The sequence below is a fragment of the Flintibacter muris genome (assembly GCF_943192995.1).
GTDB lineage: Bacteria > Bacillota > Clostridia > Oscillospirales > Oscillospiraceae > Lawsonibacter > Lawsonibacter muris.
In genome coordinates this window covers 57,672-111,195 of the sequence record NZ_CALPCP010000004.1, presented here as the reverse complement: position 1 = coordinate 111,195, position 53,524 = coordinate 57,672, and the positions used below count along the sequence as shown (strand labels likewise).

Genomic DNA, 53,524 nt, shown 5'->3' with positions numbered 1-53,524 from the left:
TTGCAGTAATCGCCACAATCAATAATCTTATTAGTTCTCCTTGACACTCTCCAAATACTCCTGATAAATGTCATCAAAAACAACGGGAATCATCATCTTAAATGCCATTAAAAGTTGAATCGCAATCTCCCTCATTTGCGGGTGCGCTGCTGGAGCAGTACGCAGACGGAAGAAATGTCGCCACTCTCGAAGATTCATTGTGACACAAATTTCTGTCTTTGTTGAATTGTTGAGAACAGAACGTGCAACTTGCGGCGTTGCTCCAAGTTCAATCATTCTGTTATAATGCTTCTCAGCATCAAGACAAGCCTGTACCCATTCATCATAAATAGCCGTGAAAGTCTCTGCGTTAAGCTGGCTGACCTTCGGATCAAGCTCCATGCCGCCCTTAATATCGATATATGTAATCTCGCTACCAAACTTATCCTTAGAATAATTACAGTAACGAGTGCTTTCTTGTGCATAACTTGCAATACGATGGCGAACTTCCTCGTGAGATACGCCACGATCATTTGTAAGTCGAACGGTTACATTGTAGTGTTCAATTACAGCTTCATGTCCACTCTTAATAATGCGCTGTGCAAAACCGAAACAGGAATCGTCAGTAATCTTATCCTCACTCTTATAGCAAGTACGTCCAACTTCCTCAATCGTCTTTAAAATTTCCGTTCCATCAATGGGGGTAATAATCTCAAAGCTGGGTGAAACAATTTTCATAGAATTCCTCCTGACCAATTATCATTATTTTTATTTATCATTGCGATAAGCATCAAAGCAGAAATCACAAAGATAACCTTTACTGCCATTAGGCATTTTAATCTTGTGCATCGTGCCACGGGATGATCCGCATTCCATGCAGCGCATTTTGTTTTCACTCTTTGGTTTCTGTTCATTTTGCTTTTGCTTGCGATTCATTTTTCTTTTCCTTTCTATGATTTATTAATTGATGTTTCATACGGTATGCCTAAATAGTCCATTACTTCACGATAGCCAAGACCTCCTTCTTCTCTACTTTTCATTACGAATTTATATGTATTTGGTTCAATCGTTTCCAATCGCTGAATTCGATTAGGTTCATGCTCCAAATGACAACCAAACAGACACAACTTACATCCAGTATTATGTTCACCAGTAAATTCAAACTGCCCATTCTCTAACTTTGTGATACTTCCATAGGGAGGCGCAATAGGAATATTAAAATCATAAAGGTAACGAAGAACATCTTGCCGTGTCCAAAAGCCCATAGGCGTTGATTTACCATGTCCGTTCTTAAAAGCGTTACATCCCTTTTTGAGATATGCGTCTTTACGTATTTCGCTATCTTCAGCCAGCGTTCCGTATATTGGATTTGATTTCAATTCTTTATCTACAAGCCTGATTGGTTCTTTTTTTAAATAGAAGCAACATTTTTCACTTATATCAAATGGAGCCTCAATTAGTTTCCTCCATTTCTTAGGCAGCGTCCAAGCATTACAAACAGTATCTTTGCTTGTATAGCCAGTTAGATATAGGATTACCCCATTTCGCAAATGCAAAGAACGAAGATATTGCGTTGATTCAATTCCTTTATCTAAAAATGGTTCAATCTCTGAATAAGCAATATTGTTTGCTTTTAAATCTGCTTTAATATCACGAATCATCCGAGCGACTTTTTTGCTGGCTACAGGATACCCCTCTGTCCTAACTACATCAAAGAAAGTAATTTTACTGCGTACAATGTGCAAATCAATTTTTATATCATATTTCTGTTCAATATAATTACAAAAGAATTGGACGTGCTTTGGCATAGATGCAAACTCATTACTGGTATTGGCATAAACTACAGTCAATGGTTTGTTGTCATGCTGATCACGATGCAAAGACCAGAACTTTGCAAACATATCTAACAGAACTGAACTATCTGCCCCCCCCCGAAAATGAGAGGGAAACGTTATATTGGGTCTTTTGGCAAAACTCAAGGAACTTTGCAGTTGTCACTTGGAGCTTTGTATCGAACGGACGAGATTGCATTTTAATCAAGTCCTTGTTCGTGTAAATATAATTTCCCATTTAATTTCACCTTTCATGTTTACAATATGAGTTTCCTGTGTTATAATTACTTTGCCTAAATTGAGCAAAGGAGTTGATACCTATGGCTGAAACTGCCGAAAAAAGAAAAGTAATTCGCCGCCCTCCTGAAGAACGCATTGCTGAGATTGATGCAAAAATCAAGTCTCACAAAGAAGCAATTCAAAAGCTGGAGGAAAAGAAGAATTCCATTTTGAACCCCAAGCCTCGTACCTCTAAGGCCGCAAAAACAAAATTGCTGATTGCAAAGGCAAAAGAAGCTGGATTAACTGAGGAAGAAATTGATGCTCTGCTTGAAAAAGCGATTAGCAAGAAGGCGGCACAAGCTGAAGAATAAGGTTTTCTATGGTGGGATGTGTGTTAAGGCGCACATCCCGCTTTCTTATTAATCACCTTACGAAATCATTTTCAGAAAATCGTTCTCTGTTAAAATAGTTACTTCATATTGCTGTGCTTTTGAAAGTTTTGATCCAGCCTTTTCGCCAGCGATCAAGTAGTCAGTCTTTTTTGAGACAGAGCCAGATACTTTTGCACCAAGTTCTTCTAATTTGGCAGTAATGCTTTCCCGTGTGTAATGTTGAAGTGTTCCAGTCACAACAACCGTTTTATTGATAAAATCAGAATTTTGAATATTCCTTTCTTTTGGCTTCTGGATTTGGAGGACATTTAGCAAGTCAACATACATTCTTGTATTTGCAGTATCTTTAAACCATTGCTTAATGCTGTCAGACATTACCTGACCAAAATCATCAAGCAGCGTCCAGTCAAAATCCTGATTAAGCAAGTATTCAAACTGTTCTACATTGCCATTGCAATACTGCGAGATAGCCTTTGCTGCCGTCTTACCGATATTGGGAATCCCAAGAGCAACAAGGAATTTATCGAACGTAACTTTTCTGGAGTTCTCAATCGCATTCCACAGCTTGTTATATGACGCAACGCCAAATCCATCCATCTTTACGATGTTGGCTTTATACTGGTTTAGCCGATAAATGTCTGTGAAAGTATCAAGCCATCCGCATTCAATAAACCGCCCTAAAGTAGCCTCAGACAGTCCATCAATATTCATAGCTGGTTTACTTACAAAGTGCTCAAATGCACCGAGCTTCTTCCCATCACAATTTGGATTAACACAATATACAGTATCGGTGTTATTAACATGCTCAACCTTAATAGGCTGACCGCAGCAAGGACAATTTGTAGGATGTTGTACGCCAATCTTTTTTGCCCGATTTTCTCCAGACAGATTTTTATAAATTTGAGGAATAATCATATTTGCCTTATAAACTTCAATCTCATCACCAATATTTAAATCGAAGTCTATGAGGTAGCTTAGATTATGTACACTGGCTCTGGAAATCACAGTTCCTTCCAGTTCCACAGGATCAAAGATAGCAACAGGTGTAAGCTGGCCTGTTCTGCCAAGTGACCATTCAATTTCACGAAGAATTGTCTTTTCTCTTTCATCCTCGAACTTAAAAGCAATTCCATCATTGTTATGATGTGATGTGCCACCTTTTTGTCGAGAATAAGAAATGCTGTCATACTTTACAACAAGCCCATCAATGGGGATTCCTTTTTCGATTGCTTTTCGCTTCAATGAATTAATTCCATCAGGAAGGGCAGAAAGTCCAGATACATCAGCGACATATGCAGTAGGTTTTTCAAACCCCAAGTCAATACAGGCCAAGAACTTGCTCTTTCGACTATCTGGATTCTCCGCAATATCATCCAATCCCTCAAGAACATCCCAAAGCATAAAATGAACATTTCGATTAGCACAAATTTTATTGTCCAGTTGTCGTACTGAGCCTGATACAAGATTACGTGTATTGGCATATGGCTTTTCGCCAGCAGGAAGGTTATCATTAATAAACTGAAAATCAGCCTTATAAATAATAGCCTCACCAACCACCCGTAGAAATCCTTGATACGGAATGGTAAACGGAATATTTTTGAACGTCTTTGCATTATGTGTAATATCTTCACCGATATAACCATCGCCACGTGTAGATGCCTGAACCAGCTTGCCCTTGTTATAAATCAATTCAACTGTGAGGCCATCATATTTAAACATCATCAAACATGGATTGGCTTGAATAAATTTAACAAGATCATTAATATCCTTAGTTTTATCAAGTGACAGCAGCGGAATATCGTGTTTTACTTTTGTCAGCTTACTTTTGACCACATGACCAACTGTTTGTGTTGGCGAATTTTTCAATACAATACCAGTTTCCTCTTCCATTTCTTTTAACTGATTAAATAGAGCGTCATATTCGGAATCCGAAATCAGCGGATTGGATTGGTTGTAGTATGCGTCACAACACTCATTTAACCTATCAACAAGAGACTGTACGGTTTGAATATTCATCTATCATTTCCTTTCTTTGCCTGCAATATTGACGGCTGGCCCACCTGTTATTATTATAGTTATAAATATTGTTATTGTCAGGCTTATCGCAATTTTTGTTTCAAAAAATATGTAAAGACACCATAGAGGAAATAGCCTGAATACTGCGGATCAGGCATGAACATCATCTGGAGGCCATAGCGATGATTAAAGGTGTGTAGACTGGCAAGATAAGCCTTTGCGGAAAACTTTGTATCATAATTCCCTGTAATAATGTCTTGATAGTTGGCATTTTCTACTAATAGATATTTGATACCGGGATATGTAGCCATTTCTTCCTCGAACCTTGCTCGTTGCTGCGAGAAGTTGCCACTCAGTTCCTCCAGCGATCCTTTACGTTCCACCATGATTTCCTTATCGAAAAACAAGTCACGGTCTATGTTGAGATCAGGATTTGCAGGAACATAAAAGCTATAGTCGCCATTAGATAATGCCTTTGTCTTATGTGGAATATGCTTTTTATCAAGCCAGTCAAGAATATGCTGATTCTTTTGCTCTCTGGTGTCAGTAAGAATCACAATAGATTTTACAAGCTGTTCAATTTCCTTGTCGGTATATTTATATAGTTCTAAAATGTGAAATCACCTCTTAACTGTTATTCTATGAATCGACTTTAATAATGCAGATATGTATTTTCCTTCATTTTGTAATGGGCATAATGGCATTCGATTTGGTCTGGTTTTGCCAGAGATAAGAGAAGATGATCTTAACTTACACCGTTGTACATCGTCATAAGCAAACGGACACACACTACATTTTGTTGGCATTTTATCAAGCCGTAAGATAGCACCCATAATCACCTCATACAATCGACAGGCCAAAATAAATTAAAGTGTTTGCTTTACTGTAAGGAATTCTTTTTTTACAACAATACCATGCAATCCATTTTGCGTTTTTCTTTGAATAACCTTGTTTTATCAGATTGCGAATAAATTTTTTGCGGCTCATTCTAAGATAGATAAATGTTCCAGTAATTGAATGGTTTTTACAAGCAGAAAATAAATATGTATCATCTTTATTAGGCTCAAATGTGATTTCAGGCATTTCAGCCATGCACAGAGCCTTTCCATCTAAGTAAAGAATGCCGCTATTTTTACCCACTAAAACTATACCTTCCTTTTCCATAAATTAATTTCACGGCAACATCTACGCATGAATTGTTTCAATCGTTGAATATCACCATTTCTATCTTCTCCATATTTATATATTACCGAATCTTTGCGTCTGATATATAGACATTTGTAGTACAATGATAAAGAACCATTATATCGACCAATATTATGCAAATTAGATTCTGCATAAATTATAAAGTCCAATATTGTATCAGAGGCATAATAACAGTCGATTTCTTTAATCTTAAATCTTACCATTTACTTATTCCTATTCAAAGCAAGATTAGCTAAAGTGATCTTTTTGATTTCTTCCCATCTGTTTTTAAATGAATCCTTAAATTCTACTGGAGGCGTATTGTGAAGAATCTGAATCACTCCCAACATATACAATGGAGTCATTTGTTCTGTAAAATCAGATTCAGGAATATCAGGAAAACTCAAATTTTGACATAGGATATTAAAATTCTCATCCATTCTTATCTTCAAATTGGTAAGGCCATTGTTGAATGTGATAGTATGGCTCTCATTCATAAAAAGATACTGAAGCAAAGTAGATATTTCACCAAGCATAAAGAGTTCATCTTTAGTTCTCATTTGTGCTATCCCTCGCTGCCCTCATTCTATTTGCCATTTCTGCACGTTGTTCATCAGATAATTGTCTTGGGAATCCAACCTTGAGCCATTTCTTCGGCAAACTATATTCAGCCCAATCCTCGCCTCTACGAACTACTGTAATATCTGGATAATCTGGCAACCTCTTATCTAATTTTCGTATAAGTGATCTATCATATGTAAAGATAGAAGCGGTCTTTTCTTCATTATTATAGTTAATGATTGTTTCCTGTTCGTATTTAGTAAGATTAGCCAATAATCTCACCGCCCATCAATTTCAATGAGTGTTTGACTGTTTGCATCATAGCAATAAGGCAGTCCATTAGAAGAATAGTATGCAGACATAAATCCATATCCTCCATAACCACTTTTCTCACGATAAACAATATAAACAATTTTTGTATTTGCATCATAATAAAGGTTGTCTCTGTTAGGAATCTCTGTCAGGCCAGCATTACTTCTAAAGTTCATTTCTTCCTGTGTACAAGCGCAAAGACTAATGCACAGAATGGCAGCAATCAGAAAGACAAAAAATTTTTTCATATTCAACTCTCCTTACTTTTTAAATAACTTCCCACATAAGGGACAATATTTAATTTCAACAATATCTTGTGTTGAGAACTTATCATAAGAATCCAATACCCTTGCCCTTAACATTCCCTGTCTGTTAAGGGCAATTTCAATACCGCTGTATTCAGATGTTTGATTTACAACAGAAAAATCATTTGAAGTAGCTTCACAATATGGACAAGTCATAAAATCCTCCAATCAGAAATTGTCATGTGCTACACAAAAATCCCAATCGTTATCATCAAAATGACACACTGGCTGTATTGCGTTGGCAACATTTTGAAATAATTTCTGTAAGGATTCATCAGATGCTTTCTCATCTGGAATTTCAACTTCAAACCAGAACTTATATCTCATTTTATACACCTTTCATCAATATCCATAAGGAACCCAAGTATCGTCATGTTTTTCTTCTCCTTCACGAACAAACGACCATTTTTTCAGTATACTTTCCTTATCCTGCTGGCTCTGCTGCCAGTCACCATTAGAATCCTTAGACCAGCGGCCTTCCTCAGAACATTCAATAGTCTTGATAATATCACCGACATTGATAGGTGCTTCATCATACTTCTTACGCCGAACCTTAACAACCTCAGTGCTGCCATCACAAAGACGATACAGTGTTAATTTAGGATTCTTGTATTTGCATTCATATTCCTGTACAAACGCATACTCTGGCGACATATCTGGCATACAAGTCTTTACATAACCGATATTGTCAAGTTCGTATTTCAAGCGCATACTAAATGGAATTTCAATATCTTCTAAGTCATACCAAATTTCATGTAATGCAGAATCAAAATCAAACTTTCTATATTGTTTTTCGGTTTCTTCTGAATACTTTTTGATGTATTCAATAAATTCAGTTGGAGGATTAGATTTGCTAAACTGAGAACGATCATAAAGTTTGTCGAGAATTTCAATAAACCTCTTAATTTTGCCAATGGAACCGAAGTCATCAAAGTATCCAATTTCAACCAGCGTATTAATTTTGCCGCTATTTAGATTCTTTTTCTTTTTAAGGTCTTTCCATAATTCATAGAAATTATCGTATTTCTTTTTGCCAAGAGCATACAGATCATTGGCACATCCCTGACTAAGCCCTTTAATAGACAACAAGGAAGGATAGATTGTATGATTCTCTGGATCGGCAACGAACTTTCTATTATCTAATCCAAACTTGTACTCTCCCTCTTGGATGCCAAAAGCACGATTCATTTCTTGCTTGAGTTCTGCCACCTTATCTTTCTTACCCTTATCAGAATAGGTCTGAAGTAAGACTTCATAAAACTCATAGGGATAGTGTGCTTTCAGATATGCGTTATACAGGCTATCCAGTGCCATACAATAAGCATGAGCAGAGTTAAAGCCATATCCGCAAGAGTCAGAAATGATCTGCCATACCCTTGCAGCGTCCTCTTCGGCTTTCTCCTTTGGCGTACCTTCCTCCATGATACGATCTCTAAATCCATTGATAAACCGTTCCTTTAGCGGACGAACCTTTTCAGGATGCTTTTTGGCAATGGCCTTAATAATGCCGTAGCATTCGTCAATGGGGAACCCAGCATAATTCAATGTATTCATAGTCTGTTCCTGATACAGAATAAAACTTTGCGGAAGTTCTTCTGTCTGAAGAATCTTATCAAATGCTGGAATGTCATAGGAAAAATCTTCACGATTTTCAAGTTTTGAATACATTGACTTAAATGCAGGACGAATAGCAGCAATAAAAGCTGACAACTCTGATACATTCTTAGGACGATATTTCATGGACTTTCTGGTTGTAGATGCTTTCTCAACCTGATTTACGCCCATCGTATAACCATTAGCATAGATACCCCATACAAGCGGATCATTCTTAACCAGTTCCATCAGTTCATTTACAGTATGTGGCTTAATGCCAATTCGCTTGTAAATCATATCGACAAGCAAAACAACATCTACTTTCAGAATATCATTTTTCAAGAACTTATAATTCTCTGCGATAGCACCGTCAATAACGGCGGTCATATATTCTTTCTTGGTTGTTTCACTCTTACATTTGATTAGGCCAATCTCTTCACGAATGCTGCCGCTATATAGCAGATAGGCGCAAGGTGCTTTCTTCTTATCCATGATAATGCCCTGATACTTTTTACTGGCATCAATGTACGAATGATACTGCTCATCAACATAATCGTAGATGTTAACATCATCCTTTTCATCATCATCTGCATATTTCAAGGCTTCATCATACTTTTCAATCTGTGCCGAAATAGTATTAGCAAGATCGAAGTCCATGTTCTGCGCACGTGCATAAAGTTTGAATGCACTCTTTTTCTTACACGTACCGAAAGCAATCATGGGATAAGCATGATCTTTACCAAGAATCTGCTCCTGCGCTTCGGCTGCAATATCTGGTGTTCCCCAATTCAAGTCAATATCGGGAAGGCTCTTGGTTTCAAGAATACGACTCTTACTGATAAAACGCTCTGGATACAGCTTAATAGGACTTTGAAAGCGATCCACCTTAGAGAATCCAAGGAGAGTATTTGTAAAGTAACCAACTGAACTGCCACGCCCGGAATTTGTCAGAACGCCCCCCATCTCGATTGCTCGTTTAACCATGTAATAGTCAATCAAGAAGTAGTCTGACATATTGGTGTCCTTAATAACCTGAACCTCTGTCTTAATACCTTCAAAGTATTCATCATATTGTTCTGGCGGTACACCTTCCATATATTCTTTGAAAAGCCTTGTGATCAGCTTACTATATTCTTTATTGCGTTCCTCCTGTGACAACTTGGGTAACAACTTACCATCAATCTCGTGTTTGCCATCATATAAGGTAGGTAACTTAATATCCTTTGAAAAAATCGGATTAGGCTCACCATTTGACAAAACAGAGTAATCATCAAACTCCAGCAACAGATCAGTATTGTCCATTGCCTTTTGAATCTGCTCTTTGGTAAATACACCCTGCGTTAAGAACCTCTGCATGGTAGTATCATCATCAGGATAATCCATATACCACCCTTGCTCATCATCATAATGAACATTCTTGGCGGCAAGAATATAGTCACGTTCTTTTGATTGCTCTGGATAGATGTAGTGGCTATCCATTCCAACAATCATTTCAATGCTGTACTTTTCAGACAAGGCCAGAATTCGCTTATTTAAATTAATCTGCGGGTCTGTATTGTGATACTGAATCTCAAGAAATAGATTGCTCTTAAAATGGCTATGTAACTGGACAAGTAAATCTTCAATGTCCTCATAATGCCAGAACGCAATACAGGCCGTTGTTATCATTACATCATCTGCTGGTAAACTAAGCAGCAGTTCCATATCAACACGTGGACGGAAGTAGTAACCATCTTCATTCGCTGTAGAAAGGATGGAGTTAATTGCTCTCCGTCCATTTTCATTTTTAGCCAACAGAATAATGTGACCATTGGTACGATCCTTTTCGTGTCGATCTTTAACCCAATATGCTTCAGCACCAAAGATGAACTTCAAATCGTATTTTTTAGCTAACTCAAACGTTTCAAAATAATATCCCTGCCAACCATGTTCAACGCTGGATATTACTTTGTGGCCTAATTCAACAGCACGTTTCGCATAATCTTCATTAACTGCGGCTGAATCGGCAATGTAAATATTACTATAAGATGTATGTCTATGATAATTCTGCATTTATTCACCTCCAGCTTGTAACATACGAATAATCTCTTTATATAATTCTGCTGTATTAATTATTTCTGGATAATGTATTTCAGTTATGCCATCTTCTTTCATCTTCTCGACTTCGTTTATATATCCAGTTAAACATTCAATGATGAAATCTTTTCTTTTGTCCTCTGCTATACCATCTAAACTCCAACATTTTCGACTTTTCATTGTAATCACCCTTTAAATCCAAATAATATCTTCTTTTTCACCGTAATAATTTGGTTTAATCGCATTTTCAAAAATTAACTGATCAATTTCACGATCACACCAAAGTTTACAACATTTCATTCCTCTACTTGAATCGGAACAACGCCACCAACGAATTAATGTGCCATCTGACAATTCAGCAAAGATTTCGTTCTTGCTATAAACAGTCCTTATTACTGTTCCCTTATCGCACATCGTAACTATGGTCTGTAAAATAGCCCTTGCCTTTTCAAAATTATTTGTAACAATCGCCCAACGATTCATAGAACTCCTTCTTTCTTTATCATCACAACAATCACATCTGGATAAATAGCTATGGCATTTTTTGTGATCTAAACTACACGTAGGCCAGTCTAAACCAAGCATCCAATCTCCGGGCATTTTATCTCTCCCTTACTTTTTACCTATGTAATTCAACAAATCTTCTTCGCTTTTAATTGTTTTAGTTAGTCCATCATTCTCCCACACATAAACAGGCTTATTCATAGAAATAGCTTGTCGAATGCGATTTGAAGTAGACTTACCTATATGTTCTGGTGTAACTACCACACACAAATCACAAACCAACAATTTTTCATAACACATATCATCTAACAAATCTGGATATTGTTTGTATGTTTCAAAACAGTAAATTGCTGGAGCGAAACAAATATATCCTTGCTTTGTCAACTCAATTTCGACATGACGGAATTGCTTTTCATGTTCTCTTGTAATCCCAAGCAAATGTGCAACTTTATATTTACCAAACATCTAAAATCTCACCGCCTCATGCTTTGCAACTGTAATACCAAATACTTTATATCTGGTATAGAATCCGTCATTCTGGATAGTGACTGCTCTTTGCAACCACTCCCATTTTGATAAAAGAATTTTTCTGTATAACCACATAAAATCAGCCTTTCACATCCATTTTTGCACCACAATTAGGACAAAATTTAGGTTGCCAATCAGCCCAAATATCAGCATCAAGACCAGAAAATTTATCCATTCCACATATAGGACAGATTGATACTCCGTTTTCCCATCTACCATGTACTGTTGAAGTATTTGTTTCAACCTTAACTACCTTATAAGAAGATACACGCATTGTTTCTTCATAACGCCAATCATGTTTGCTATCAACTGTCTTAATAACAACCATTTTATCTGTTAGCTTTTCAATTTCGCCTAAATACAAAGTTGAACTTGTGCGCTTATGGGATAAAGCAACAACTTTATCCCCAATATTCAATTCTTGTCCTAAAAAATCTTTTATAATATTCACCTTCATTCAAAATCGTTTTCACTAAAACAAATCTGCATCCTCGTCTTTATCCAGTTTTCGCAAAGCCCACTGATCGTTAAATCTTTTGACGTGAACACAGGTATTACGGAAATTGCACAGATTATTGCAGAAGAATGTATCTTCCACTTCATTACCATTGCCATTAATACGGGTGAACTGGCGGGGAGGCCACTGGCTTTCATCATTACGATCCAATGACTCAAACAAATCTGCCATTCGATTCAAATAGTCAATCGTTTCCTGTCGCAGTTCATCGGTAATCTCATATCGCCGTACATAAGGCTTAACTGTATATCGCTCCTGAACCTCTGGCGGCAGGACATCTAAAGAATTTGCTTGCAGCGCCTTTTTGTACATAATCTCAATATCCAGTTCATCATAACCAAGTTCCTCAAGGTCACGCTGAATATGATCCCTAAGTTCGTAGATCAACTTACCACGATTCAAAACTTTCACAATTTCAGTCTTATTCTTAGAATTAGACCGCTTCTTGCCCATGAATTTAACTTCACAGTATTTCAGCATAATCCAAGAAACATCCCGAACTGTAAATCCTTCAGCTTCTTTCGCCAGAGCATAGAACACAAGCTGCCGCCCATGATGTACCAATTCAGCCGCCTTAAAGTCAGTAGACGTTTTCCAATCGTAGATTGAAATTGTCCCATCAGAATTTTCACGGATCAGGTCAATATAGCCCTGTACATAACGATCATCAGAAAGAGGATAGATAACCAATTCCTCTGTCTTAAATGTGCCGTTTGGAGGCTGGAACGTGCTACAGAAATGTTTCATATCAGCAATCCAGTTGTTACGGATAGTATCATTGCCCTTAAAGTCCTTGGGAAATTCAACGCCAAGCATATCCAAGTCCAAGAGTTCTTCATTAAGTGTGGTTGGCAACTCTGCGGCGGTTGCTTTGCCATTAATAATTTCCTCCAGCTTGTCATGAATCTTAGTTCCCAAAATTCCATAAATACCATTCGTACCCTTTTTGTGAAGGATATATGTATTAAATGCTTCAAACAAACATTCCTCGATTGTATTGCACTTTGAAATACTATATACATTTTTACCAGCATCAAACAATGCCTGAAGCCGTGGGTCTTTTTCACGTTTTGCCATTTATGCACCTCTCTAATTATAAAGATTGTTATTTACAGCCATACAACATGACTTTTTATAAGTTCTGTAAATGCCGCCTTGCCTAAATCGGATGGGCTGGCCTTACTTCCTTTTGGCAGTATCAAATTTTCTCGGTCAAATACATAACCAACATGGTTTTGAAATACTGCATTATTTAAAATCAATTTTTGAGCCTGTAACCTTATCTGTTCCTCTTCCAGTCCCTCATCATAGGCCAGAATAATCTTTGAAGTCATCAATGCTTTTAAATGCTTTGCCTGAATATCACTTACATCACAACCGCAAGTAGCCAACCCTATATAGCTGCCCATAGAATGAAGCTGCTGAACAAATTTTTCTGATTCACCAACCACTACAATATTCTTTTGCTGGATAGATTCATAGTTGTGATGGTATCCATAAAGGGTAAGGCTGCGTGAGCATGGAATGATCGGCAACCAACGTTCGTCTTTGGAGCATTTGCTATCATTCAATCGCCCCATGATCCCACATAGCTTACCATCTAAAGTATACTCAGGAACAGTAATCCGCAGCGACTCTAAATCAAATCCGACATTGAAGTGTTCTTGTGTTTGAAAACTGATTCCATCCTTGAAAAACATCAAATTATATTTGCCAGTATATTCATCAAGAATAGATTCATCATATGTAGCCATTGAATACTCTGGTTCTTGAATTTCTTTCATCAAGCCTTTGTAAAACCCGCCAAATGGATACCTGATCTTTTTACTGAATTGACTTTTTTCAAGCCCAAGTGTTTCAGCAATATATTTCAATGCTTTCGGAAATGACAAATCTTTAGTCTGCATAACAAGAGAGTACAAATTCCCATGTGCATTGATTGAAAACCCATCGAACTTCAAAGTATCAAGTTTTAATCGCATTGCTGTTGGATTATGCCCATCCTCACGACTAAAACGCAATTCATTCTTTTGATTTCTGTAAGTGATCTGCGTATAGTCCATAGATTCAAGGAGGACGATACAGGCATCTAAATTGTTAGATAAGTAATTGGACAGCGATAGTGCATTTACTATAATACCGCCCTCCTTTCAATCTACAACCGATTATCCTTCAAGCCACTTGTTATCCAAGTAGTAAAATCCATATGTAGCAACACCAATCAAGATGATCCAGAATATCCAGAAAATGACCAGTTGTATTTTTGTTTCCAAATGCTCTATTGTCTTATCTATTGTCATATCATTGTAAAACGAAGTTTGCGAAATAGTATTATCACTCAAATTTGCAAACAATGTACCTGTGTACGAAATATCAGAACCATAATATTTATCTCTCAAATTTGAAGAAATTTTAATTGTAGTGATATAGTTCTCTGGAAAATAGTCAATAATACCATATGGAAACTCTACACCAAGATATGAAATGGTTGTTGCGTTGCGATATTCTCTACCAATGGCATCCCATGTCCAATACACTTCTGTTCTTGTATGGGTTTTACCATTTGAATCACGTGTTGTTACTGTACGAGTGTGCCGTGTATAACGTTCAGTAACCTTAGTCATGGAACCATATAGGCCATCGACTTCAGGATAAGAAACAGGATCAACCGCAGCCAGATCACCATGCACAAACGCATTACCAACATTTGTACGTATACCATACCTAAACAATTCAGGATCGTCATTAATCTGAAGCGCAGTATTGTATTTCTGGTATTGCTCCATCAAACTGTCATTAATTTTGTCAGACAAAACAATACCAATAACAAACATAATACAGATTAATGCAATACTAAAAATAACTTCTCGCTTTGTGATTTTCATATTAATTACCTTTAACCAAAAAGATTAGATGGAGCATCCGAAGAAACATTGTAGTCAAGATATGTATAATCCATAAGCTGATAACCAAGCATATTCAAAATCTGCTTGTTAGGAAACTTCCGAACATACTGGTTATAATTCTTCACCCAAGTATTAAAATTACTACGATAATTTGCAATCAAATTCTCTGTGGTAGCAAGTTCATTCATCAGTTCCTTATAGTTCTCACTACTTTTCAGATCAGGATACGCCTCGGCAACGGCCTGAATCATCATCTGAATCTCCTGAACACTTTCGTCTGAAGAACTACCACGCTGCCCAATTACATCCATAAGTGTCTGATACTCATGCTCGTCATATGCCTTAACACAATCAACCAAATTAGGAATCAAATCAGCCCTGCGCTTCTCCTGAACCTTAATCTCGGACTGTGCTGTATTAATCTGTTCCTCAAGCGAAATAGCCTTATTCTGTACGCCCTGAAAAGCAAACACAAACAGCAGAATTGCAGCAACAATTACAGCAATACCAATCAAAACAGACTTATAATTTTTCATATAATATATTCCTTCTTTCTAAATTTACTTATGTTCATTAAACACTGAGCAATATCCAATCTCTTTCCACCGATTGAACCGACCATTAAACTCATAAAGAACCTGAATTTTGTCATCATCATTTCTGGTCTTATCAAGAAAAGCAACAATATATTTCTTTTCTTTGTCCAATGGAATAAGTTTACGAACACTTGTGTATTTACCACTTTCATCTTTCTTTAGCTGGTATGGTTTTACATCAAACTTCTCGCCCGGAAATTCATCGTCCCATAATGGCCTTGCATAAACCATTTCTGAAAAAACTTCCTTGATTTGCTTTGCATTAGAAAGACAACTGGCATCCAGATACCGCTTATTCAAAGTATGTAAAGCAAGCTGATAAGTACAAATCAGTGAAATATTTTCACGGCTTGTAATTTGAAATAGCTTACGACTATGAATCAAAAGCTGCTGCCACATAGCGTCATCAATCTCATCCTCAGATTTCATTGTGTCAAACATTACAACCTGATAACCGAGTTTTGCCAGCTTCTTAATAATCCGTTTGACCTTATTCATATCATTGTCGAATAGCTTAACAAACTGGATGTTTGAATATTTCTCTTTAGAGATAGCTTTGGCCTTACGGAGCATCTGCCATTGCTCATCAGTGAATTTACCCATCTTCAATTTCTTTCGGGTCAATCCCCAATAATCAAGTTCAGTAGTAAGGATATGCACAAGTAGAAGCTGCTTAAAATCTTTTGAACGTTGTTCATTGCTGATAACGGCACACTTCGTACCATCCTCTGTCATTGGTAGGATCATATTCTCAAACACAAATGAAGTCTTACCAACGCCACTGTGACCAGCAAACATATACATATCGCCAAGCGGAGTGCCAAGCGTTAAATAATTCAGAATAGGACAATGCGCACCATAGCTAATGCCTTGCGCCGATCCATCATTGCATTCAGTAAGGAACTTTTCATCAATCTCCAACGTTTCAATTTCAATATCATGTGTATTCTTAATGCTTACACTATTTAAAATGTAATCAAAATAATCGTACACTTCTTGATTTGTCATTTTAGAGAACCGATCAATATTGTCTAATACAGGAAACCCCTTATCATACAAAGTCATCAAAGTATTCATCTTCGCAACCTTGTCATAATAAGCATCAACGTTTTCTGGATTCACCAAAGAACAAAGTTCACTTACTGTAGCATAACCGCCAAGTTCATCAAAGTGCTTTTTAACTGTCGGTTTACCTTCCAAAAAAGTATAAATGGTAACATTGTCAAAAGACTTAAAGCCTTGATTGAACATCTGGCGACCAAGCGAAAAGTAGAAAACACCATCATCTGTTTTCAATGTCTGATCTTCATTTGCATTAACACGCTGAAAATCGTCATACAAATCAGGTTGTTTCCATAAACAGAAAACGAATGTAGCTTCTGCGCTATCTCGACATTTAATCAGTTCTTCAGGATACTTTTTTAAATCTATGCCAATCACCCTCCTTAAAACTCATCATCGTTGAGAAAGCTACTAATATCCTTTCCACGGGTTTTTGTCCCAATGCTGGATAAATCGCCACATTCAATTTCAGTTGATTTTGTTATATTCTCTTGTTTCTTTTTGCGTTGGAACTCTGCATTTACATCTGCAATAGAACTTTTGATAATCGCAAACATATATGCTATCTTGTTGTATTCAGCGGAGAACTGTTTATGTTCCATCTGATAATGAATGTCAGAGGCACATCGTTTGAAAGTTTCTAAAATTACATCATCATCATAAAATGATAGTTCATTTAACTTTTTGGGGAGGGAGGTAGGAAATGGTTGCCCATTTCCATACCTTAAAAACTCCCGACAAACATAGTCAATCAGTTCTTTACGCTTGGCCTTTTTCATTTGGTTAGCATCATAAATTTCTTGGCTTTTATAATACTTTCCATTGATCTTTACAAATGTATCAGTAGTTCCTTTTTCACCTGTGATAGCACATTTGCATGGCCTCGCCATAAGTACCTCCTATTACTCTGCCTGATTCAGAACCTCAACAATGCTCTCCAGAATGGCAGTAGGAATATCATCAGAATTCTTGAAATTCAGAATGTTATTCTCAGCCATAATTGCCTTTACCTTTTTCTTAGTGGCAGCGGCAGCATCAGAGAACTTATTCTGAATCACACTCATAAGTTCTGCATTGCGTTCCTCGTCAATCTTGTTCTTTGCATCCTGCTCCAGCTTTTCAGCAACCTCGGCCTCCTTTGCTTTACGAGCGGCCTCCAGTTCCTTCTTAGACTGTTCAACGGTCTTGTCACCCTTGCTATGCTCGGCAAGAATAGCATCCGTCAAAGCCTTAATAAGAGCATCAGAATCAAGAGGAATCTGATCCACAATGTCAGCAAAACGAGACTTAGAATCGACACTATAATTATCATCACGGAAGGAAATACGGCGGGACTCGCTCATGACTTTGCCCTTAACTTCCTCCTGCTTAGTGACCACATTCTTCTTGCCTGTTTTCTGCTTAACAATCTCACGATCAATGTATGCAACTCCAAGGAAATGCAGCTTAGTCTTGAGCGCATTGAAATACCGCTGACTCATATTGGTAGTCAGAATGGAATAAGACTCACCAGTAATAGGATCGTCTACATCCTTCTTCTTTGTATGTCCAATGGCAATAAAGGAAACACCGACACTTTTCAGTTCCCACAGCTTATCAAGAACAATCTGAATGGCCTTATCCTCACCAGCCATGAACCCGCCAAATGCAGCCTTAATAGAACTAATCTTAGGCTTATCAGGATTTGCCCGATTGTGCATCCGAATAACCTCTGGCTCTGCGATCTCAAGTAACTGATCAAATGTATCAAGAACAATAACACGCAGTTCCTTATAATCAGTCAGCTTGTTTTCAATTACATCATCACAGAACTCCTTAAACGCAGACCAATCAGGAATCTTTTCAGACACAATACCATTGATGGCATCGTGACCATCTTCCTTGCCAATGTCGAGGGCAATATAACCCTCATCACCAGCCAGCTTCTCACAGACTTCCTTGATAACAGTGGACTTGCCGATACCACTTTCACCAATCAGACCAATGTTATATGCCAGAGGATCAATGCAAATCTCACGCTTCTTACCAAACTTTCTTGCCATTACACATCACTCCTTTCAATTAAAACAGGTCATCTTCATCAACGCCGTCATCCTTCTTTTCGTCCTCATCGAACGGCGGCTCATCGTCCTTATCAGACTTCTTTCCATTCTTTGAACTGTTCTTGGCCTCGTCCAGCGTTTCATCCTGCGGCGGTTGATAAATTCTTTCCTCAAACTCATCGCCCTTGTCCTCGGCCTCAAGCAAGCCGTCAGCGAAATCACCCTCCAGCTTCGGATCAAACAAACGGAACTCGTCAATGCGATCTCCATAGATATTGCCCTTGGGCTTGAAATCATCCAGTGTCTTAATGCCAAGTTCAATCTGTTCCTTCTGTGCATCGGTCAACATAGACTCATCAAAGTCTGCCTCTTCAGCACCACGCAGCAGAACCATTTCCCACGGAATATGAACCATAGCCTTGCCCTTAACCTTGATATACTTCAGCTTATAGTTAAGCAACTTCTTATGACGCTCATTCTCCATGTCATACTTTGCACCAGAGAACACAACCTGAATGGGAACATACTTGCGTCCCTCATCCTTGTTGATATACTGCTCAATATAACAATCCAGCGTAATCTTCTTATTCTCATCAAAATCAGAATCGTCAAAGCTATCCTTGTTATAGAACAGATCGGCAGTAATCATCAACCGACTCTTGCGCTCTTCCGGGGCAGCAAAGACATTCTGGATACGGAACTTACTGAAATACATCTTCTTCTTTGCATACCAATCACGGGTAAACTGGCCTGTAACAACCACACGCCCCTCATAATTGGGAAGATGCTCCTGCAAGTGCTTAATCATGTCATAGACGGTAATAAATTCCTGTCGCCCACCATGATCCTCACCAAGATCAACAATATACTTTCGATAACTGGCAACCTGAGAAACAATATCTTCATCAAAGCGATCATCCCAATTAACATCCAGCTTCTCGTTATCGGTATTCATTGTCTTAATAACGTCCTGCTTACTGTCAAAAGCCTCCACGAAAGCCATGTTAGAATCGCTTTCCTTGACACCGAACGTCATAGACAACATTTCACGCTTCTTGCCCTTATCATCCTTCTTAGTCATCTCCTTGCAGAAAGGACGCTTAGTATCTGCCTTCTGCTTGGGAATAACAGGTGTGCCAACAAAATTAAATCTTGCCTGATAACTCATCTACATCTCTCCTTTTTAATAACTTATTGCATCAAAATTAACTTCTAAGAATTTACGTGACGCAAGATAATCACACATATGTACAAACTTTTGAATCTTATCTGCGGGTTTAGGTAATACAGTTCTGGAATTTCGTGCTGTATTCCATTGACCCATATGTGAAGAAATAGCATTACGTACAATCTGCTCTTGCTCATCAGTTAGCTTAGAACATTCAAAATTACATTCCTTTACAAAGTCAGCAGCATACAAAGGATGTTCAAATACAGTATGCTTGCCATTGCCGCCACCCTGTTTCTTTCCATCATGCAGGATCAGACTCAACAGAATTAAATCCTGCTCTGTCTCTGAAAACTGCTTCTGGAACATTTCAAGGTTAAACAATTCATGCGCAACTGCAACCGCTGCTTTAGTATGGCGTACAAGGCCACCATCACCAAGAGCATAGGACGGATGATACTTGCCGCTGGATGAAGCAGGAACCGTAAAGAAATAATCGGGAAGATTATCTACACAGTACCTTGCAAACTGCTGAATACTTTTTGAATGAATCCAACTAATTTCATTTTCAAAACATTCTTTCATTAGTCCTCCAGAAAACTCTTAAATTTGCCAATGATCTTTGCGTTATGACCAAACTGCTGCTCCATTGAACCATCAATTCGATTCAACTCAGACTGATAAGTAGCAATCTCCTGACGTGTATCAGTAATCTTGTTATTGATAGCCTCCAAACGATCAATCGTACTTGTAATTAAAGATACTGCCCCCCCCGATTCTGCGACAAGGGCGTTCAACTGAGCCTCTTTAACGGTCAAAATATCACGACTAAACATTGTTTTCATTCTCCTTTTTAATTATTTGTAGTAGTTTCAGTTGTAGGATTCTCTGTGCTTTGCGCAGCCTTATTCTGGTTTTCAATGTTCCTCATACACATCTGCTTCAAAAGATTCAACTGCTTCTGAGGATTCATCTTACTTGTCTGTTTCAACTGTGACAACACAGTAACACACATAGTACGAATGCCAGACTGGACACCCAGCGTATAGGACTTACGCATCAAACTTTGGATTACCTTTTCTGTGTCTGTCATCTTGTCTTGCTCTGCTTCGGTAGGAATAGGATCAACACCACTCTCTAACTCTAAAACCTTTGCCATACATTACCTTCTTTCTTATTTGATTAGAAATATTGTTATAAGCCTTTAAAAATATGCTTTATAACCTCTTTTGTCCAGCCGTTACCACAAAGCGTTCTACGAACATTGTCAGAATATCCTTCAGTAAAACCATCTGGCAGCGTTTGTAATCGCTCATATTCAACAGGAGAAAGTTTTCGGATACGGCCTCGATCCCAAACTTTCTTTTCTTGATGACCGCCGCTAACACAAGTTAAAGTGGCACACTTGAAATCTGGATTATATACACGCTTCATTATGTCTAACCAATTATCTTGAATAGTTGCAATCACACGTTTGTCTTTACCATTAAAGATATATGGTTTATTGTAATAATCCTTTTCTGGTGCATCATCTATCATAATATCATGAAGAACAAGCGAATTAGATTCAGGTAAGGCGGCAATAGGAATATTGCTCCAATACAGACGTTTTCTCTCTTGTGCTGAAAATAAAGCACTGTCGATAAGTATAGGGTCTGCCCCCCCCCAAGGTTGCCGTAATGGTATCTTGATCGGCCTTGTTCTTAGGCACAACATTTTCAAGCATATACCATTTGGGCTTTATTTCCTGAACTGCTCTGGCATACTCAAAGAAGATACCAGACTTACCTTTAAGGCCAGAACAAACATCTTTATTCTCTTGCCGAAGTTTTGATAGGCTTTGGCAACACGTTCCTGCAATTACCAGATCAAAACCTTTGAACTGCGAGAAGTCTGCACCTATTACATCTCCATGATGCTGTACTTCCGGGAAATGCCGCTTGCTTAACTCGATTGCTGGAGCATAAATTTCATATGTATGGTATTCATCAACTGGTATCCCTAACTCCTTTAAAGCGAGTAAACCAGTTTCTAACCCGCCACAGATTGATAATACTTTTAGTCCCATTGTTCACCAATCCGTATTCTCCTGATATTCGTACGGGGTATGAACAAGTGCGTAAACTCGATTATCACCACGAAAGATAATATCCTTTAAATCTGCATCAGCAATTTTATAACAATCATTACCTTCAAGCTGATAAATCGGAATACCATGATTAACAGCTACAGCAATCTCATTAAAGACTCCATGCCCAATCATGCCAGACACCGTTGAAAATACCAGCGCATCACAGCCCTTAATTGTATCGTATGCTGATTGCAAAATTACCGACTCTGGCCTATCTTGTGGCAATGATGTACGAGGATTGATAATCTCGGCAGAATCGAATTTCTTTTTGATACATTCAAGTTCATAATCCTCAATCGGCGTACCATACTTCCAAACGTGATGAGCATAATAAATTTTCATTACATCACTCCTTAAATTTCTGTTTTAACAATCTTTTTATGACACCTTTTGCATTCACATGATACAATCCATTCTTCTCTTGAATAAATCGGATCACCACCATCATATACTCTATTTATTTCAACAAAATCATGCTGATTAAACGGACAAAGAATATTTTCTAACTCTCTAACACGATTTTGTAATTTAAAAATCTGCCGCTGTTTCTTGCCGAACATACAACCTCCGTCAAAATAATTTACAACCTTGTTCTTTAAAACTTTGTACTTGCTGATCCCATTGTTCTTTGCTCCAACCAAATTCTTTTATTAAGCATTTTTTGCATTTGAACTTCTGAATATCTCTACCAAACATTTTCATATTCATTGCAAGAATATTCTTATCTTTAAGTTTGAGCGGTTGGCCTCTGGTATTCAAACATCCATTTTCACAATATCTGTTAAAATACTTCTTTGCCACATCTTCATCTAACCCAGTATACTTTGCGTATTCTTGAACAACTTCATCTGTTGGCTCTTTACGATATACTCCACCAGTCCATGCTTTCATGATATACTCATCAATAGTGCAGTTCATAATGAGCCACTTGTTTTTCTCTATAAAGTCTTGCTTTAGAATATCTCTCCAGCGATTATAAAGATATGGATACCAAAACTTATCAAGAACCCAAGTGTATTTCGTGTAGTAAGGACAGGCAATACCGCAACCAACTCTTGTGTATCCATATTTATATTTTGGATTGACCTCAATGCCTTCGGAAAGTATATAAAGCCAAATGTCTAACTCAGTCCACTTACGAATAGGAAGAACACTAATCCAATCTCGATCACCCCACATAGGATTTTTAGTAACGTCATCATAATTTGACCGCTGGCTGCTTTCCTCATTACGGATACCGAATAGGAATAACAATTTATCATCTGCGGGGAAATAATCTACGGTTGGTTTTTCTTTAAAGTATGTACAACAAAATCGTGCAAATCTTGTTGGAATAATCCCACTATCATGAACATACTTGTAAAAACCTCCATGCTGCGGATCAGGATAAATATGCTTGAAACCATTTCTTTTTGCCATTTGATTGCTTTCTGCTACATCAAGTGTTGTAACATTGAAATAAGTCTCGCAACTTACACCAGCCTTCTTTACCAAATGGTGTACTACCATACTGTCTTTGCCAGTGGAATTTGTATTGACAATCTTTCTATCTGCACTTATACAATGCTCCTGTAATAATGAAAGACTCTCATGCTCGATTTCTTTCAAATGCTCTTGATTGCGACAAATGGTTTCATTCCACGACTCAAACTCTGTATATCCTTTATTTGTTCTATGCTTCTTCAAGGATAAATTCAGGTTATCATCAACCGTAATCCTGAACAGACAAACTATTTGCCCCCCCCCGCTTAAAGGCTTTCACAATATTATTATCAAGCCAAAAGGTATTTTCCTGAAACCAATCTGTATTACAACCATGACTTTTTAGAAATTGTATGTATTCTGAGAAAATGGGTTGCATCTTGACCTCCTATGTCTTTTTAATTTCTTCAAACACTATGGTCTTTGGAAGAATATCTTTACAAATATACACACTACTAAAAGGAGGATTTAAAGAAGGCTTCTGTTCAGAATAGTCTTTAAAATACGCAATTCGTCTATTCATATACATAATTTCAAAATCATTATGCTTGAACATATCAAACCGTTTTTGACTTTCAAAAATCCCAACAACTCCAACGAGCATAGCAAAAGGTTTTCCTATTTCAAAAAGTCTCTGCAAAACTTCTCCTTTTAAAGAATAAGGTGGATTACTGATTATGTAATCACATTTTGGAACATCAATTTCAAAGAAATCCTCCCCATTTGAAATATGAGTAGCAATCACGTTATAACCAAGGCGTTTAAACCTTTTAACAAATAAACTCTCACAGGTATCAAACGGGCACCAAATCGTTACTTCGGGGGGGGCAGGTAGATATTTTACAAGTGGTGTAATTGCATAATCTGGTGTGTAAAATTCGTCATTTCCACTACAAGCTACTTTATCCATTTTCATTGAATCACTCCTATTTCTTGATCTATTCGTTGACAGGCAATTTGATAATATTTTTCATCCAGTTCATAGCCGATAAATCTTCGGCCTGTATGTAATGCTGCCAATGCTGTCGATCCACCACCAATGAATCCATCAAAAACAATATCATTCGGTTTACTATTGTTTCTGATAAACAACTCCAACAAATCTGTTGGCTTTTCAGTTGGATGCACCAGCTTTGAGGAAGAAACCTTTGCACAATCAATAACATCGGCTACTCGCTTCTCTTGGAACAATGCTCTGCCCTTATGACCGAATAAAACCATTTCATACTTTGGCGCATACGATCCACGCAAATCGCCGCTACCATGATTGTTTTTGTTCCATATCAAGATATTTTTTAGATTGAAATACTTCTCAAATTCCGTCTTAAAGAATTCAATATGATGCCAACTACAGAACATATAGATCGCAGAATCATCTTTAAGAATACGATAATATTCACTTAACGCATCCTGAATAATCTGCTCTGCATTCTTATCATTTTGAATTCTATCAAATTTCTCTTTAACCACACGCCGATTACTTTTATAGTTAATGAGGTACGGAGGATCAGTTACAATCAAATCTACTGATTTAGCTGGCATATGCGACATACCATCAATACAATCAGCGTTGAAAATAACGTTGTCTCTCAGCTTACCGTTTTCAAATGGTTCTGCTTGCCCCCCCCCCAAGTTTGGGTAATCTTGTTCATACCGTTCTCCATGTTAAAATACTGGAACGAGTTCAGGATGAGGTGAGCAACAGGCCAACACACAAGCCACAATAGCTGCACAAATAACGAGAATTACCAAATTTTTAATACGAAGTGTAGAAGTCATAATGTCATCCTTTCCGTTTAGAAATATTGTTATTCACTGAATATGTATAGTTGTTCCGTAATGTCAATCCGTGAGGCATTGTCCAGTGTTCTTTTTACTGGCTTTGACCATACAGATTGCCACTTATCAGGAGCAACTTGTTCTGATACCAGAACTATATTTTCTTTGGAACATTCTTCAGCCCATTGCCAAAACCCTGTATGATTAAAGGTATCCTGATACCCCGTTGTATTTTTGTAAGGAATATCACAGTAAATTACACCACGCTTAAACTGCGACATATCAAGCTGCCTATAATCAGACTCGCCAAATATCACATCATTTAACTGCGGGAGTTGTGATAAAAGGTTACGCTTTGCTTCATCATAATAGTTGCGTGTTGTCCCAATTTTTGTTTTAACAATACCAGCCCTACCGCCAAAGAACTTTCCATTATAAGATGCAAGAAATCCTACTGCTCCTATATACCAATCTGGATATTTGCCATCTCCAGTCTGAAAAGATTTTCGTACTGCATCATATTCCTCTTTTGTGATTTCATCAGGCAATTTGCAAATCAAATCTCTATGTTTAAACAGTTCAATCAAATAATGATTTATGTCATATCCAATTTTTCTGTTACAAGAAATTTTATCAATTACATTTGCCCCCCCGACAAAAGGCTCTAAATAGAAACTGGCATCTGTTTGATCTATGTATGATTGAATAATTGGAACAATATGCTTGGCAATTCGTGATTTGCTGCCAACATATTTTATATTTACCACCTACTCTTTTAATTTGATCCAAAATCCTAAGTCTGATAAAGTTTTAATCTCATCATCATAATCTTGCTCTGTAAAAACAACAACTTCACTTGGAAATGGTGCTGCATCCTTATCCCCAAACTTCAATCGTCCTTTTACAAAGCAGACATACTTAGCATTTGGGAAAATATATGTATGCTGTGACTTTGTATCTGTTCTGGCAGGAATGAGCATCACACTTGTAATATGATGCTCTTTACATTCCTTCCAGCATTTTTCAATCCAATCTTCTTGACCCGGATTATCCTTTGTCCTACGACCATATGGAGGATTACAAAAAACTACTTGCCCCCCCCAATTTTTCGTTAGGCCATTATTCTCTACAGTATAATACTGTTCGCATTTGTGGTTCATATCATCTGCACAAGGATCAAGAGTAAAACCAAAGATTGAATTTAGACGATTAAAGAACCATTGGGGTGTAGACCAGTTATTATTTCCTGTGCTTAACAATACTGGATTTATGACAGTTACCCTCTTTCTTTAATCATTTAGAAATATTGTTATTTGCTTGCTTGAAAAACATATCTCGCAGTTCAATGATATTAGTAGGATGATCTTCTTGCTTTGCAATTTCCTGACAGAACCCATAAAACTGATTCTGGAGCGGAGTAAGCAGCGAACCCATACGCCGATAGTAACCACTTCTAAAAACAGATTGTGCAACGCCACGCATATGTTTCCATAGCTTGTAATAGTCAAGTTTAATCTTTACCATAAAACCAACACTATCTTCTACTACAAAACCTTCAATAATGCGTCCATTGAACTGATAATCCTCTGCCAGTACATCATTGTACCAATCACGGAACTCATGCCAATTCTGAAGCTGAACTGCCTTTGTCTTAACTTCAAATCCATATTCATTACCAAGTTCAAGAACTTGAGCATACGGCAATTTTTCAAAATCAAGCTGATTCTTGACTACATCCAACAAAAACAGATGAGAAGTATCATATTTAATGATATGCGGATCATTAGCCATATCCACACATTCAAACACAAGGGTTACATTCTTGCGCTTCAGATAATCTTTCAGCTTATCAGGATTTTTTACATTCTTAAAGAACATATCCCGCAGCCAGCCAGCAAAATCGCCCTCTGTTGTTGATTTACTTGCAATAAAGAAATCATCAGTTTCAGGATTATAGGATACCATACCAAGGAATCCATTTTCCTTTACATAAGCTGTTACAGGGAACTTCAATTTATACTGGAGCATACCGAATCTGGTTTCAGGACGCTCATTAACATTGAAGAACTTGGGATAAGAACGTGCTACCACTACGCCATTAGCGGTATCAATAAACAGGCCACGTGCCTTAGTAGTCTGTTCATTCCATTTTTTATCATAGAAAGCATCACGAGTAAAGTTAAAGGATGAAATGTTGCCAAGTTGCTTTTCGTAGATGTAACGATTTTGCCGCAACTTATCGACAACATCCATTACGCTTTTTTCTTCTGTGGTATATCCAACAGGTGCAACTTCCTCCTGCTGACGAAATACGGTATTCTGGATCATAACAGGATGGAACCCATCTGCATCCAAAACAACGGCTCTTAAACAACCGCCTCGTTCAACTGCACCTTCCAGATTAAAGCACCGTTCTGACATTGTGATGGGAGAATCTTCAGTATTACGATGACCAAAAATTTGATATGTATTTTTAGGCATTGTCTGATCGAAAGTAGTTGCCACATCAAGGTAGTCACCATATCGACCAACTCCACGGATCATTTGTTCAGATGCAACTTTAGTCAGATTATCAGGAATCAAACTCAAACCAGCATGAGTAACAAGCACAGTCTTTTCACCAAACCTATAATACACACACTGATTAAGTTTACGATACAGCATTCGAGCAACCTTACTATCCAACCCCCCAGCTTCAAGCTGTCGCCGTGTCACATTCTCAAATTCCTTAGACTGAGATGTACCACCATGCGCCCAATACCAAAGCCAGCGTTCATGATTACCCTCCAGCAGAATCACATTCGGTTTATCCATAATACTGAAAAGGAACTTGATGACCTCAACATTTTCAATGCCACGATCAATATAATCGCCACAAAAAATATACAGTTCATTATCCTTAAATCCATCTTTTAGATACTCTTGCAAGACAGTATAACAACCATGAATATCACCGATATGATGAATCTTTTTGTAATGAGAATAGTCACTCGGCTTATACCAAATCTTGTCAAGTTCGTCAGGCTGGATTACAGTCACACCAGCAGGAATAGCTTGTGTTTCAAAACGTGCGTACATTTTTTCGATTACTTCATCTGGAACCTGTTTATAAAGCGGCCTCAATTTATTGCGCCGTTTACATTCCTCCATAGGAACGCCAGTCATATCAACACAGAAAATCCGATACCGATATGTCTTTGCCATGTCCTTATAACGGTTGATCTCCTGTGTCTTAGAATTGGTTGCGTCAATCACCACAAATTCGCCACGCTGCATTCTGGCCTCAAGCATCTGGAACAAGAGATTCCATACCAGCTTTTCATTTGTCTGACTGATTGCCATTGATCCATCTGTTTGCAAAACGGGCGACTGACACATCAAGCGGATATTGTCAGCAGAAAGTGCATACTGCTCCAGATCGTGTTCCTTAATATAAGTAGACTTACCCACTCCAGCAGACCCACGGAGCAAAAGCAGAACCCTCATCTATATCTTCCTTTCGTTTTACTTGGTTTGAATGTTCATCATCCATTATCTGTCCCGGCTTACGCCTTAGACAAGATAATGGTGATGAACCGATGAACTCAGGTACAGAAGGCCGGGGCGACCCCACGGGAAAAGCCAGAGTAGTTGTAACTCGCCGCTCCAGAAGTGTAGACACGGCAAAAACAGCTCGCGTTGCCAGCATACACAGAGCGCAGCCATTGCCAGTCCTTCTCATTGTCGCCGTTCAACTTAAACCACGGAAAGTTCTCCTGCATAAACAACGCATACCAATAGCCTTCACCATCATTGGAATAGAATGTACGTCCATACAGTTCCTTTTCAGACTTCAGCCAGACATAATCCTTGGACTTTACAATCTCACCGTTCTTGTTGGCGGTCAACTTCCATACAGGCTTAACAATGGCACGAAGTTCATCAGACATATTATCGTAAAACTCACCATTCAGGAATGTACGTCCGTCACATTCATCCCAGCAAGAGGATTCACTATTACGCTTCATATAAATCTCATCCTTATAAAGCGCAACCATATCCCAACTGATAGGAGCCTTACCGCTATCATCAGCAAGATCATCATGGTCAAAGTCCATAATCTGATACTCAACAACAAAACCATTCTTCATGTAATCCTTCTTGGTTGCACCAAGCGCAAAGAACGTTTTTGCCTTTCCTGCACGACCAATCTCATCAATCATTGCCCAAGAAAGATTATCAAGATTATGCAGCGGGAAATTCAGGGGAAACAGAAAATCAGAATTGTTCCCACTCTCGCCAAACTTTACCCTGACTACATCATTATCCTTAGTGACATTCAGATTAGGAAAGCGATCCAAAACATTCTGATCAATACAAAGTTCCATTTTATATTCTCCTTCTTAGAATTTAATACAGTCTCGAATAATACCCCTTTTATCAAGGTATTTACTCCACCGAACAACATCATATTGTCCAGTAACTTCACCTGTTATATCGTATAGCCGATTCTCAATTTCTACAACAAAGTGATTATTTACAGCATCATACATAATAATTGAATTTGAAAATCTACTATGCAAAATATAAGCAAACCAGTAACAACAACCTTCTGTAAAAGTAGTAATCGTATCTTTCAGCTTACCACCAGATGTAAACCTGTCAATAAAAGCAATTACTTTTTTGTGCAATTAATCACTCCTTTGCATCGGACACTCTATTCAGAATTTATTATGGTGTGCTATTACGCCAAAAGATTCTGATAAATATATCAGCCAGCCCCATTTTTCTGTCAGCACATCACTTCATGCCACTTTCATTGATAAGTAGTACGACATAAAGCATTTCGCACTTAACAGTGGTTCGATCTACTCCTTAGATGATGGCTGCTTCTAAGCCAACATTCCATAATAAATTCTGGACAGAATGCCCGATAATATCTATCAGACATTCTATATATCAACTCGCTACATAACAGCCTTGTGGTGAGCCGCTGGACAAGCATAACAATTCCAAAAACCATCTGCCAAGGATTTTGTAAAACTTTGTTCTTTGTTGCCTAATCTTTCAACTTTGAAGATTCATAAACTTTGAACGTTGAAGTTTGAACCTTCAGCTTTTAGCCTTGAACTTTACAGTCATCATTTACAATTTCCAATTTACTATTAGAAACTTGAATAATATCAATTCTTTTTTGATATGTATATTCTCAGTTTATGAGACTGTAATTTTTATAGGCGGTAATGTTTTTATTAATTTACACCTCAGAACATTACCTAAACTCAGGCGTGTTATGGTTTGCAGTTTTCGTTACGCAGCGAGTAGATAGTTTGCTTAATATTCGATGGTAATGGTTGTCACCGCATTACTCACCGACAGAGCCGCATCCACTTCAGGCAGGAACGTGTTAATCATGTCATCCAGTTCCTCAATCTTTGTTTCGATACCAAGCGGATCAAGCAGCGTCATAGTATTTGCCTTGATGTAAGTATTCATCGAAGCAACATACTCATCACTATCGGTCTTTACATCCTTTACGTCTTTGCCGCCCATCATTGCCACAGCAAATTGTTCTGCCTTCTGCTGAAGGGAGGCATTATGCTTCTCCAGTTCGGTTTTCTGCGTTGAAAGCTGCTGGCGAAGAATGTCACGAAGCTGAATGTAATAGTCCATGCCGTGATTCTTCTTTTCAATGGCCTCAACCACCGTATATTCCTTGTCGCCAATCTTTACCATAGTCGTAGCATTGGAAACAACCACAGCGTTCTTAATGGCGTTACGGCGGCGAATCAGATCAGATGCTTTCTGAAAAGCCTCTGTAGCCTTGGCCTTATACTGCTCTACTGTCTTGCCTTTTACTGTATCTTGATTGTTCTTCTTTGTGATAACAAAATCACCACTCAGAATTGCGGCCTCAATACGACCACCAAGAATCTTCAGTTCAGCAAGAGCCTTATGTACGGTCATAGTTTCAGTTGTCATGTTGCATTACCCCTTTTTGATTTTTGAATTTTGATGTTCGCAAAGGTTGGACTCGAACCAACACATATCCCCAGCACGTCACCAGAGTGTTCTACCAGTTAAACTACCTTGCGATATAATTATAAATATTGTTATTTATGTAAGTTTTAAGAGGTATGGCCTCTTAAAACCGAAATTCAAGAATACATATAACTCTTAAATTCCTGATATTCACTAAGTTTTCTTAAAAGGTCTGTTTTTCGTTGGGGTGTCAAATCATCCTGCACCTTGAAAAATGCTTTCAAAACTTCAAAATCTGATCTGGATATTTCACCATTTGCCTGTTCATATTCGTACATACGATAATACAATCCAGATAAATAAATTCGTTTCCATTGAAATTGTTTTCCATGCTCATCAGCAATTTTTAAAGTGGAACTTTGAACATTAGAAAGTTGAGACAATGTAAGATGTGCGTTTCTATAACTTCGCAACAAGTATTTGCTCTTAACATATGACAATACTCTGCCGCCCATCTTTCTTGAATCATAAGTATCATCATTCTTATACTTTGCAAGAAAATACGATACATCTTTGCTTAAACTAATTATCTGACCTGTCGCTGGATTTTCTATCGTATCTTCATCTTCGTTTAGGTTAGATTTCAATATTTCAAGAACTTCTTTAGGTTCTATTCCGTACCAGATTAACAATGCTGCCGCTTTAAATGTATCAAATTCCGATCCTCTATCTTCAAATATAGTTTCCAAAGTAGAAAACAAATCTTGCAGATCAGAAAAATAATATCTGGTATAAAAAGCAGAACGGTTTATATCTGCGTACTGAATTTGTGCAAAATCTCTTGATAACTGTTCCGATCCATACCCTTGTTCGTACATCCATTTGATAAAGTCATTAATTGTACTTTTGTAGGAAAGAAAACTGTTTATTGACATACACGCTGCTTGTGAAAGCATATCAACAAAGTCTTGTTTCGTCAAATCAGCGTAGGCCACATCAGATTTGTATTCAAAGAACTTCGTGATAACCAGTCTGGTCTTTTGTCGGCTGGCATCATTCATATTGAAAGAAGATTCATCAATGTACTTATCCAAAATGCCTTGCTCGATCATTGCTATCACCTCACACTTCTATGATAACAAAAATACATCTTTTTGTCAACGCCATTTTGAAATTTTTTATAATTATTGTTATTAAGCGATGTTCAACCCAAGACTAATTAGCATAGCCCGATCAACCTGATCCATAACCTCGTTCGATACGCTGCCTACATACTTTTGCAACCGAAACTTATCTATAGTTCTCAACTGCTCCAGTAGAACAGTTGAATCCATAGCAATATTTCCTTCGCCTGAATTGATAGTTATATGTGTCGGCAACTTTCGTTTTGATTTTGAAGTTAATACAGCCACAATCAACTGTTGGACTATGTTTATTACCTATATTGTTTTGAACAATCAGAACTGGACGTGTACCGCCTTGTTCGCTGCCGACAGCAGGACTTAGATCGGCATAATAAATGTCACCTCGCTTTATTGTTTTCATTACAACACCCTCTTTGCAAATGTATTAGAAATCTTGTTATTATATTATCATGCTCGACAGCATTTGTCAAGCACAATATATTTACTGTGACAATTTCTTCCACATAGCTTTGGCGTATTTCAAAATGCACTGAGCCTTCTGGTAAAACTCATCAGACACAGTTTCCTTATCCCGGTCATCATAAATTAATTTACTGGTAACAGAACACCGTCCCTCCAGATCATAAATTCCTGCATAGATTCTATCATGTCCATCTACATTTCTTATTTGAAAACAAACAGATCGACTCATTTGCATAGAACGGGATAGGCCACCCAAATATATGTTAATAATATTCTTGATTTGATTTTTTTCAACAGGTGATAATTCACCAAGGAGCCACGGATCAATTGCCAGAATAAGCATATCCAACTCTTTAATATGAATTGCAAATTCTTCGCTAAAATAACCTATATCCATCAAATCAGAAATTTCTTTCCAAGTTTTATGTTTACGTACAACAATATTCTGCGGCTTGTTATGTAATGCTTTAATTCTATATGTCTGATTTGGTGTATTGCAAATAAACTCGTCAATATCAACAGCTTGAATATTGACCACAATATCATCAGTAAAAACAGGGGTTGCAAATAGCCGCCTAAATTCAAGTGTTCCAGACTCTCTACCAATTATTTCAGTAGCATTAAACTCTTTCCCGTTATTTACTGAAATGTGAAATAGATCATATTTGCTTAATAGGGAAATCAGTGAAAGCATCTTTTTATTGTCCACTTGATCGACTTTGATATGCAACTTGACCACACTCCTATTCTGTATTGACAAATTAGATTATTTACCGTATAATGGGCAATGCAGAGATAACTTTCTCAATCCCACGGTCATACTATATCAGATAGTTTTCTCAATGTCAAGCATAAAATGAGATAATATTCTAAGTGGAGGGGAAATTTTATGGAAATGGGTTTATATGACCGCATTCAAAGGCTGTGTGAGGATAGAAAAATCAGCATTGCACGTCTGGAAAGTGATTGTGGATTCTCAAACTCGACAATTAAAAAGTGGAAAGCTACCAGTACGCCCGGAGTAGATAAAATCAAAGCAATAGCACAATACTTCGGCGTTACAGTCGATTATTTGCTTGGCCTAACTGAAATTCCTACATCAGCAGATGAAATCTGTGGTGATCCAGATATTATTTCTATCCAACGAGCAAAGTCAAAGATGGTCAAAGGCGATCCACAACGCATGATGCAAATGCTTCGTATTGGGTTTGATTATGCGTTCAAAGATGATGAATAATAGTCCGTATTATCGGACTTTAGATATGCTATGATAATTGCGAGGTGATAGACTCTTGATTAGATATGCTTATATTTGTAACCAAGTCCTACAGCTTTACCGCAGCTTACCTACAATCAGTTTCCCAATGAACCCACAGCTATTCTTTGACCAAATTAAGAATTGCAAAACAATGGCATACACTACTTTCGCTGAAATCAATTCATGTTCTATCAATGATGTATTGGAACTATGCGAAAGCGAAAGTGGTTGCACTCATTATGACGTGACTAATAACAGATACCTTGTTCTTTTCAATAGTTCTACATCTAACAACAATGTAATAGGACGTATTCGCTGGACGCTGGCACATGAACTTGGTCACGTGATCTTAAAGCATCTATCATATTTGGCAGAGCCACGGATCGCAGAGAATAACTTTAATAAACTTTCTAATCCTGAACTGGAGGCCGAAGCTGATTATTTTGCTGCACTCTTACTTTGTCCTATGCCTTTATATGAGCAGCTTCATATCCAATCAGCGCAAGATATTCAACGTGTCTTTGGCTTGTCTGTAGAAGCCTCTAATGTACGCTGGAATGAATATCTTAAATGGAAACGTAGTCATAGAAAAACTGCTTGGGAAAATGATCTGAAACGACTGGTTAATCAACGTTTAGAAATAAAATAATTTGGCTGGAGAAGTAGAACTTGAACCTACAAAGAAGGTTGCGCTACCTTCGCCGCTCCATAGTACGGTGTGTCTACCAATTCCACCATTCTCCAATATGGCGGCAGCGGTGGGAGTCGAACCCACGGACGATTATTGGTCGCCAACGGTTTTCAAGACCGCCGCATTAAGCCACTCTGCCACGCTGCCATATCCCTCCCTCACCACGTATGTAGTGAGGGAGATTGTTGTGCAATTACCAAATGAATAGAACGAACCACAATGCCCAAAGACAATTTGCGTTTTTAGTCAACTTTGCAACATATCCAGTTACACCGCATATTGCAATGCTTACGATTGCTTTTGAAATAATTACTTCCATATCACACCCCTACAAACAAGTCTCAAGGCCAGTAATAGCCTTTTCCATTTTACTGATCCGTCCACGTAAAGACTGAATGGTATTTTTTATTTCCTCTTTATCTGTTGTTATGTAATAACCCATTTGACCAGAACAAATCGGACTACCATTACTACGTGCGGTATTAATCATGCGTCTGATTGTAGTTCGAGGAACCCCAAATGCTTTCGCCAACTCACTACTACAGATCGGATAATCTTTAGAATGTTCACGAAACCATCGATACTCTTCAATCAAGTCCATAGAATCCTCTGTATTATAAATGTTGTTATTTCCGCTTACTGCACCACTGACCATCAATCTTTCTCATAGAATAATCAGACAGTTCACCACGATAAGACGCAGTTGCCTTAACATCTTCATTTGTGACAACGATGTTTACACTGGTTGCTCCCGGAAACATCTTTTTCGTGTTTTCAAGAATCTCATGCAGAAAATCATCCATCTGTAGCACCTCAATCATTCATCGTAATTGTAACAGGAATAATCATCTCAGGCAGGAAGTTCACTTCATAATGATACTTGTCAACGTAGGCTCCGCTTACATCCTCAACTACGTAGATAGTCCATTCGTTGAGATATACCATGTGCTTTTTATAAACACCTTGTCCAACCTCTACTGTGACTACCAGTTCATTTGTAGAATTGTTTGAGATTGCAAAATTACCAATCAATTCAAACACAGGCTCATCAGTACGTGCATTAATAACCGCAAGCCGCCGTGTCACATTAAAGTTGTCTGCCTCTTTTGAAATATTATAGGCGACTCGATCAGACTGACGCTGACACCCACACAGCAAACAAGCCAAAGCCATCATACACACAAAAACTGTAATAATCTTTTTCTTCATCTTTTTCCTTCTTTCAATTAGTAGTTATCGGGAATAGACCAATCCTCGCAAAGTCTGCTATCTAACTTGGTCTGACTTACAGTGATTTCACTCTCTACATAAACAGGTTTAATTTCACCATCAACGGATGAAAGAATCCACGTAGCGGTAGTAACAACGCTCTCTGTATACAATCCATTAGGTTCAGCAAGAGGTACAATATTCCAATAACTCCCCCCGCCACGAGCCTCCTGAGAAGATTCAGGTGCGGTAATTGCTGCTCCATAAGGAATTCCATATCCAACACAAGTTCCTTGATAAATCCATTTGCCAGTATACTCATTCTTAGTATACCAATAACAAATAAGATTAGGATTATCCCGCATTTCATAGATTTCCTTCAACTGAGAATACTCAAAATAATTTGTGATGTTAGGAAATCCAATGCTATCTCGAATCTGTGATTTTACTTCATTTGTATACCGTGTTTCCTCGCTATCATAAAAACATCCAGAGAGTGTGCTAACCATAAGTACCGCACAAAGCATCAGTGCAAAAACTTTAAATTTCTTCATCTCAATTCTCCTTTTATTTTAATGATTAAGACATTGATTGTAAAACTGACGCAGCTTATTATTATCAATAGAATTAGTGTCCAAATTTGGATACCTCATTACAACATATTCCATAATTGTATTCTTATCTGCATCTGTTTCAGCATCATTATACTGTTTATAACTATCAGCCAAAAACGATGCAGCAGCTTCAGAATATGTTATAGTCTGCTTAAATACTTCACGGTTTGCCTCCGTTTGCCACTTACCAACGATTGCATCCCACTGAATAGCGGCATAAGTTCCCCCAACTACAATTACCAGAGCAAGTAGCGTTAGAAGAATATTTTTAATTGTTCGCATCAAATCATTTCCTTTCTTTCAATGTTGATATAAGTACATCGTGAAAAGACTGTAGAATCTTTTTATCTTTATTCTTTCTGTATAAAACTACTTTTGAGTTTTCGCCAGATTTGTTATTGAAATTTTCTGCAATATCAACAACATGAATTCGATTCATCTGTCTATCTTGATATGTACTGCCGATTGCAATATCCATTACTTCCTCGCATCTTCAGGCCAGATCACAACAGGAATATCAAAAATGCCAAGCATACGATACACCAGATAAGAGGTATACCCATCAAACAGATTCAAGTTCTCATCCACATAAATCTCAGTTTCAAACTTTCGATGACTACGCCACTCATTCAGACGATTCACTAACTTTTCGTTGCAAGGGATTGTCTTAGCGAAGCGGGGAGGAATCTGCACACATTCCAGAGGAACCACACGCCGCTCCAGATTCATGAATCTACATTGCTTTTCAGCGGCCTCCTGATCCAGATACAGCTTTTCATCCGTAAGCGTTCTGTTGGTAGCACTGGTAGAATCTGTAACACGATAGATAACCTTTTCATGCCCCTGATTCATAGTGGCCTCAATAGAAACCACAGTACCCTTACCAACTTCATATCGGGACTGACCAGTAGCCTTTACAGTACCCTTACCGCCACACTCAGGACAATCATACTCACGGACATTTCCTATTATCATTTCAGTAAGATTCTGCATAAACTGTTCACTTAAAGATGCTGCAAACGCATCTGGTGACTCAGCATTTGGCATAATTGCTGTTCCAAGATGAATCTTGCCAGTACCAGCACATACAGAACAGTTTACACGACTGATCCGCTTCAGGTAGTAAACAATGTCACCAACATTTGCTTTAGTTTCGATGTTCATACCACGATCTCCTTTGATTATAAATATTGTTATTTAGCGATTAGTATTGTCTGTTCGTTCACCTGACACTACTTATTATAATTAGAAATATTGTTATTGTCAAGGGATTTTTAAATTTTGTTTCAAAAAATTTTAGCCTTGTCCTGATAATACGAAACTGTCATCAATTCTGTACGAATACGATCATACATTTTGTGTAGCCGGGGATCAACCCATTGCATCCAGTCCTTACGATTATCCTGAACCATCATAGTACGCAGCATAGTAGCACTAATGGGTAAGCTACCACGATTTACAATAAATTCAGATGTATCTTTTATGTCCTCTACATCAAACCAACGACTTCTTGATTCATCGTTGCCATAAATCATAAGTTCTGGAGCCTTATACAAGTAGCGGTCTACATTGCCAAGCAGATACCGTCCCCACTCAGGGCGAATATCATTCTCATCTGTCATGTCGCTTAGACCATAAATCATAATCCTATCTGTGTCATACACAGTACGAATCATATCAATACGTGTTTGAATATTAAGCGGATTTCTGACAGTCCCACATTCCTGTGCGGAGCCAACCAGAATAAGCAACCTATCACACAAGGTAAGCCCGGTTTCTACAAGCCGTTGATGACCTTTGTGAAATGTTTGAAAGCGTCCAACAATTAAACCAGAATCATACGGTTTATTCATCTAATCACTCCTTTACCAGCTATCTATATCTGTAATATTTTCCTCTACTCCACAAACAGGACATTTTATCTTAATAACTGTGCCAATACCAGTGCCAGACAGTTCATAAATATATGTTCCCGCATTGCCACAAGACTTATAATGCCGCTCCATAAATGCACGTCTGGCTTTGCTTTCCTTATCTGACATAATACAGAGTGCATGATCTCGCACAGATTTCAGTTCCGTGTCCTTGGCCTGAATTTCAGCATCCTTGTTATATTCCTTAATCTGTGAGCGCAGAGCCTTATTGTCTCGAACAAGATAATTTACTGATTGCTTAATAGATTCTACACTTTGCTGGATATTCTTTTCAGGATCGCCAATAATGATTTCCTTACCATCATCAGTAAAAACAAATCCCATAAAATCACCCCATTAAGTAAATATAGAAATCACACCCAAAAGCGGCAAGCCTATAAACACTGTCAATAAAACCGCTACAGCCAATGCACCTAAAATTCTCATTGTGAAGCTATTGGTAGGAACTCCATTGATTGAAACAGTGAATTTAGGATAGAAAAACATAAATACATACGCAAGAAAAAAGAATCCTAATATGAATTTCATTAAATCACCCCAAATCAATTTCAATTTTATATGCCCCATTGCCATAATAATCAATGTCATAATCTTTCATCTGACCATCATTCTCTTTTGAATCTGGATTATAAGGCATTGAAAATCCAAGACGCAGAATATGATTAAGCACTCTACGAACAGTTGTGCTTCTGCTGCATCTTTCTTCAAAAGCAAGAGAACCATTATCCAAATTGACAAGAGAGCAATATGATGTAGTGTTACTGCCACTATATTTATTCTTATTATCACGGAACGACACAACCATAAAAATACCAATAATGTTTTCCTTGCGCTTAACAATAACCAAAGAGCCATTATGCAAATTCAGCTTACGATCCAAATTCAAATCTGGAATTTTCCCTTTAATAAAAACATTGTTCATTAAATTACTCCTTCAAAAATTCTAAATCAATTACATTCTTGAAAAGCATCTGCGCTTTATCATTAATTGACCGATCATCATGAAAATGTCCAAACAGCCAATAACGATAATTCAAGTTCTTTTCAACTTCTGTAAGCCAACGTTCCATAGAATTGTCAACAGTATTTTGATCTATGTCAGACAAGAACAAATCAGTTGGTTGCCATTGAAACGGACAAGTATGAGACAGAACCAGATCAACTTTGTCAAGCTGCTTTACCTTATTCAAAATAGCTACCCGCCGTTGCTCTGGTATCTGCTCGTCCTCAAACCAACGCCATCCATGCAATATACGATACCATTTATCAATGCTATAGGCTCCACCAAGTACAAGTGTCTGCAATCCCTCAAGGTTGAACACTTCGCCATCCTGTGCGAAAATAATATTGGAATATTCATCCTCAATATAAACTGCTCCACCATTCCATACTTCAATATGATATGTTCCGATAGTTGCTGGCCTACGCTCATGATTACCGTGAATACAGAAATATGTCCGATTACTGTCTTGCAAAATAACTTTCGCCTCTTGGTCACGTAAGTTACCGAAGTAGTTCACTCCTACATCACCAAGCAAGACAATTATCTGATCTTTTTGATGTGGAATACGACATTTATCAAGCCAGTTCAACAGCGTTCGCACATCACCATGAATGTCACCAGTACAATAAATCATACTTAATCACCAACAAATATACGGGAATTGATATAATTAGGCTCCCGATTGAAAATAGGAATTTCAGTATCAATTACCCATTTATCACGACAGCAAACACCTGTGACTTTCCCGGACTTATCTCTGGCATCAAAAGTTACAGGCTTCTTAATACAACACGTTCCACGCTTGCAGGAAGTTGGATAATCATTCCAGTTAATACCCTTTTGAGTAAAAAGCATATCCTGAATTTCGTTGCAAGACTTCCCCATAAGTTGCTTGTGTGAGAACTGAGCCTGACCCGCAGACTGGATACTATTACGAGTAGCGTCCTGCTGCCGCCAAATCAAGCAGTTCATAACTTCCTCTTTCGGCACATTAAAAGCACGAGCATCAAACAGCGCACGATCAAAACGTGATACGTACAGTTCTGCTTGTTTCAAAGCGGCCTGATCTACACCATCAGGATCATTCGTACCTCCATCGTACCACCCAGCAATTCTACTTGCAGCCCATGCGTCACATAAAACGCCATTTCCACTTCCTGCCGGGTAACAATATGATCGTCAACCAACACATAATAGATTTCGTTATTCATGTTATTTTTCCTTTCTTGCCTTTGCCAATTCTCTTTGCCGCCAATACTCATGCTGCTCATTCTTTTGTAAATGCCAACATTGTTTTCCAAGACAGCCCTTACGCTTCATTTCCTTTACCGTCAATGATCCACAGTGAAGTTTACAATAAGCTGCTGGATTGTTTGGTCTACCACCAAAGATTGTCTTTTCCATTTGAATCACCTCATAAGCAGCTAAAATGTTTCAATAGCATATTTCCAAGACGATTTCCTTTACAATCGTAGACAACACCATAAGCATCTCCATCTGCATCCATCCAAATTGATAAACGATCAACCACATATCCATGTCCAACTGTAATTTGCGTTGGATTTGATTCACGAATTGAAATACAACGTACTGGTAACATAGCAATATTTTTCATTAATTTTTCCACCTTTCAATATTAATATTGTCATATACGGCTTCACTTTGATCTATCGGTATCAAATCCATTCTCATACCCTGATCGCTGTTGATTGCAATAAATTTCCCGTAACAATCTGCATTATAAGGATTTCTGTCTAAGTACCATAGGCCAAAGAAAATTCCAAAACACTTTGCTTCTCTGCACCAAAGAACAATACCATCATAATTTATTCCTTTTAGCTTAATGTAATCGCCAGTTCTGATTTCATTACCTTCACTATTCAAAAGTCTGGTCAGCGTTCCAATCCGCTCATTTTTACTGTGTCTTACCTGATACCGCTTTTTCCGCTCCATATAGCTTCTCCTTTGAGATTTACTTTTCAGTTTCATATACCTCAATGTGTGCGCAAAGTCCTTTGCATTTTTCATTCTCCTGCTCCACACGTTTTTCCGCTTTCTTTGCTAATCTATACACGGCGATAATATGATAATCGTCAACACAACCGCCACAAACAATGTATACTTGCATTTCTTACACCTCAATTTCTTTTTCAAATACAACCCAATTTTCCACGTCACAATCATCAAGAATAGTAGCTGCATCATCCAAAATACAAAAGTAATGCTCGTCAGTCTCTATATCTTTATTAAAATTCCAATCCTTAATCGCCTGATCCAACTGATCCTTTATATATGCCTGTGCCTTATCCTTGTCGGTAAAGACCTCAATGTTCGTGCCGTTGCCAAAATGGGTATTCCAACTATCAAGAACAATATACAATTTCATTTTCTAAACCTCCATTACATTTTATGTTCTGCAATTTTCCGCAAATGGTTTTTCTTTAACAGAAAGATATTAATATTTGCAACGTGCCGTAATTCCTCCAGTGCTGCTATAATGCGTTCTGTACGCTTCTGCTCAAACATACTCCGCTGTGCTGGATATTTTGGTTTGTAAAGGTACATTGATCCACTTGACCGATCCTGATATACAATGCTGGTCATTTTTCCACTTCCCCTTCGGTTACAATATCGGCCTCATGAACCACATAGGCTTTTCCACAAAGATGTTCCAACCATTTAATATGCTGTATGGTTTGCTTGTCGCTTGTTTTTATAATAATCCATCCACTTTTCATGAGGCTTATAAAATCGCTTTGATAATAATGATCGTATGTAAACATTGGATCAATGGAACGCAAAGTGATTTTATAACCATCGGAAACCTTATAATGACTTTCATCAATCTTACATTCTGTCCATGTTTCCTTATCGCCAGATACCATGCAAAATCCAAACGGCGTAACCATTTCAATCTTGCCCATTTGAGTAAAACAACGAAAGTTTTCAATACCTCCATTATCTTCAATCAATTTTTCCAGCCCATAAAAATCTTTCATTATACTTTCCGTCCTTTCTGGCATTGCTGCCTATACTCCATAATTAATACAGTCAAGCATTTCTTTCAAGCTGTCGATCTTGTGGTACTGCTCTTTTGTATAATTCTTATTGTGAGACTCCAGCCATTCCACAAGAGACTTAATATACAAGTACATATCGCTCCAGCTATCAAAAGAAAATCCACACGCTGCCAGCTTTTCATGATTGATTGCCAGTTTAATTTCATCTATATCCATCAATCCACCATCTTTTCCACAATAAGGACACAACTCTTTGTCTTTTCCTTCATCATAAATAATTTCATTCTGGTGGAATACTTTCATACAATGATTGCAACGAACCATATCTTCAAAATTCATTGACATTTTTCCAAACTCCTTTTTTATTAATGGGCTTCGCCATAGTAAATGTCTGGCCTACTGGTTACGTTATAAATCCAACTACCGTAACGAACAAGCAATGCGTCTTTACCATAAATCTTTTTCATTCCTGTAATGCTGCCTGTTACACTGAAATTCGGAAAATCACTTAATTTCAATCGCTGCTTATCTTTAACATACACTGTTTTGACTCTCATTTTTCCACCATCCTAATTAATGAATGACACGTACACACAACAAATCAATATCAGGATTGAAAAATGCTGCATGGTATTCATCCCAACTATTGAAAAACCCGTTATCAAAAACTCCGTTCTCTTTCCACTCTGCATAAATCTTTGCCATTTCAATTTCCTCCTATTTTATAATGCTCTCCGGGCAACCATTATCCAGCATCTCACGTTCAATTATTTCATCAGGATATGCGTCAATTTCTTTACCATCACTAAAGCGAATTTTCCACATTGGCAAACACTCTAAGTCTGCACCATCTTTATGTTCATTGTCATACTCTGGTACACGTCTGATAACTTCAAAGGATTTTCCAATATATTCTTTATAATCGTCACCCATTGACCAAAATCTTTTTGCAAATCCTTCAGCCTCATAACATTCAAAACAATCTTGAACAAATTCCTGTTCCCGTTCTTTGCTCATTTCATCACGGTATTCAGGATATTTTGTTTTCATTTCATCCCATGTCATTTTGTTTTCCTTTCTCCCCGTATAGCCAGATAGGACAGCTTTTCCGCTATGACTTATTCCTGCTTTTCTCCGTCCTCAATGGTAAGCTGCTCACCAGCTTCACCATGATTTTCCACTTCGGACTCCTGCAACGGCTCCTGATCCTGCTGATCTTGTGCGTCCTCAATCTTTTCTTCCGTTACATCGGTATCTTTCTGTACCTCTACACCAGCCAACTCCTGCATGATCCGCTGCCGTGTCTGAACTGCTCCGGGCTTTGCGCTGCCGCTACCGACAGTCTTGTTATAATCTTCAGAGGTGGAAGGATTGCCGCTAAAGAACGTCCGCAACGTCTGGTTGATCTCGTCCTGTGTAGTCTCTTCCTGTACTGCCAGATAGCAATAGTAAGCACAGCTAACAAAGTGCGTCCGTGTCTTAATCGTCCGAAGGATTTTCTTGTCCTCAACAGGATCAAGCATTTCAAGAAAAGCCTTATAAGCATCAAGGCCAGACTGGATTTTTCCGATAGTATCATCATCCGTCTGTACAGATTTTGCCCACTCACGGAAAGACTTTGTAGAGAAGTCCGGGCTTTCCACGGTTGCCATATGATAAAGCTGCATTGCGATGTTCTCATCAGTAAACCGCCGCTTGCCAGCAGCCGTAACAACATTCTGGATAGCGTCATGCGCTGCAAGCTGCTGGAACACTACCAAACAAGGCGTGTTTACTCTGGTCAACTCAACAGCCGTCAGAGGCTTTCCATTGTTCAACCGCCTAAAGAACTCCCTGATCTCCTGCTCCGTCATATCCTCATAGTAGTAAATCGTAAGGGAATACTCATTGATCCGATCCTGTACCCATTCGGGCAACTGGCTAAACGTCATTCCGCTAATGTCCTCCATATTTCCGTCATCGTCAAAAACAGGAGGTGTATTTGTGGAAAGTGCAAACTCGTCATTGAGAAATTCACAAATTGCATTGCTCCGCTGCTTGCCGTCAAGACTGTCATAAATCTTGTTCTCGTCACGTGTGAAATACATAGCGGGGATCGCATAACCGTAAACCATACTGTGAATAAGGAGAGACTTCTTTTCCACGTCCCACACAAGACCACGCTGCACTGCATTGTCAAAATTGACGTTTCCACGCTTCATCTGATTAACAAGAGTCTTTGCCGTCCACTGTACATTAAGTTTATTCATGATAATTCTCCTTTTAATTAATTGATTTTTGATAGCTTTTCCACTATGGATTATTTCTTAAATTTCCGCTTGCGCTTATCAAGAAGTTCTTGAAGTCTTGCCTTTTTACCTTTACGCTTGTCCGTTTCTCCTTTTTGAATCTGTGTAGCTTTTCCGCTTTCTAAAAGTTGCTGATTCATACCATTGTTTTTTGCATGTTGCCGCATTGTCTCTGAATATGTTTTTTCCGTTGTTCTTGCGCTGTGACATAATCCAAATTTTTCTTTGTATTCTGCTATGGTTAAATCATGATTTTCTTTTACATGACTTCCTAACCGCACAAACGATTTTCCGCAAATATGACATATCACTTTGCCCTGATCGTCATAAGCGATAGTTCCCGCCGCTGGAATATCGTGTATTTTTCCACCACCTTTGAAATATTTATAACAGCTTTGACATAACCCTCTGTAATGCCTATTAATAGGTTTTCCGCATTGTGGGCAATTCATATTTAGTAATCCTCCGCATAGTAGTCCGATAACTTTACAAAATATCTACCAGCATAGAAGAATGACTTTTTATGATCGCTTTCCATACAAACCTCAATACAGGGAACACCACAAATTATGTATTTCATTATTCACCACCTATTAACTATTCTGTTATTCTGTTTCCTCCAGAAGCCTCCCATACATTGAAAGATGCAATCATCAATCCGCAATAGATGAACGTTGACGGAAAAATCTCTTCCAATGGAGCACCGCAATCTGACGCTCCAGCCTTACCTAAAATCAGGAAAAAGAATATTACTGTTGCCATCCTGAAATAGTGCGTACAATCTTTTCACGCTTTTCCGCTTTGCGCTCCCATTCCTCCCATTCCTCCCATTCTTTATCTGTGTATTCCACTTTTTTACCTCCTTAATATACAGGCCATTTCATTGTCTGTAATGCCTGTTGCTTTTCCGCTTTGCCATTCTCCGTTAAGCTGTTATCATCCATAAAAGCAGCAACTTCACCGAAGGAAATTTCCGGGATCATATCAGACAGCCATTGTACAAACTGATCCTTGCTAACTTGTTTGTGCTTGTGTCCATAGTTAATCAAATTTTCCACAAGCTGACGCAACATATAATTTTCCATGCCGTTAAATTCCTTCTCCAGATAAGCCATAAATTTTTCCGCATTAAATCCTTTTTCCATTTTAGTTTCCCTTCTCCGATATGCGGCTTATTTTGAAATTTCGTATATTTCAATATATGCGTTCAGTCCTTTACATTCTTTGTTTTCCAGTTCAACACGTTTTTCCGCTTTCTTCAATGATCTGTATACGGCAATAATGTGATAATCGTCAACACAACCACCGCAAACAATATATATTTGCATATTTTCCTCCTTGATTTTTCCGCTATGGTCAAGCTACATTATAAATAGGTACGCTTTTCGATCCAGCATACTTATAAAGTACAATGTCCTCCAGGTTTTCCGCTCCCGCCACTTCTGCCAGTTCCTTTTTAATACCTTCATCATTCCACGAAACACAATAACAAGAGCAACCGTCAATTTCCTCAGGGCTTGTCGGCTCTGTATCCCCCTCATGTATAATCCATTCCGAACCAGTATTGAAATACATTGTTTCAAAGGCTTCAAGGCTTTCTTTTGTCCAATATTTAACGGGATAATAAACGGTATTCCACTCACTTTGACAGCAGCCGTGAATTTGCCTATAGTCCCATTCTTCTCCTGTCACAATGGAAAGAACGTCAACCAAAATCTGATCCTCTTCACTGTTATGGCAATCGCTATACTTCAAAACAAGTTGCTTCAGCATTCCGATCTGCTGTGTGCCATAGGCTTTTCCATCGTCTCGCCACAACTGGTTATTAATGGCCTCTGTGACTGTACTATAAATCGAATAGCCGCTTTTTTCTGTAATTGCTTCAATATCCTCTGCCAGTTCTCCAGCGTCAAGGCATTCTTTTACCCTGTCAAATACGCTGCTTGTGCGGCTCTGATAGTCTTTATTCCCCCATACGTTGATATACTCCACGCCGTTTCCGTCATCGTCAAAAATCCTGCTATCCTGAAATTGCGGCTCAATCTGCCTTGCGTATATTTTCATTACGTTGCCCTCCGTCCATAATCTTTTTTTGTGATTTTTCCGCTTGCGTCACGCTCCAATAAATAAAGAGGACTATCAATAGATATATAAGTATTCTCTTTATCAATTAAAACTTCCTCTTGTCGTAACATAACGCTTTTGAAATTTCCGCTAACTGCTAATTTCTTTTGTTGTTTTTCCGCATTTTTGCGCCTTTTATATTCTCTATGAAATGTTGCCCAACCTCCACAAATAGGAAAACCAATTACACTATAAACAATCATGATTTTCCTCCATATCGTCAAAAATGATTTTTCCAATTTTGCCATTTTCACACTTGATTTTAATGACAGATTTTCCACATTCTGTAACTACCTCATAAGAAATATTTTCATATTCCAGATTAGATAGAATATCATTAAATATTTTCTGAAACATATGTAACCTCCTTTTACTTTTCCGCTTAACATGGAATAGCAGCATATAGCGGCTCTTTTGTGCGTCTGTCTTGTAATTCAAAAATATTACCGTCATTAATAACCGCCATTCTTCCACGCTTGCACACAATCCCTAATTTATGAAGGGCATATAGAAAAGCCCGCTTTTCGTCTGTTGCGTTTGTCTTAAATTCGCCAATTTTAATTGAATCATTCCACGTCCAACCGCCTTCAGCCTCGGTCCATGCGTCAATCTGTCTAATTTCAAACTTTGCCATTTTTACAGCCTCCAATTTAATCAATAAAGTTTTCTCTGCCTATATATTCTCCTGCTGCATAGTCTTGATCCGTATAACTTGAATACCATGTTAAATCGCCATGTTTTTCCTGTAGGTCAATCAACTGTTGCATACAATCCTCTTCATCATTACCGCCCACTGTAACGGTAAAACCGTCCTCATATTCACCGCATATTCTCCACGGCTCATAAATACAACTGTCAATATCAGAAATGGTATTGTTATAAATCATGTTTTTCCTCCGTAACTTTTTCAATCTTGAAAACATGGTTTTCGTATTTTACCGTTTTTCCGCTTTGTATTTTTGTCAATAAGCACATATAATAAGACAATGTTTCCTCTTGACGTGGAAAGTTTAATTCATTGGTTTTAATGATAGCCTGAATATACTTGTATGCTTCGGAAATATTTCCAGCCAGTGCTTCAAACTCAACATTGCAAACCTTATATATAACTTTAATCATTTTCCGTTCTCCTTAAAATGTAACCCTATCATATTGCCGTTGTGTAATTTCTCCGCTTTTACATAGGGAGTCAATAAAACAACTCCACTCAAATTGTACCTTGCAATAGTCCGCTTTTCTGGCCTTCAGATATGCCCCACGATCCCCATTATAGCAAGTCTCAATAAAAGCCTTTTTAATATCAATAGTCCGCATTTTTCCGCCCTCCATAAATCAATAATAGCAACGTTTTTGTAAAAATTCTTTTCCGGGCAATGGTAACAGGAAGTCTCCGCTTAAACCGTTTTTCCCGCTTTTACGTCCTCCCGCCAGCTTGTAACTTCATCAATAACAGGCTGAAGGGCTTCTTCCAATGTGTAACCGTATTTTGCAAGGTACTTTTTCAGTTGGTCACTTGTGCAAGTGTATTTCTTGTTTCCCGTTTCATTTTCAATATAGCCGTTTGTCATTTCCACAAAAGCAGCCCATACCAGAGAACGGATCGAACGGCGGGAATTTTCCAGATTTACAAGTAACATACTTTTCCCGTTGCCGCCGTTTGTGTGTCGTTGCACAATGTCCAACTGATCCCGCACACTATCCCGGAAATAGCCGATATTAAGCCGCATATTTCCAGTATTAAGGAAATAACTGTCAAGCGTGTCAAAAGTCAATTTTTGATTTGTCATAGTAAAAACCTCCGTTATTTTTCCGTTTGTGGTTTATAGCTTCATGGAATAGGGCTTTTTGTTGCGGAAAACCCTTTAGAAAACCGCTTATTTTACGCCGTCAACTTTCCCACAAATTCCTCCAGCAATGCGGCAACGCCGTTTTGCATATCGTCCACGCTCAAGGTATAATCTTCAATAATCGCAAGGGCTTTTCTGTCGTACTCACGGCACAAGTTATAATTTGTTTTACGCCCAATGGGGGAATAACCCGTGGAAATAATCACGTTTCCCACGCTGTAATAATCGCAAGCCCAACCTTCGGCCCTTGCACTATAGGCGAACGGATCAACAAACCGCAAAAGGTTTTGGAGGTTACAATATCCCACGCAATAAACCGGATCGCCCATTTCCCGGATTGCCTTTTTTGTTGTCTTGTATTTCATGACTTTCTCCTTCTCCCCGTTTTGCCGATAGGACAGCGCAAATTATAAATATTGTTATTTGTTAGGTTCTCATTACCTGATCTAAATAAATCCGCATATTCCCCGCTCTAAAATATGCCCTTCCTGCTGCTGTTTCGTTAATTCTGGCTTCATGCCATTTTTGCAATGGATGATCTACAATGGAAACTCTCCACATAATACGAGGATCATAGCCTTCTTTAATATGAATTTCAATACAAGCACAATTTGTTAGGCTATAAACGCCGTGAACGTCAATATTTTGAGTTTTCATTATTTTACCTCCGTAAATTTACGTATGTACATATGAGATTTTACTTCTTCTTTATTATCGCCTGTAATGCTGTGAATGTCGGTTAAATATACTCCAATGATATAAAATCCGTTTGTGGCCTCCGCTACAATGTTAATCCACACGTCAAAATCACGGGATTCTTCACTATACCAATTATAAACCCGCTGATTTTTGGCAAAAGTAGCTTTTGCCTCATAGATTTTGGTACACGTATTTCCCCAGCCACACGCAACTTCAACGGCCATTTTCGCAGCGTCCACAATAGGAAATTCGTCCTCTTTCATGTCGGCAAGAAAACGGCGCACAAGGGGAGCTTCTTCAAGCGTGATATATCGCTTGTATTCCTTTTCAAGTGTAACTTTCATTTTTTCACCTCTATAATTTTTATTGTGGTTTAGTGGTTTATAGGTATATGGGATCGGGCTTTTTGTACTGGAAAACCCGCCAGAAAACCAGTTGTTTTTTTAATCCTCTACCATGTAAAAACACTAAATCAATAGTTGTTTTATGGCTTCTATCCAATGGACGGATTAAAAACGGTTTAGCTTTTAATTATCGCAGATTGCTATAACTGCCTTCTTGATCTGCTATGCTCCAATAGCCCGGTAAATGCTGGAAAGTGTGTCCACGTTAGCGGACAAAATCAGATTTTCACGAAAATAAAGAAATTAGGATCGTACCATTCAGCTTCACAACATTCTTGATCGTGTGATACACCAACAAACCCGGAAAAGCCTAAACGCTTCAGTTGATGAAGAACTTTATCAAAATTCTTCAATTCAACGCCGATAACGTCAATTAATCCGGCTTTTTCACTAATAATGGTATAACCCTTTTCGCCATAGTCAAGCACAACTTCAAGTTGTGCAATGCGTTTACCGTGGTCATAAATACCACGATAGCAAAAACCATTTTGAAACTTTTTAGCAAGTTCAATATTGGTTTTGCCGTCAAGTGATAATTCAAGATACATTTTTAACCTCCATACGTTAGCATGAATTTAGAAATATTGTTTGTGGCCTCATTAAATCCCCCCAATTCCTCACTATGCCATTGACGGTATTTCAACCGCCAGAGTGGTAAACTTCCTTATATTAAGGAAGGCCAGCCGTGGGACACGTCAACCACATTTTTAAGCCTATATAACAGGGGATCAACAGCCTATTTAATTTTCAAGGTTCACGCCCTGACCATGCTTCCCGCCTTGCGTGTGCCTCCTTCAGACTGTAGCGGGCTTGTGTTTCGTTGTTTGGTATGGTTAGAGTATATAACAACATTTCTAATTTGTCAACGGATTCTTTGCTTCAAAACTGCACAAAAAACAACGGATGATTTTGTGCAAAATTATAAATATTGTTATTATGGTATTTGTACCAGTACCGGCAAAAGGCGGTATAGTGTGCGATTGCTTATATACGGTTTTTAAAGGCCGCTAACGGCGTTTTGTGGCGGCGGTAGTATCTCTATATTGCTTTGTGTTGGCGTGGCCTGTAGGGCTTTACAAGGCGATTTGTGACGGTTCGTGTCTGATAGTTATTTGTAGGTTTGGGCCGCTGTCGTTCTGGTGGTGTAGTTTGTGGGCGGGATCGTTGGTGTGGAAATGGGCTGATAGTTGTTTGAGTTGGTGGGCGGTTTGGTGTGGTGGATGGTGTGATCTGGTGTGTGGGATATGGGGAGGACGAAACCGAAACGAAAACCGCCCTAAAAAACGATTGATTCAGGCAACAGGGGATAAAGCCGCACAAGCTGGACACGCTGCGTCTTGCCTGTGTGCTGCTGGCCTCCGGGTCAATCCTCCCGCCGTCCTGCTCCGTCTGGCTGCTGTCTGGTGTTTGTTCGGTTTTTGGTGTATGCCGAACAAACCCGCCAAAATGGGAACAAACCACGCCGAAACACTCCCGCCGATCCCGTCCGCCCTCCGTGGGGCATGGTTTACATTTTGAACGCTTTTCATTTTTGCCAAAAAGGTAAAGTACACCTACTCAACATCCAAACCGCAATTTGCTATCGGAATTGTCATCGTAGAAGATTCCTAAAACGGGATAAAAGTATCCAGTTACGAATTTGAACAGGCCACCATAATTTCACTTTCTGATCTAAAGTTGTGTCGATGAAACTTCCTAAAATGGGGAATTTGTGTCCCGACTAATTCGATAACCACAAAATATATGCACAAATTCAATTCGCAAAACAGCAATTTGAAGTTGACATTTAAGCCAAAATCGGTTATACTAATAATAGAGATTCACCCCAAAATAGGCTGGTTTTCATTTTTGAGCAAATAACAGTATTTATAATTATTTTGGAGGGCTTTGCGATGAACAACAAAAAAGCTATCAATGCTGGTGAAATGACAATTACCTTTTCTCCTGAACTGGAACAGATGCTTGGGCGACTGATGCAAGAAAAAACAGCAGCCACACAAAAGGTAGCTGCTCCTATCATGGATCAGGACTATGTAGAACGTGACCATTGTAATCACAATCCTACTGATCCTATTCGTTCGCTGGATGATATTGAGCGGCTGAAGAATTACTTCTTAAATCGTAAAGGCTGGATGAATAATAACATCCGGGACTACGCCTATTTTGTGTTTTCTTTGAATATGTGCAGACGGGCGGGGGATATATTAGCACTCCATGTATATGACATTCTGAATCCAGATGGGTCTTTTAAAACACACGTGACATTCGACCATGAGCAAAAGACCGGGAAGAAGTCTATTGTGTTGTTGAATACTAAGGCCAGAGATGCACTGACTTTATATTTCAATACTCTTGGTCAGTACAAAATGTCTGATTGGCTATTCCCGAATGGGAAGAAACCGACAGAGCCTATGTCAGTGGATGGAATGCGGCGTATGCTCCAGAGAGCAGCTAAAGCACTGAACATTGATATGCACATGGGGACACACTCGCTGCGTAAAACTAATCCTTATCACATGATCTCTACAAGTACAGATACACAGGATGAAGTAATGGTATCGCAGTTTTTACAACATAGTAATATTAGAACTACCTATCATTATATAAAGCGGGATCAGTCTGAAATGGATGCTTTTATTGAGAGTCACGGGCTTTAATCGGCGGGAGGTAGGATTTCAGCTTGCCAACACCTACGGCGTTGCCTTCGCTGTCATTCACTTGCCTACGGCAAGTTCATGAAATAATACAACTGTGTTTGATAGTTGCCCTCCAGAAAAAAGTCTTGGAACAGTCCCAATTTGGCTTGCTTCTGCGGGATTCCTGTATGCACCAAAAGGCCATAATATTATATATATTTAATTATGGCTAAAAAGTGCATAGCAAAAATCGCTGAATCCATTGTGCCGCAACGGTTTCAAGGATTTTCGGGTGGATAGCAACTTCGGCAATTTTGAAAGGAGTGTAAAAAATCGAGAAACGTGAAGTTCGACTAAAGCGTGGGACTTACAATGAAAGTGTGCTTGTAGATAAGGTTTGTTCTGAGGCGCAGCGGCGATCCTATCACCGAAAAGAAAAGTTTGCCAGCGGCAAATATCAAAGTATGTTCTTGGACACGTTGGCAAGGTACTGTGATTATGAGTATGACGTAACGACCAAAAAATACACAGTGCTGGAGGTGTACAAGTATCCAAAGTCATTGTATGATTCCAAAATACACAAAGGCATTTACCAATATCTTGCGCCACTGATTCTGTATGAAGTCCTTTTTGGTGAGGGGTATAAGGATCGTAAGGCAGTAATTACATCTATAGATTTAGCACAAGTAGTAAGCATGGTAAATTCCAATTATACCAAGATGAAATATAATCAGGATTCAGTAGTTATTGATATGGACTTTGATGCAAATATTCTTTCAGAGTATTTCAACAAGGCTGACAATCGAATTGATGATTATATTCGGCGGTGCATTAAGTATCTGGCAGCAATGAATTGTGTGATTTACAATGAGACACATATGATTGGTGTTATGCCTACAACGGCAGAGATTGAAAATGGACATATCATTGTTGAGCAAGCGGAGATCAGAAAAGCTACAGATGATGAAATGAAGTTGTATTCAAAATTGGTTGAAAAGGCCAGCCGCAAAGCTAAAATTTTATCTGATAGTGAAAAGTGGT

General features: G+C 38.3%; 87 protein-coding genes, 3 tRNA genes and 1 pseudogene (2 of these 91 only partly in view). 5 read left to right on the top strand and 86 right to left on the bottom strand.

The window, feature by feature from the left end; genetic code table 11:
- The 4 genes in view from NFS22_RS05785 to NFS22_RS05770 are tightly spaced (at most 30 nt apart) and all read right to left on the bottom strand, a layout consistent with a single transcriptional unit that may run on beyond the window.
- Positions 1-47: the 5' end (the start) of an HNH endonuclease gene (locus tag NFS22_RS05785; protein ID WP_251316774.1), read on the bottom strand. It extends 475 nt beyond the left edge of the window; the window shows 47 of its 522 coding nt (coding positions 1-47); the start codon lies at positions 45-47; its stop codon lies beyond the left edge, outside the window.
- Complete coding sequence (thyX, locus tag NFS22_RS05780) at positions 31-717, bottom strand: FAD-dependent thymidylate synthase (protein WP_251316773.1); 687 nt, start codon at positions 715-717, stop codon at positions 31-33. Before thyX ends, NFS22_RS05785 begins: the two co-directional genes overlap by 17 nt.
- 30 nt (positions 718-747) lie before the next feature.
- A complete protein-coding gene (locus NFS22_RS05775) occupies positions 748-915 on the bottom strand; it encodes a hypothetical protein (RefSeq protein WP_251316772.1) in 168 nt (55 codons plus the stop codon).
- Positions 916-929: 14 nt separating this feature from the next.
- A complete protein-coding gene (locus tag NFS22_RS05770; RefSeq protein WP_251316771.1) occupies positions 930-1,787 on the bottom strand; it encodes an adenine nucleotide alpha hydrolase family protein in 858 nt (285 codons plus the stop codon).
- A 344-nt stretch (positions 1,788-2,131) separates the two neighbouring features.
- Between NFS22_RS05770 and NFS22_RS05765 the strand changes: the two genes are divergently transcribed.
- Positions 2,132-2,404 carry a hypothetical protein gene (locus NFS22_RS05765; RefSeq protein WP_251316770.1) on the top strand — a complete coding sequence of 91 codons (273 nt, stop codon included), beginning with the start codon at positions 2,132-2,134 and terminating at the stop codon, positions 2,402-2,404.
- 57 nt (positions 2,405-2,461) lie between these two features.
- On the opposite strand, the gene ligA is transcribed toward NFS22_RS05765, so the two are convergent.
- From ligA to NFS22_RS05555, 42 genes and pseudogenes are all read right to left on the bottom strand, one after another.
- A complete protein-coding gene (gene ligA / locus NFS22_RS05760) occupies positions 2,462-4,441 on the bottom strand; it encodes an NAD-dependent DNA ligase LigA (RefSeq protein ID WP_251316769.1) in 1,980 nt (659 codons plus the stop codon).
- An 83-nt stretch (positions 4,442-4,524) separates the two neighbouring features.
- The gene (locus NFS22_RS05755; protein WP_251316768.1) at positions 4,525-4,998 is read right to left on the bottom strand and encodes an ERCC4 domain-containing protein; all 474 of its coding nucleotides are present in this window, start codon (positions 4,996-4,998) and stop codon (positions 4,525-4,527) included.
- 283 nt (positions 4,999-5,281) lie between these two features.
- Positions 5,282-5,605, bottom strand: a complete 324-nt coding sequence (locus tag NFS22_RS05750; RefSeq protein ID WP_251316767.1) for a hypothetical protein — start codon at positions 5,603-5,605, stop codon at positions 5,282-5,284.
- A 245-nt stretch (positions 5,606-5,850) separates the two neighbouring features.
- Positions 5,851-6,186, bottom strand: a complete 336-nt coding sequence (locus NFS22_RS05745; RefSeq protein WP_251316766.1) for a hypothetical protein — start codon at positions 6,184-6,186, stop codon at positions 5,851-5,853.
- Positions 6,176-6,460, bottom strand: a complete 285-nt coding sequence (locus NFS22_RS05740) for a hypothetical protein (RefSeq protein ID WP_251316765.1) — start codon at positions 6,458-6,460, stop codon at positions 6,176-6,178. The genes NFS22_RS05745 and NFS22_RS05740 overlap by 11 nt, the downstream gene beginning before the upstream one ends.
- Positions 6,461-6,465: 5 nt before the next feature.
- Entirely contained in the window at positions 6,466-6,747 is a 282-nt protein-coding gene (locus tag NFS22_RS05735) for a hypothetical protein (protein ID WP_251316764.1), read from the bottom strand.
- Positions 6,748-6,759: 12 nt separating this feature from the next.
- Positions 6,760-6,960, bottom strand: a complete 201-nt coding sequence (locus tag NFS22_RS05730; protein WP_251316763.1) for a hypothetical protein — start codon at positions 6,958-6,960, stop codon at positions 6,760-6,762.
- 12 nt (positions 6,961-6,972) lie between these two features.
- The gene (locus NFS22_RS05725) at positions 6,973-7,131 is read right to left on the bottom strand and encodes a hypothetical protein (protein WP_251316762.1); all 159 of its coding nucleotides are present in this window, start codon (positions 7,129-7,131) and stop codon (positions 6,973-6,975) included.
- Between the two features lie 15 nt (positions 7,132-7,146).
- Positions 7,147-10,449: a PHP domain-containing protein gene (locus NFS22_RS05720; RefSeq protein WP_251316761.1), complete on the bottom strand. Its 3,303-nt coding sequence runs from the start codon at positions 10,447-10,449 to the stop codon at positions 7,147-7,149.
- Entirely contained in the window at positions 10,450-10,653 is a 204-nt protein-coding gene (locus NFS22_RS05715; protein WP_251316760.1) for a hypothetical protein, read from the bottom strand.
- Positions 10,654-10,665: 12 nt separating this feature from the next.
- The gene (locus NFS22_RS05710; protein WP_251316759.1) at positions 10,666-10,956 is read right to left on the bottom strand and encodes a hypothetical protein; all 291 of its coding nucleotides are present in this window, start codon (positions 10,954-10,956) and stop codon (positions 10,666-10,668) included.
- A gap of 129 nt (positions 10,957-11,085) precedes the next feature.
- A complete protein-coding gene (locus NFS22_RS05705; RefSeq protein ID WP_251316758.1) occupies positions 11,086-11,442 on the bottom strand; it encodes a hypothetical protein in 357 nt (118 codons plus the stop codon).
- Positions 11,443-11,584: 142 nt separating this feature from the next.
- Positions 11,585-11,962 carry a hypothetical protein gene (locus NFS22_RS05700; protein WP_251316757.1) on the bottom strand — a complete coding sequence of 126 codons (378 nt, stop codon included), beginning with the start codon at positions 11,960-11,962 and terminating at the stop codon, positions 11,585-11,587.
- Between the two features lie 15 nt (positions 11,963-11,977).
- Positions 11,978-13,099 carry a PD-(D/E)XK nuclease family protein gene (locus NFS22_RS05695; RefSeq protein ID WP_251316756.1) on the bottom strand — a complete coding sequence of 374 codons (1,122 nt, stop codon included), beginning with the start codon at positions 13,097-13,099 and terminating at the stop codon, positions 11,978-11,980.
- A 32-nt stretch (positions 13,100-13,131) separates the two neighbouring features.
- Positions 13,132-14,085, bottom strand: coding sequence for a hypothetical protein (locus NFS22_RS05690; protein WP_251316755.1), 954 nt, complete (start codon positions 14,083-14,085; stop codon positions 13,132-13,134).
- Between the two features lie 102 nt (positions 14,086-14,187).
- Complete coding sequence (locus tag NFS22_RS05685) at positions 14,188-14,907, bottom strand: hypothetical protein (protein ID WP_251316754.1); 720 nt, start codon at positions 14,905-14,907, stop codon at positions 14,188-14,190.
- An 11-nt stretch (positions 14,908-14,918) separates the two neighbouring features.
- A complete protein-coding gene (locus tag NFS22_RS05680; RefSeq protein ID WP_251316753.1) occupies positions 14,919-15,464 on the bottom strand; it encodes a LemA family protein in 546 nt (181 codons plus the stop codon).
- A gap of 24 nt (positions 15,465-15,488) precedes the next feature.
- Positions 15,489-16,964 carry a DnaB-like helicase C-terminal domain-containing protein gene (locus tag NFS22_RS05675; RefSeq protein ID WP_251316752.1) on the bottom strand — a complete coding sequence of 492 codons (1,476 nt, stop codon included), beginning with the start codon at positions 16,962-16,964 and terminating at the stop codon, positions 15,489-15,491.
- A gap of 5 nt (positions 16,965-16,969) precedes the next feature.
- Positions 16,970-17,476, bottom strand: a complete 507-nt coding sequence (locus NFS22_RS05670) for a hypothetical protein (protein WP_251316751.1) — start codon at positions 17,474-17,476, stop codon at positions 16,970-16,972.
- 12 nt (positions 17,477-17,488) lie between these two features.
- Positions 17,489-18,628 carry an AAA family ATPase gene (locus NFS22_RS05665; RefSeq protein ID WP_251316750.1) on the bottom strand — a complete coding sequence of 380 codons (1,140 nt, stop codon included), beginning with the start codon at positions 18,626-18,628 and terminating at the stop codon, positions 17,489-17,491.
- Positions 18,629-18,647: 19 nt separating this feature from the next.
- Positions 18,648-19,796, bottom strand: coding sequence for a hypothetical protein (locus NFS22_RS05660; protein ID WP_251316749.1), 1,149 nt, complete (start codon positions 19,794-19,796; stop codon positions 18,648-18,650).
- Between the two features lie 15 nt (positions 19,797-19,811).
- Positions 19,812-20,381, bottom strand: coding sequence for an HD domain-containing protein (locus NFS22_RS05655; protein WP_251316748.1), 570 nt, complete (start codon positions 20,379-20,381; stop codon positions 19,812-19,814).
- Positions 20,381-20,632, bottom strand: coding sequence for a hypothetical protein (locus tag NFS22_RS05650; RefSeq protein ID WP_251316747.1), 252 nt, complete (start codon positions 20,630-20,632; stop codon positions 20,381-20,383). The genes NFS22_RS05655 and NFS22_RS05650 overlap by 1 nt, the downstream gene beginning before the upstream one ends.
- Positions 20,633-20,649: 17 nt before the next feature.
- Complete coding sequence (locus NFS22_RS05645) at positions 20,650-20,955, bottom strand: hypothetical protein (RefSeq protein WP_251316746.1); 306 nt, start codon at positions 20,953-20,955, stop codon at positions 20,650-20,652.
- 35 nt (positions 20,956-20,990) lie between these two features.
- Positions 20,991-21,335: a DNA cytosine methyltransferase gene (locus NFS22_RS05640; protein ID WP_251316745.1), complete on the bottom strand. Its 345-nt coding sequence runs from the start codon at positions 21,333-21,335 to the stop codon at positions 20,991-20,993.
- Positions 21,336-21,363: 28 nt separating this feature from the next.
- Positions 21,364-21,864: a DNA cytosine methyltransferase gene (locus NFS22_RS05635; RefSeq protein WP_251316744.1), complete on the bottom strand. Its 501-nt coding sequence runs from the start codon at positions 21,862-21,864 to the stop codon at positions 21,364-21,366.
- Positions 21,865-21,867: 3 nt separating this feature from the next.
- A complete protein-coding gene (locus NFS22_RS05630) occupies positions 21,868-22,269 on the bottom strand; it encodes a hypothetical protein (protein ID WP_251316743.1) in 402 nt (133 codons plus the stop codon).
- Positions 22,270-22,280: 11 nt separating this feature from the next.
- Positions 22,281-22,487: a hypothetical protein gene (locus tag NFS22_RS05625; RefSeq protein ID WP_251316742.1), complete on the bottom strand. Its 207-nt coding sequence runs from the start codon at positions 22,485-22,487 to the stop codon at positions 22,281-22,283.
- 10 nt (positions 22,488-22,497) lie between these two features.
- A complete protein-coding gene (locus tag NFS22_RS05620) occupies positions 22,498-23,535 on the bottom strand; it encodes a phosphoadenosine phosphosulfate reductase family protein (RefSeq protein ID WP_251316741.1) in 1,038 nt (345 codons plus the stop codon).
- A gap of 97 nt (positions 23,536-23,632) precedes the next feature.
- Positions 23,633-23,788 carry a hypothetical protein gene (locus NFS22_RS05615; protein WP_251316740.1) on the bottom strand — a complete coding sequence of 52 codons (156 nt, stop codon included), beginning with the start codon at positions 23,786-23,788 and terminating at the stop codon, positions 23,633-23,635.
- Positions 23,789-23,797: 9 nt separating this feature from the next.
- Positions 23,798-24,325 (bottom strand): sugar-phospahte nucleotidyltransferase, encoded by a 528-nt coding sequence (locus NFS22_RS05610; RefSeq protein ID WP_251316739.1) that lies wholly within the window; start codon positions 24,323-24,325, stop codon positions 23,798-23,800.
- A complete protein-coding gene (locus tag NFS22_RS05605) occupies positions 24,322-25,041 on the bottom strand; it encodes a DNA-methyltransferase (RefSeq protein WP_251316738.1) in 720 nt (239 codons plus the stop codon). The genes NFS22_RS05610 and NFS22_RS05605 overlap by 4 nt, the downstream gene beginning before the upstream one ends.
- Before the next feature lie 176 nt (positions 25,042-25,217).
- Positions 25,218-25,955, bottom strand: coding sequence for a DNA adenine methylase (locus NFS22_RS05600; protein ID WP_251316737.1), 738 nt, complete (start codon positions 25,953-25,955; stop codon positions 25,218-25,220).
- Positions 25,956-26,447, bottom strand: a complete 492-nt coding sequence (locus NFS22_RS05595; RefSeq protein ID WP_251316736.1) for a phage N-6-adenine-methyltransferase — start codon at positions 26,445-26,447, stop codon at positions 25,956-25,958.
- A gap of 34 nt (positions 26,448-26,481) precedes the next feature.
- On the bottom strand, positions 26,482-28,674 hold the full coding sequence (locus NFS22_RS05590; protein ID WP_251316735.1) for an RNA ligase: 2,193 nt from the start codon (positions 28,672-28,674) through the stop codon (positions 26,482-26,484).
- A gap of 98 nt (positions 28,675-28,772) precedes the next feature.
- The gene (locus NFS22_RS05585; protein WP_251316734.1) at positions 28,773-29,555 is read right to left on the bottom strand and encodes a DUF6273 domain-containing protein; all 783 of its coding nucleotides are present in this window, start codon (positions 29,553-29,555) and stop codon (positions 28,773-28,775) included.
- Between the two features lie 15 nt (positions 29,556-29,570).
- Complete coding sequence (locus NFS22_RS05580; RefSeq protein ID WP_251316733.1) at positions 29,571-29,858, bottom strand: hypothetical protein; 288 nt, start codon at positions 29,856-29,858, stop codon at positions 29,571-29,573.
- A 643-nt stretch (positions 29,859-30,501) separates the two neighbouring features.
- Positions 30,502-31,149 carry a hypothetical protein gene (locus tag NFS22_RS05575; RefSeq protein WP_251316732.1) on the bottom strand — a complete coding sequence of 216 codons (648 nt, stop codon included), beginning with the start codon at positions 31,147-31,149 and terminating at the stop codon, positions 30,502-30,504.
- A 37-nt stretch (positions 31,150-31,186) separates the two neighbouring features.
- Positions 31,187-31,262, bottom strand: a tRNA-OTHER gene (locus NFS22_RS05570).
- Between the two features lie 63 nt (positions 31,263-31,325).
- Positions 31,326-32,261, bottom strand: a complete 936-nt coding sequence (locus NFS22_RS05565; RefSeq protein ID WP_251316731.1) for a hypothetical protein — start codon at positions 32,259-32,261, stop codon at positions 31,326-31,328.
- Between the two features lie 81 nt (positions 32,262-32,342).
- Positions 32,343-32,694 (bottom strand): annotated as a pseudogene (locus tag NFS22_RS05560) (type II toxin-antitoxin system PemK/MazF family toxin).
- A gap of 81 nt (positions 32,695-32,775) precedes the next feature.
- A complete protein-coding gene (locus NFS22_RS05555; protein WP_251316730.1) occupies positions 32,776-33,486 on the bottom strand; it encodes a hypothetical protein in 711 nt (236 codons plus the stop codon).
- A 159-nt stretch (positions 33,487-33,645) separates the two neighbouring features.
- Here NFS22_RS05555 and NFS22_RS05550 point away from each other — a divergent pair, with 159 nt between their 5' ends.
- Together NFS22_RS05550 and NFS22_RS05545 are read left to right on the top strand one after the other, a co-directional pair.
- Positions 33,646-33,993: a helix-turn-helix domain-containing protein gene (locus NFS22_RS05550; protein WP_251316729.1), complete on the top strand. Its 348-nt coding sequence runs from the start codon at positions 33,646-33,648 to the stop codon at positions 33,991-33,993.
- A gap of 55 nt (positions 33,994-34,048) precedes the next feature.
- Positions 34,049-34,663 carry an ImmA/IrrE family metallo-endopeptidase gene (locus NFS22_RS05545; protein WP_251316728.1) on the top strand — a complete coding sequence of 205 codons (615 nt, stop codon included), beginning with the start codon at positions 34,049-34,051 and terminating at the stop codon, positions 34,661-34,663.
- A gap of 2 nt (positions 34,664-34,665) precedes the next feature.
- Here the strand turns inward: NFS22_RS05545 and NFS22_RS05540 are convergent.
- From NFS22_RS05540 to NFS22_RS05355, 40 genes are all read right to left on the bottom strand, one after another.
- Positions 34,666-34,758: transfer RNA gene (locus NFS22_RS05540), tRNA-OTHER, on the bottom strand.
- A 3-nt stretch (positions 34,759-34,761) separates the two neighbouring features.
- Positions 34,762-34,852, bottom strand: a tRNA-Ser gene (locus NFS22_RS05535).
- A 181-nt stretch (positions 34,853-35,033) separates the two neighbouring features.
- Entirely contained in the window at positions 35,034-35,306 is a 273-nt protein-coding gene (locus tag NFS22_RS05530) for an HTH domain-containing protein (RefSeq protein ID WP_251316727.1), read from the bottom strand.
- Positions 35,307-35,331: 25 nt separating this feature from the next.
- Positions 35,332-35,508, bottom strand: a complete 177-nt coding sequence (locus NFS22_RS05525; RefSeq protein ID WP_251316726.1) for a hypothetical protein — start codon at positions 35,506-35,508, stop codon at positions 35,332-35,334.
- A gap of 10 nt (positions 35,509-35,518) precedes the next feature.
- Complete coding sequence (locus NFS22_RS05520; RefSeq protein ID WP_251316725.1) at positions 35,519-35,914, bottom strand: beta-sandwich lipoprotein; 396 nt, start codon at positions 35,912-35,914, stop codon at positions 35,519-35,521.
- A 17-nt stretch (positions 35,915-35,931) separates the two neighbouring features.
- Positions 35,932-36,468, bottom strand: coding sequence for a hypothetical protein (locus tag NFS22_RS05515; protein WP_251316724.1), 537 nt, complete (start codon positions 36,466-36,468; stop codon positions 35,932-35,934).
- A gap of 18 nt (positions 36,469-36,486) precedes the next feature.
- Positions 36,487-36,810, bottom strand: a complete 324-nt coding sequence (locus tag NFS22_RS05510; protein WP_251316723.1) for a DUF2147 domain-containing protein — start codon at positions 36,808-36,810, stop codon at positions 36,487-36,489.
- Positions 36,811-36,814: 4 nt separating this feature from the next.
- Complete coding sequence (locus NFS22_RS05505) at positions 36,815-37,006, bottom strand: hypothetical protein (protein WP_251316722.1); 192 nt, start codon at positions 37,004-37,006, stop codon at positions 36,815-36,817.
- A complete protein-coding gene (locus NFS22_RS05500) occupies positions 37,006-37,692 on the bottom strand; it encodes a ParB N-terminal domain-containing protein (RefSeq protein WP_251316721.1) in 687 nt (228 codons plus the stop codon). The genes NFS22_RS05505 and NFS22_RS05500 overlap by 1 nt, the downstream gene beginning before the upstream one ends.
- 122 nt (positions 37,693-37,814) lie before the next feature.
- Positions 37,815-38,381, bottom strand: a complete 567-nt coding sequence (locus tag NFS22_RS05495; protein WP_251316720.1) for an adenylyltransferase/cytidyltransferase family protein — start codon at positions 38,379-38,381, stop codon at positions 37,815-37,817.
- A gap of 12 nt (positions 38,382-38,393) precedes the next feature.
- Positions 38,394-38,786 (bottom strand): hypothetical protein, encoded by a 393-nt coding sequence (locus tag NFS22_RS05490; RefSeq protein WP_251316719.1) that lies wholly within the window; start codon positions 38,784-38,786, stop codon positions 38,394-38,396.
- 208 nt (positions 38,787-38,994) lie between these two features.
- Positions 38,995-39,384, bottom strand: coding sequence for a hypothetical protein (locus NFS22_RS05485; protein WP_251316718.1), 390 nt, complete (start codon positions 39,382-39,384; stop codon positions 38,995-38,997).
- Between the two features lie 4 nt (positions 39,385-39,388).
- Positions 39,389-40,099: a metallophosphoesterase gene (locus NFS22_RS05480; protein WP_251316717.1), complete on the bottom strand. Its 711-nt coding sequence runs from the start codon at positions 40,097-40,099 to the stop codon at positions 39,389-39,391.
- Between the two features lie 2 nt (positions 40,100-40,101).
- Positions 40,102-40,521 (bottom strand): hypothetical protein, encoded by a 420-nt coding sequence (locus NFS22_RS05475; RefSeq protein WP_251316716.1) that lies wholly within the window; start codon positions 40,519-40,521, stop codon positions 40,102-40,104.
- A gap of 11 nt (positions 40,522-40,532) precedes the next feature.
- Positions 40,533-40,676: a hypothetical protein gene (locus tag NFS22_RS05470; RefSeq protein WP_251316715.1), complete on the bottom strand. Its 144-nt coding sequence runs from the start codon at positions 40,674-40,676 to the stop codon at positions 40,533-40,535.
- A 1-nt stretch (position 40,677) separates the two neighbouring features.
- Complete coding sequence (locus NFS22_RS05465; protein ID WP_251316714.1) at positions 40,678-40,869, bottom strand: hypothetical protein; 192 nt, start codon at positions 40,867-40,869, stop codon at positions 40,678-40,680.
- 10 nt (positions 40,870-40,879) lie between these two features.
- On the bottom strand, positions 40,880-41,080 hold the full coding sequence (locus NFS22_RS05460) for a hypothetical protein (protein WP_251316713.1): 201 nt from the start codon (positions 41,078-41,080) through the stop codon (positions 40,880-40,882).
- Positions 41,080-41,418 (bottom strand): hypothetical protein, encoded by a 339-nt coding sequence (locus NFS22_RS05455; RefSeq protein WP_251316712.1) that lies wholly within the window; start codon positions 41,416-41,418, stop codon positions 41,080-41,082. Before NFS22_RS05455 ends, NFS22_RS05460 begins: the two co-directional genes overlap by 1 nt.
- Positions 41,419-41,437: 19 nt before the next feature.
- The gene (locus tag NFS22_RS24030) at positions 41,438-41,593 is read right to left on the bottom strand and encodes a DUF7336 domain-containing protein (RefSeq protein ID WP_420908844.1); all 156 of its coding nucleotides are present in this window, start codon (positions 41,591-41,593) and stop codon (positions 41,438-41,440) included.
- 3 nt (positions 41,594-41,596) lie between these two features.
- A complete protein-coding gene (locus NFS22_RS05450) occupies positions 41,597-41,851 on the bottom strand; it encodes a hypothetical protein (protein ID WP_251316711.1) in 255 nt (84 codons plus the stop codon).
- Positions 41,852-42,065: 214 nt separating this feature from the next.
- Positions 42,066-42,464: a hypothetical protein gene (locus NFS22_RS05445; RefSeq protein WP_251316710.1), complete on the bottom strand. Its 399-nt coding sequence runs from the start codon at positions 42,462-42,464 to the stop codon at positions 42,066-42,068.
- 30 nt (positions 42,465-42,494) lie between these two features.
- A complete protein-coding gene (locus NFS22_RS05440) occupies positions 42,495-42,830 on the bottom strand; it encodes a hypothetical protein (RefSeq protein WP_251316709.1) in 336 nt (111 codons plus the stop codon).
- 20 nt (positions 42,831-42,850) lie between these two features.
- Positions 42,851-43,042: a hypothetical protein gene (locus tag NFS22_RS05435; protein WP_251316708.1), complete on the bottom strand. Its 192-nt coding sequence runs from the start codon at positions 43,040-43,042 to the stop codon at positions 42,851-42,853.
- 16 nt (positions 43,043-43,058) lie between these two features.
- On the bottom strand, positions 43,059-43,190 hold the full coding sequence (locus NFS22_RS23685) for a hypothetical protein (protein ID WP_277614747.1): 132 nt from the start codon (positions 43,188-43,190) through the stop codon (positions 43,059-43,061).
- 12 nt (positions 43,191-43,202) lie between these two features.
- On the bottom strand, positions 43,203-43,550 hold the full coding sequence (locus NFS22_RS05430; RefSeq protein WP_251316707.1) for a hypothetical protein: 348 nt from the start codon (positions 43,548-43,550) through the stop codon (positions 43,203-43,205).
- A 53-nt stretch (positions 43,551-43,603) separates the two neighbouring features.
- Complete coding sequence (locus NFS22_RS05425) at positions 43,604-44,734, bottom strand: DUF262 domain-containing protein (protein WP_251316706.1); 1,131 nt, start codon at positions 44,732-44,734, stop codon at positions 43,604-43,606.
- Positions 44,735-44,784: 50 nt separating this feature from the next.
- Positions 44,785-45,225, bottom strand: coding sequence for a MucR family transcriptional regulator (locus tag NFS22_RS05420; RefSeq protein WP_251316705.1), 441 nt, complete (start codon positions 45,223-45,225; stop codon positions 44,785-44,787).
- 411 nt (positions 45,226-45,636) lie between these two features.
- A complete protein-coding gene (locus tag NFS22_RS05415) occupies positions 45,637-45,918 on the bottom strand; it encodes a hypothetical protein (protein WP_251316704.1) in 282 nt (93 codons plus the stop codon).
- Positions 45,919-45,945: 27 nt separating this feature from the next.
- Positions 45,946-46,101: a DUF7336 domain-containing protein gene (locus tag NFS22_RS05410; protein ID WP_251316703.1), complete on the bottom strand. Its 156-nt coding sequence runs from the start codon at positions 46,099-46,101 to the stop codon at positions 45,946-45,948.
- 28 nt (positions 46,102-46,129) lie between these two features.
- The gene (locus NFS22_RS05405; protein ID WP_251316702.1) at positions 46,130-46,837 is read right to left on the bottom strand and encodes a hypothetical protein; all 708 of its coding nucleotides are present in this window, start codon (positions 46,835-46,837) and stop codon (positions 46,130-46,132) included.
- Entirely contained in the window at positions 46,837-47,100 is a 264-nt protein-coding gene (locus tag NFS22_RS05400; RefSeq protein WP_251316701.1) for a hypothetical protein, read from the bottom strand. The genes NFS22_RS05405 and NFS22_RS05400 overlap by 1 nt, the downstream gene beginning before the upstream one ends.
- Complete coding sequence (locus tag NFS22_RS05395) at positions 47,087-47,254, bottom strand: hypothetical protein (protein WP_251316700.1); 168 nt, start codon at positions 47,252-47,254, stop codon at positions 47,087-47,089. Before NFS22_RS05395 ends, NFS22_RS05400 begins: the two co-directional genes overlap by 14 nt.
- 25 nt (positions 47,255-47,279) lie before the next feature.
- Complete coding sequence (locus NFS22_RS05390) at positions 47,280-47,531, bottom strand: hypothetical protein (protein ID WP_251316699.1); 252 nt, start codon at positions 47,529-47,531, stop codon at positions 47,280-47,282.
- 16 nt (positions 47,532-47,547) lie between these two features.
- The gene (locus tag NFS22_RS05385) at positions 47,548-47,784 is read right to left on the bottom strand and encodes a hypothetical protein (RefSeq protein ID WP_251316698.1); all 237 of its coding nucleotides are present in this window, start codon (positions 47,782-47,784) and stop codon (positions 47,548-47,550) included.
- Positions 47,774-48,016, bottom strand: coding sequence for a hypothetical protein (locus NFS22_RS05380; protein ID WP_251316697.1), 243 nt, complete (start codon positions 48,014-48,016; stop codon positions 47,774-47,776). Before NFS22_RS05380 ends, NFS22_RS05385 begins: the two co-directional genes overlap by 11 nt.
- A gap of 275 nt (positions 48,017-48,291) precedes the next feature.
- Complete coding sequence (locus tag NFS22_RS05375) at positions 48,292-48,684, bottom strand: hypothetical protein (protein ID WP_251316696.1); 393 nt, start codon at positions 48,682-48,684, stop codon at positions 48,292-48,294.
- Positions 48,685-48,776: 92 nt separating this feature from the next.
- Positions 48,777-49,109: a hypothetical protein gene (locus NFS22_RS05370; protein WP_251316695.1), complete on the bottom strand. Its 333-nt coding sequence runs from the start codon at positions 49,107-49,109 to the stop codon at positions 48,777-48,779.
- Between the two features lie 61 nt (positions 49,110-49,170).
- On the bottom strand, positions 49,171-49,401 hold the full coding sequence (locus tag NFS22_RS05365) for a hypothetical protein (RefSeq protein WP_251316694.1): 231 nt from the start codon (positions 49,399-49,401) through the stop codon (positions 49,171-49,173).
- Positions 49,401-49,787, bottom strand: coding sequence for a hypothetical protein (locus NFS22_RS05360; protein WP_251316693.1), 387 nt, complete (start codon positions 49,785-49,787; stop codon positions 49,401-49,403). Before NFS22_RS05360 ends, NFS22_RS05365 begins: the two co-directional genes overlap by 1 nt.
- Positions 49,788-50,065: 278 nt before the next feature.
- The gene (locus tag NFS22_RS05355; protein ID WP_251316692.1) at positions 50,066-50,395 is read right to left on the bottom strand and encodes a hypothetical protein; all 330 of its coding nucleotides are present in this window, start codon (positions 50,393-50,395) and stop codon (positions 50,066-50,068) included.
- A gap of 1,344 nt (positions 50,396-51,739) precedes the next feature.
- On the opposite strand from NFS22_RS05355, the gene NFS22_RS05350 reads away from it, so the two are divergent.
- A complete protein-coding gene (locus tag NFS22_RS05350; RefSeq protein ID WP_251316691.1) occupies positions 51,740-52,504 on the top strand; it encodes a tyrosine-type recombinase/integrase in 765 nt (254 codons plus the stop codon).
- A gap of 359 nt (positions 52,505-52,863) precedes the next feature.
- A protein-coding gene (locus NFS22_RS05345; protein WP_251316690.1) for a hypothetical protein crosses the window boundary here: on the top strand, positions 52,864-53,524 show its 5' portion. The gene runs 416 nt beyond the window's last position; the window shows 661 of its 1,077 coding nt (coding positions 1-661); it begins with the start codon at positions 52,864-52,866; its stop codon lies off the right edge, out of view.

Bases quoted from the DNA above. Each gene is read 5' to 3' on its own strand.
- NFS22_RS05390 (WP_251316699.1), bottom strand. From the start codon at position 47,531: ATGGCAAAGTTTGAAATTAGACAGATTGACGCATGGACCGAGGCTGAA.
- NFS22_RS05725 (WP_251316762.1), bottom strand. From the start codon at position 7,131: ATGAGATATAAGTTCTGGTTTGAAGTTGAAATTCCAGATGAGAAAGCA.
- NFS22_RS05635 (WP_251316744.1), bottom strand. From the start codon at position 21,864: ATGGGACTAAAAGTATTATCAATCTGTGGCGGGTTAGAAACTGGTTTA.
- NFS22_RS05505 (WP_251316722.1), bottom strand. From the start codon at position 37,006: ATGGATATTGCAATCGGCAGTACATATCAAGATAGACAGATGAATCGA.
- NFS22_RS05440 (WP_251316709.1), bottom strand. From the start codon at position 42,830: ATGTCAATGAATTTTGAAGATATGGTTCGTTGCAATCATTGTATGAAA.
- NFS22_RS05650 (WP_251316747.1), bottom strand. From the start codon at position 20,632: ATGTTTAGTCGTGATATTTTGACCGTTAAAGAGGCTCAGTTGAACGCC.
- NFS22_RS05365 (WP_251316694.1), bottom strand. From the start codon at position 49,401: ATGAAAACTCAAAATATTGACGTTCACGGCGTTTATAGCCTAACAAAT.
- NFS22_RS05715 (WP_251316760.1), bottom strand. From the start codon at position 10,653: ATGAAAAGTCGAAAATGTTGGAGTTTAGATGGTATAGCAGAGGACAAA.
- NFS22_RS05490 (WP_251316719.1), bottom strand. From the start codon at position 38,786: ATGGGATTTGTTTTTACTGATGATGGTAAGGAAATCATTATTGGCGAT.
- NFS22_RS05380 (WP_251316697.1), bottom strand. From the start codon at position 48,016: ATGATTAAAGTTATATATAAGGTTTGCAATGTTGAGTTTGAAGCACTG.
- NFS22_RS05645 (WP_251316746.1), bottom strand. From the start codon at position 20,955: ATGGCAAAGGTTTTAGAGTTAGAGAGTGGTGTTGATCCTATTCCTACC.
- NFS22_RS05630 (WP_251316743.1), bottom strand. From the start codon at position 22,269: ATGAAAATTTATTATGCTCATCACGTTTGGAAGTATGGTACGCCGATT.
- NFS22_RS05700 (WP_251316757.1), bottom strand. From the start codon at position 11,962: ATGAAGGTGAATATTATAAAAGATTTTTTAGGACAAGAATTGAATATT.
- NFS22_RS05375 (WP_251316696.1), bottom strand. From the start codon at position 48,684: ATGACAAATCAAAAATTGACTTTTGACACGCTTGACAGTTATTTCCTT.
- NFS22_RS05695 (WP_251316756.1), bottom strand. From the start codon at position 13,099: ATGGCAAAACGTGAAAAAGACCCACGGCTTCAGGCATTGTTTGATGCT.
- NFS22_RS05470 (WP_251316715.1), bottom strand. From the start codon at position 40,676: ATGAATAACGAAATCTATTATGTGTTGGTTGACGATCATATTGTTACC.
- NFS22_RS05640 (WP_251316745.1), bottom strand. From the start codon at position 21,335: ATGATAGATGATGCACCAGAAAAGGATTATTACAATAAACCATATATC.
- thyX (WP_251316773.1), bottom strand. From the start codon at position 717: ATGAAAATTGTTTCACCCAGCTTTGAGATTATTACCCCCATTGATGGA.
- NFS22_RS05705 (WP_251316758.1), bottom strand. From the start codon at position 11,442: ATGTTTGGTAAATATAAAGTTGCACATTTGCTTGGGATTACAAGAGAA.
- NFS22_RS05585 (WP_251316734.1), bottom strand. From the start codon at position 29,555: ATGGAACTTTGTATTGATCAGAATGTTTTGGATCGCTTTCCTAATCTG.
- NFS22_RS23685 (WP_277614747.1), bottom strand. From the start codon at position 43,190: ATGGCAAAGATTTATGCAGAGTGGAAAGAGAACGGAGTTTTTGATAAC.
- NFS22_RS05410 (WP_251316703.1), bottom strand. From the start codon at position 46,101: ATGCAAATATATATTGTTTGCGGTGGTTGTGTTGACGATTATCACATT.
- NFS22_RS05590 (WP_251316735.1), bottom strand. From the start codon at position 28,674: ATGAGGGTTCTGCTTTTGCTCCGTGGGTCTGCTGGAGTGGGTAAGTCT.
- NFS22_RS05480 (WP_251316717.1), bottom strand. From the start codon at position 40,099: ATGATTTATTGTACTGGTGACATTCATGGTGATGTGCGAACGCTGTTG.
- NFS22_RS05515 (WP_251316724.1), bottom strand. From the start codon at position 36,468: ATGAAGAAATTTAAAGTTTTTGCACTGATGCTTTGTGCGGTACTTATG.
- NFS22_RS05465 (WP_251316714.1), bottom strand. From the start codon at position 40,869: ATGGAAAAGACAATCTTTGGTGGTAGACCAAACAATCCAGCAGCTTAT.
- NFS22_RS05735 (WP_251316764.1), bottom strand. From the start codon at position 6,747: ATGAAAAAATTTTTTGTCTTTCTGATTGCTGCCATTCTGTGCATTAGT.
- NFS22_RS05610 (WP_251316739.1), bottom strand. From the start codon at position 24,325: ATGAAAATGGATAAAGTAGCTTGTAGTGGAAATGACGAATTTTACACA.
- NFS22_RS05745 (WP_251316766.1), bottom strand. From the start codon at position 6,186: ATGAGAACTAAAGATGAACTCTTTATGCTTGGTGAAATATCTACTTTG.
- NFS22_RS05525 (WP_251316726.1), bottom strand. From the start codon at position 35,508: ATGGATGATTTTCTGCATGAGATTCTTGAAAACACGAAAAAGATGTTT.
- NFS22_RS05415 (WP_251316704.1), bottom strand. From the start codon at position 45,918: ATGGAAAAAGGATTTAATGCGGAAAAATTTATGGCTTATCTGGAGAAG.
- NFS22_RS05750 (WP_251316767.1), bottom strand. From the start codon at position 5,605: ATGGAAAAGGAAGGTATAGTTTTAGTGGGTAAAAATAGCGGCATTCTT.
- NFS22_RS05445 (WP_251316710.1), bottom strand. From the start codon at position 42,464: ATGAAAGATTTTTATGGGCTGGAAAAATTGATTGAAGATAATGGAGGT.
- NFS22_RS05500 (WP_251316721.1), bottom strand. From the start codon at position 37,692: ATGAACATCGAAACTAAAGCAAATGTTGGTGACATTGTTTACTACCTG.
- NFS22_RS05405 (WP_251316702.1), bottom strand. From the start codon at position 46,837: ATGAAAATATACGCAAGGCAGATTGAGCCGCAATTTCAGGATAGCAGG.
- NFS22_RS05370 (WP_251316695.1), bottom strand. From the start codon at position 49,109: ATGAAATACAAGACAACAAAAAAGGCAATCCGGGAAATGGGCGATCCG.
- NFS22_RS05520 (WP_251316725.1), bottom strand. From the start codon at position 35,914: ATGAAGAAAAAGATTATTACAGTTTTTGTGTGTATGATGGCTTTGGCT.
- NFS22_RS05385 (WP_251316698.1), bottom strand. From the start codon at position 47,784: ATGATTTATAACAATACCATTTCTGATATTGACAGTTGTATTTATGAG.
- NFS22_RS05720 (WP_251316761.1), bottom strand. From the start codon at position 10,449: ATGCAGAATTATCATAGACATACATCTTATAGTAATATTTACATTGCC.
- NFS22_RS05395 (WP_251316700.1), bottom strand. From the start codon at position 47,254: ATGTTTCAGAAAATATTTAATGATATTCTATCTAATCTGGAATATGAA.
- NFS22_RS05435 (WP_251316708.1), bottom strand. From the start codon at position 43,042: ATGAGAGTCAAAACAGTGTATGTTAAAGATAAGCAGCGATTGAAATTA.
- NFS22_RS05510 (WP_251316723.1), bottom strand. From the start codon at position 36,810: ATGCGAACAATTAAAAATATTCTTCTAACGCTACTTGCTCTGGTAATT.
- NFS22_RS05770 (WP_251316771.1), bottom strand. From the start codon at position 1,787: ATGCCAAAGCACGTCCAATTCTTTTGTAATTATATTGAACAGAAATAT.
- NFS22_RS05690 (WP_251316755.1), bottom strand. From the start codon at position 14,085: ATGGACTATACGCAGATCACTTACAGAAATCAAAAGAATGAATTGCGT.
- NFS22_RS05350 (WP_251316691.1), top strand. From the start codon at position 51,740: ATGAACAACAAAAAAGCTATCAATGCTGGTGAAATGACAATTACCTTT.
- NFS22_RS05495 (WP_251316720.1), bottom strand. From the start codon at position 38,381: ATGAATAAACCGTATGATTCTGGTTTAATTGTTGGACGCTTTCAAACA.
- NFS22_RS05550 (WP_251316729.1), top strand. From the start codon at position 33,646: ATGGAAATGGGTTTATATGACCGCATTCAAAGGCTGTGTGAGGATAGA.
- ligA (WP_251316769.1), bottom strand. From the start codon at position 4,441: ATGAATATTCAAACCGTACAGTCTCTTGTTGATAGGTTAAATGAGTGT.
- NFS22_RS05400 (WP_251316701.1), bottom strand. From the start codon at position 47,100: ATGATTGTTTATAGTGTAATTGGTTTTCCTATTTGTGGAGGTTGGGCA.
- NFS22_RS24030 (WP_420908844.1), bottom strand. From the start codon at position 41,593: ATGCAAGTATACATTGTTTGTGGCGGTTGTGTTGACGATTATCATATT.
- NFS22_RS05450 (WP_251316711.1), bottom strand. From the start codon at position 41,851: ATGAAATTGTATATTGTTCTTGATAGTTGGAATACCCATTTTGGCAAC.
- NFS22_RS05685 (WP_251316754.1), bottom strand. From the start codon at position 14,907: ATGAAAATCACAAAGCGAGAAGTTATTTTTAGTATTGCATTAATCTGT.
- NFS22_RS05660 (WP_251316749.1), bottom strand. From the start codon at position 19,796: ATGAGTTATCAGGCAAGATTTAATTTTGTTGGCACACCTGTTATTCCC.
- NFS22_RS05775 (WP_251316772.1), bottom strand. From the start codon at position 915: ATGAATCGCAAGCAAAAGCAAAATGAACAGAAACCAAAGAGTGAAAAC.
- NFS22_RS05565 (WP_251316731.1), bottom strand. From the start codon at position 32,261: ATGATCGAGCAAGGCATTTTGGATAAGTACATTGATGAATCTTCTTTC.
- NFS22_RS05665 (WP_251316750.1), bottom strand. From the start codon at position 18,628: ATGGCAAGAAAGTTTGGTAAGAAGCGTGAGATTTGCATTGATCCTCTG.
- NFS22_RS05670 (WP_251316751.1), bottom strand. From the start codon at position 17,476: ATGGCGAGGCCATGCAAATGTGCTATCACAGGTGAAAAAGGAACTACT.
- NFS22_RS05680 (WP_251316753.1), bottom strand. From the start codon at position 15,464: ATGAAAAATTATAAGTCTGTTTTGATTGGTATTGCTGTAATTGTTGCT.
- NFS22_RS05625 (WP_251316742.1), bottom strand. From the start codon at position 22,487: ATGTTCGGCAAGAAACAGCGGCAGATTTTTAAATTACAAAATCGTGTT.
- NFS22_RS05420 (WP_251316705.1), bottom strand. From the start codon at position 45,225: ATGAATTGCCCACAATGCGGAAAACCTATTAATAGGCATTACAGAGGG.
- NFS22_RS05360 (WP_251316693.1), bottom strand. From the start codon at position 49,787: ATGAAAGTTACACTTGAAAAGGAATACAAGCGATATATCACGCTTGAA.
- NFS22_RS05455 (WP_251316712.1), bottom strand. From the start codon at position 41,418: ATGGAGCGGAAAAAGCGGTATCAGGTAAGACACAGTAAAAATGAGCGG.
- NFS22_RS05655 (WP_251316748.1), bottom strand. From the start codon at position 20,381: ATGAAAGAATGTTTTGAAAATGAAATTAGTTGGATTCATTCAAAAAGT.
- NFS22_RS05485 (WP_251316718.1), bottom strand. From the start codon at position 39,384: ATGAACAATGTTTTTATTAAAGGGAAAATTCCAGATTTGAATTTGGAT.
- NFS22_RS05430 (WP_251316707.1), bottom strand. From the start codon at position 43,550: ATGACATGGGATGAAATGAAAACAAAATATCCTGAATACCGTGATGAA.
- NFS22_RS05460 (WP_251316713.1), bottom strand. From the start codon at position 41,080: ATGAAAAATATTGCTATGTTACCAGTACGTTGTATTTCAATTCGTGAA.
- NFS22_RS05575 (WP_251316732.1), bottom strand. From the start codon at position 31,149: ATGACAACTGAAACTATGACCGTACATAAGGCTCTTGCTGAACTGAAG.
- NFS22_RS05355 (WP_251316692.1), bottom strand. From the start codon at position 50,395: ATGTATCTTGAATTATCACTTGACGGCAAAACCAATATTGAACTTGCT.
- NFS22_RS05615 (WP_251316740.1), bottom strand. From the start codon at position 23,788: ATGCAACCCATTTTCTCAGAATACATACAATTTCTAAAAAGTCATGGT.
- NFS22_RS05765 (WP_251316770.1), top strand. From the start codon at position 2,132: ATGGCTGAAACTGCCGAAAAAAGAAAAGTAATTCGCCGCCCTCCTGAA.
- NFS22_RS05530 (WP_251316727.1), bottom strand. From the start codon at position 35,306: ATGGACTTGATTGAAGAGTATCGATGGTTTCGTGAACATTCTAAAGAT.
- NFS22_RS05730 (WP_251316763.1), bottom strand. From the start codon at position 6,960: ATGACTTGTCCATATTGTGAAGCTACTTCAAATGATTTTTCTGTTGTA.
- NFS22_RS05425 (WP_251316706.1), bottom strand. From the start codon at position 44,734: ATGAATAAACTTAATGTACAGTGGACGGCAAAGACTCTTGTTAATCAG.
- NFS22_RS05710 (WP_251316759.1), bottom strand. From the start codon at position 10,956: ATGAATCGTTGGGCGATTGTTACAAATAATTTTGAAAAGGCAAGGGCT.